Below are 57,671 nucleotides of genomic sequence, written 5' to 3'. Positions count from 1 at the left end.
CCGTGGTGCCGCAGCGTTCGCACAGGGCCGGGATGTCGGCGAATACCGACGGGGTATAGCCTCGCGCGGTGGGCGGCTCGCCGGCGGCCAGGCCGATCTCGCGGCGCGCCATTGCGAAACGGGTGATCGAATCCATCATCAGCAGCACTTGCCGGCCCTCGTCGCGAAACGCTTCGGCGATCGCCGTGGCGGCATGTGCGGCGCGCGTGCGAGCCAGCGCCGGCTGGTCCGACGTGGCGACCACGACGACGCTGCGTTGGAGGCCTTCCGCGCCGAGATGCTTCTCGATGAATTCACGCACTTCGCGTCCGCGCTCGCCGATCAGCGCAATGACGTTGATGTCGGCCTTCACGTCGCGCGCCAGCATCCCGAGCAGCGTGCTCTTGCCGACGCCGCTGCCGGCAAAGATCCCCACACGCTGGCCGCGTCCAAGCGGCAACAGCGTGTCGATGGCGCGTACACCGGTTTCCAGCAGCTGATCGATGCGGGGACGCGTCAGAGGATTGATCGGATCCGCAGTCAAGTTCCGGCTCGCCGCGAGCCGCGGCGCCGGCATGCCGTCCAGCGGCGCCCCGAACGCATCAATCACGCGGCCGAGCAAGCCATCGCCCACCTCCACGTAGGCCAACCGCCCGGTCGCGAGAATCTCGTTGCCCACGCCGATGCCGCGCAATTCGCCATACGGCATTAGAATCACCCGGCCGGGCTTCATGCCCACGGCTTCGGCCGTCAGCATTGCTCCGGTGTCGAGGTGCACCCGGCACACCTCGCCGATGGTGACCTCGGGGCCGACCGCCTCGATGCTCCGGCCCGCGATACCGCTCACGCGGCCGCGGCGGCGCATCAGCGGGACGGTAAGTACGGCGTCGAGATAGGCTTCCATCAAGCGGCCTCCTGCCCGGCCAGCCGCTGCGCGCGCACGCTCTTGAGCACCGCGCCGAGCGCTTCAAGCTGCGTTTCGAAGCGGGCGTCCAGCGAGCCGGCGGGCCCGTCGATCATGCAACCGCCCAGCGCCACGGCCGGGTCGGCGTCGATTCGCAAAGCACCACCGTCCGCGTCGCCTTTCAGGAGCGCGACGTCGTCCGGATGCAGACGCACAACCAACTGCTCTCGCTCGCGCATGGCGGCGGCTGCGGCACGTACCACGTCCTGCACCGCTGTCCGGGTCGCGCCCCGCTCCCCAATGATGCGGCAAACGGCCGTGAACACGATGTCCACCATGGCATCTTCGGCCGTGGCGGTCAGCTTGCGCAGCGCGCCGTCGATCTCGCCGGCGAGAGACGTCACACGGTCCATTTCCGCCCGCATCGCTGCGGCCGCAGCCTGTTTTCCCTGTTTCTCGCCGGCCTCGTACCCGCGCCGTTCGGCGTCCGTGTAGGCGTCCGTCAGATCGATGGCTGCCTGCTGGGCGGCTGCGCGCAGCGCGTCGATCTCCGCATCGCGCCGGGCCAGAGCGGCCTCGTGTTCACGCTCGGCGCGCGCCAATTTGTCCGCACATGCGCATGCGTTGACAGGAACGGCGTCCGCAACCGCAGCCTGCGCGCTCGGCGGGACGGCGGAGGGCGCGGCCACGGGCGCACTCGGGAGCTGCAACGGATCAAACGCGGGCGCCATCTCTACAACTGTGCGTTTGGGAGCCGCAACGGCGGCACGGCCGATCCGGCGCGTCACGGGCGACACCTGGGCGAGGCGAATTATCGGGTCCATGGCAACCATTTGCACAAGAAGGCGGGAAGCCGGCGTGCACGGACGGGGGCAGACGCCGCCGGAGCATGCGCCACGCCGGCATGAACAGCGGCAAGCAGAAAATGTGTGCGTGCTGGCGCGTCGGCGATGCCGGCATCAAGCGCCTCGCGCACCAGCATGCGTTTGTGCGGCGCCAGCGCATCGAGCACGGCGCCGGCCCATGGCCAGCTGTCGATCGCGAGCAGTTGCGCGATCAGCGCCGCCGGTTCATGGCCGACGACCGCCAGCACATCGGCCGCGGCCGCCCCACGCAGGCACGCTTGCGGTTCGAGCGGTGCGGCGGCCGGCGCAACGGGCATCGGAGCCGTGGCCTCGCTCATGTTGGCGGTTTTGTCGAACCCGAGGGCGGCCAGTTCGGCCAGGTACTCCTGCAGGATGCGCTGGTCTTGGAGCGGCAGTTCCGCGAGGATGCGCACCTGGTCGCTGGACGCCAAGCCGTACAAGGCCACGGCAGCCTGGCGGTGGCCGTTCATTTGCGAACCTCCCCGACGACGTCGTCCACCGGTCGCATCGCGATCCAGCGGCGGACATCGACCAACATCTGTTCGCGCGCGACGTCGTCGAGTACGCGGGGCTGCGGCTTCCGGTACGCGGCATGGCGCAAACGTATCCAGGCCAGGGCAGCAATGGCCGCCAGTACCAGCAGTCCCGTGAGGACCCCGGCCACAACTTTGACCGATGCCTTGTCCCGCTCGCCACGGACGGGGACCGGAGTCGCGGCCTCACCGGCAATGGCGTTCAGGTCGGCAGCCATCGGCGCCACCGGCGCAGTACCCGATGCAACGAGGCGATCCATCGAATTGACGACGATGGCATCGCCGCGCGTCTGATTGAAGCCGACGGCCAGTCCCACCACTTCCTTCAGCTTGTCGAGCTGCGCGTCCGACAGCGACTGCTTGACGATCACGGAGACAGTCATGCGGCGCACGGTGCCGCCGGCGATCGCCAGCTGCTCCACGCGCCGGCCGACCTGGTACTCAGCCTCGTTGCTCGTCATGTCGCCGCCCGCTGCTGGCGGCGCATTGTTTGTCGCGGGGCTGCCGTCGCGCAGCGTCTGGCGCTCGCGCACGACGACGCCCGTCGGGGCGCTGTCCGCTGTCCCGGCCTTCGAGGGCAGGACTTCCTCGGTGGTCAGCTTGCCGCGATCGAGATTCAGTGCGACGTCCACGCTGGCGATGGCCTCGCCCGGCCCGAAAGTCCGGTCCAGCACCGCCGCAACCTTCTTCATCATGTACTCTTCGGTACTGCGCTTCACATCGAGCTGCATCGCCCCCGCGCCACCGTCTTCCTCGTCGCCCTGCGCACGCGTCAGCGCCACGCCGTGCTGGTCCAGCACCGTCACGTCGCCGCTGGCGATGTCCGCGACCGACGCCGCCACGAGGCGCTGGATTCCCGCGACCTGTTCCGGACTCATGGTCTGGCCCGGCTTCATGGTCACGGTGACCGATGCTTTCGCCTTCGTGACGGCTTTCTTGAACAGACCCTGGTCGGGCAGCGCGAGGTGCACCCGCGCGTTCTGCACGCCGTCGATCGCGAGGATCGTGCGCGTCAATTCGCCCTGAATCGCGCGCAGGTAGTTCACCTTCTGCACGAATTCCGTCATGCCGAAATCGGCATTGTTGAACACCTCAAAACCGACCGCGCCATGCAGCGGCACGTCCTTACCCATCAGGGCGAGGCGGGTCTTGTACACCAGCGCACGCGGCACGAGGATCGCCGTGCCGTTCTCGCCGAGTTCGTACGGCACCTTCATCTTGTCCAGCTCCGCCGTCATGGCGGCCGCGTCGCGCGGCGCCACCTCGGCGAACAACACCTGGTAATCGGGCCGGTAAGCCCATACCCCCAGTGCGACCGCCAGCGTGACGATCAGCAGCGTGCCCAGCACCAGGCCTGCGCGCGCGCCGCGTCCGAGACCGGTCCAGAATTCCACGATCGAGGCCACCTATCGCTCCTAGACCTGCGTGCGCATGACTTCTTGGTACGCCTCGAGCAAACGGGTGCGCACCTGGGCCAGCAGCTGGAACGACAGCTTGGCCTCTTCCATGTGGATCATCACTTCGTGCAGGCTGCGGGTTTCGCCCTTCACCAGCTTGCCGATATCGTTCTGCACCGTGGCGACGCTCCGGTCGACCGTGCCCACTTCGCCGGCGAACCACTGCGCGAACCCGCCCTGCGCCGGTTGCACGGCGGCGGGGGCCAGCAGCCCGTCCGCATCCACCGTGGCGCGGACCGCGCCGATTGCTTCGATACTCATCACTTGCCTCCGATTTCCAGTGCGTGCGCCGCCATCGCCTTGGCCGCACTCATCGCTGCCACATTGGCTTCATAGGCGCGCAGCGCCGTGTTCAGGTTCACCATCTCGGCCGTGTGGTTCACGCCCGGATAGGCGACGAAGCCCTTGGCATCCGCGTACGGATGGCCCGGCTCGTACACCATGCGCGGCGCCACGGCCTGCGGCTCGACCGCGACGACGCGCGCGCCGCCGCCAGCCGTGACGAGTTGGCCAAATTCGCGCGCAAAGGTCAGCGGCACCGCCTGCGACACCACTTGCAGCGGGCGGTATACGCCACCGGCATTGGCGGCAGCCGAGTGCATATTCGCGATGTTGGCGGCCGTGACGTCGAGGCGCATTTTTTCCACCGCCATGCCGCTGGCGCTGATCGCGAACGTCGAATTGAAGTCCATTAGCGTTTCCCTTCGTTGATGGCGAGACCGATCAGTTCGAGCTGCTTGTTCAATGCCTTCAGCAATGCCTGGTGGTGCAGCACGGTTTCCGACATGTCGGCCAGTTCCTGGTCCAGCTGGACGGGACCTTCGACGCCGGTTGCGTACTCGATCTTCGGGCGGTAGTACGACAGGTAGGACGGCATCTGCGCCGCACCGCCTGTCCCATCGCGGGTCAGTTGGGCGATGCGCTGCTCGAAGCTGACGCTGACGCGCCGGTAGCCCGGCGTGTTGACGTTTGCGATGTTCTGGGCGATCGCCTGCTGGCGCATCTGGGCGGCGTCCAGGGCCAGGCTAAGCAAGGCGGTCAGATTGTTGTCGACTACGGATATCACGTTGTCTCCAGGTTCATTGGACGACCAAGTCGGCGTGCAGTGCACCTGCGGCCTTGACCGCGCGCAGGATGGATATGATGTCGCGAGTATTCGTCTTCAGGCGGGCCAGGGATTGCACCAGGTCACCGACCGTGTTGTTGGCTGTGACGTAGCCGGCGCCATCATGCTCGTCCACGGACACGCGGGTGTTCGTCACCGGCAGCGATTGCACGCCCGGCCCGGTCTGGCGCACCAGCAGCGGCTGCGATACCGAGTTCTCGGTGACGATCGACACCTTCAGGTCGCCATGCGAGACCACCACCTTGGTGATGCGCACGTCGCCGCCCGAGACGATGGTCCCGGTGCGCTCGTTGATGACGACCTTCGCGCGCCGGTCCGGCTCCACCATGACGTTCTCGACCTCGGTAAGGAAATCGGTCATACGCTCACGCCGCTGAGGCGGAATAGCGATGTCCACGCCGGAACCGTCGCGGGCAATCGCCAGCTGGCTACCGAAGCGGCCGTTGATGGCACTGGCCACGCGGCTTGCCGTGGTGAAATCCGGTTCGGACAGCACGAACGTGACGTTGGCGCGCTCGCCGGCTTCATTCCCCGGAACGCCCGCCTCGACGATCGCGCCGCCTGGGATCGACGCAACGGTCGGGTGGTTCTTTTGCACCACGTTGCCGTTCATGTCGTACTTGTAACCGCCAACGGACAACGCGCCCTGCGACAGCGCGTAGATCTTGCCGTCCGGTCCCTTCAGAGGCGCCAGCATCAGCGCACCGCCCACCAGACTGCGGGCATCGCCGATCGACGTCACGGTCACGTCGATCGCGTCGCCTGGGCGGGCGTACGGCGCCAGCGTCGCGGTGACCATGACGGCTGCCACGTTTCGGCTTTGCACGTCGTCGGCCGCCAGCGTCAAGTCGAACCGCGCCAGCATGTTGGCGATCGACTGGCGCGTGGCCTTGTTGCGCGCCGAGTCGCCGGTGCCGGCGAGGCCCGTAACCAGGCCGTAGCCCGTCAAGGCGTTCTCGCGCCAGCCCGAAACTTTGCCGATATCCTTGATCCGGATCGCGTCGTCGGCGGCCGCCGCGCCCGCCACGGTCAGCGCCAACGTCAGAACGAAAAGTCGAAGCATCGTCATCACACGCCGAACAAGCTTAGAAGGCGCTGCCACCAGGCTGGGCGCTGTTTGTCGGACACATCGCCCTGGCCGGAATATCGGATGCGCGCATTCGCGATTCGGGTTGACAACACGACATTTGTGTCCGAAACGTCCTGTGGGCGCACCTCGCCTTCGATCGAGATCTGCTGGCGCTCGTTATTGATGTCCACGACCTGCTCGCCGGCGATCGTCAAATCGCCCCGCTCGCCGATGGCGCGGATCGATACTGTGATTTGCGCCAGTACCTTGCCTTCGCGCTCAGTGCGGCCGCGGCCGTCCATCTGATTACCGGCATTGATGCGTGCGTCCCAGCGCTTACCGTTCCCCTGCACATTCAAGCCTACGTTGGCGTCACGCGCCGCGGTCGTGTTGGCGGTGCTGCTGGCGCTCGCGCTTTCGTAGACCATCACGGTAATCAGGTCACCGATGCGGCGCGCGCGCAGATCGGAAGTGAGCGCCTGATAAGTGTCGGGGCGGTACAGGCTATCGCCCGCCGTCGCGCCATTGGCACTGGCCAGCAGGAGGACCACGACGTACCGAAATCGGAAGTTCATGTGCATTCCCTCAATCGACGATGACGGCGCCGGACGGTCCAAGGTGTCCGGTAACGATATCCTGGCTGCCGTTGGGGCGTGCCCGGATCGGTTGACCCGGTCCAGCGTCATCCACGGCGACGCCGGCGGTCTCGATGCCAATCGCTCCGGCCCGGATCGTCAGACGGACTTGGTCGCCACGCAATACGGTACCTCCGGCCAGCATGGCGGCGGCAGTCAATGGCTGGCCGGAATGCAACTCCCGCGCGGCGCGGAACGGCGCCAGCGGCTGCTGCGTCGTCAGCGCATTGGTGCCGGCCACATCCGCCTCCGCGACCTCGAAGTCGGCGGCTGTGGCAATGCTGCCGGCGGTGATCACATGGCGCGCCAGGTACGCCTGCTGGCGGACCGACACCAACAGCGGCACCAGCACGCTGCGATACAACTCGCCGTTCACGTGAAGGTCAATCCACACGGCAGCTCGGCCATTCCGCGGTTTGGCCGCTAAGGCGCGCGGGCGCAACTCGACCTCGCCAACCGGTACCAGCACATCCGCGGGCGGCGCTTCCACAGTAATCGTCGTGCGGTCGCCGGGGCCCGCCAAGTACCGCTGCAGTGCCGCGATTGCGGCCTGGGCCAACGTTTGCGCCGCCACCGCCTGCGCCTCGGTACGCACGGCCACCGCCGCAGCCCCGCTCCAGTTCACGGCGCCCACGTTCGCCGTCGTACGACGGATGGTTTGCTCGATCTGGGCTCGGCTTAAGCGCTCCACGTAGCCGACACGCGGCGCGCGTCCCAGCTCGGCGGCGCCAAGCGCAGCGACGAGTGCTGGTGCCTGCGTACGATCCGTACGGATCACAGCGACGTCCGACAACACAATGCGCGCGTGACCGACTAGCGCGTCCGTACGCAGCTCGACCGACAGGGCGGAGCCATCGGGCAACTGGGCATACGAATGCATGGGCAACAGCATGGCAGCGCCCAGCAACAGGGACGTTTGGAAGGACATTGAAGAGCCTGATTAAAAACCGCTATTTACGCAGGTTGTTGCTCATTGCGAGCATCTCGTCGGACGCCTGGAGCACTTTCACGCTCGATTCGTAGGCGCGCTGGGCGACGATTAGGCTCACCATTTCCTCGACCAAGTTCACGTTGGACGCTTCGAGCGAACCCTGCACGAACGTGCCGATCATGTCTTCGCCCGGACGACCGGAAATCGGATCGCCGGAGCGCTCTGTCGCCTTGTACATGTTGCCGCCCAGCGCCGCCAGGCCGCTTGTATCTGCAAAACGGACAAGCTCCAGACGCCCAGCTTCAAGGGCCTGCCCGTTGTCGCTGGTGCGCACCATGACCCGACCGTCCGCCTCGATCACGATGGTACGTGCGTCATTACCCACGTGGATGGACGGCTTCAGCACGTGTCCGCCTGTCGTGGCCAGATAACCGTCCTTGTCGATGGTGAGGGTGCCGCCGCGAGTAAACGCGGGCGACCCATCCTGCGTGACGACCTCGATGAACCCCTCGCCCTGGATCGCCAGGTCCATCGGCGAATCAGTTTTTTTCAGATCACCGGCGATGAACGACTTGACGATTGCCGACATGCCTACGCCGCTGCCCTGCCACAGGCGCTGCGGCACGCTGGCGCTGTCGATTGCCGCAGCGGCGCCCGCCATGTCGCGATAGACCAGATCCTCGAAACTCACGCGGCCTTTCTTGAACCCCGTCGTGTTCACATTCGCCAGATTGTTCGAGATGGTATCAACGCCCTTTTGCTGCATGTGCATGCCGGTAGCGGCGATGTAAAGCGAGTCGTTCATGGTCAAAACTCTCCGAGCTTACGAATGGTTTTTTCCAATGTGTCGTCGTAACCTTGCACCAGGCGCTGCAGGGACTCGAAATGGCGTACGGTTTCAGTCAGGCGAACCATCTCCTGCGGCGAACTGACGTTCGAGTCCTCCAAGAAGCCGGTTCGCAGGGTCGACGGCGTCTTCACGTCCTGCACTTGTTGCGCGCTGCCGGCCAAGTAGACGCCGTTGCCGCTCGGGACCAGGCCTTCGGCATGATCGAACTGCACCAGCTTCAGGCGCCCTGCCACGCGGCCGTCCTGCGAAACGTCGCCGTTTGCAGCAATGGTGAACGGCGTGTTGTTCAGACGGATTTCGCCGCCGATGCCCATGATGGGAAAATCCTGGAGGTTGACGAGGCGTCCCTGCGCATCGGTGCGCAGGCTGCCGGCTTTGGTATAAGCAGGTCCGGTCGGGGTTGCCACTTCAAAAAAGGCTTGGCCTTCGATGGCCACATCCTGAACAATACCGGTGTGACGGAGAGCGCCCGAGGACGGATCGATCATCATTTGCACCGGAACCAGCGTGGTGGGCTGCATGGTCAAAACTGCGTTCTGGCCGCCACCTTGCTGCATGCCCTGCTGCACCTGCGGGGCGAAACCGGAGGTGATGGAGATTTGGCGTTTAAACCCGGGAGTGAGCACATTTGCCGTGTTATGGCTGATGCTCTCCATCCGCGCAAGGTCCGCTTGCATGCCAATGCTGGCGATTGCAGTGACGTCCACAACATTCCCCCAGTATTAGCGCCCCTACAGTGGAGCAAAATTTTCTTCAAATAAATACTAGCACTGGGGAAAATATTCGGAACAACCGTTGCTACATTGGTTAAGCTGTGTCAAGCCAACTAGGAGAAAGCCCAACTCGCAGAGCGATGGGGTATTCGGTGTTAATGTGGTCTCATGATTTCACGTTACCCGATCAGCCGAGGCGGCCAAGACGACAGAAGATGAGCCAAACCGCTCGACCTTAGCTGTGTCACCGCGCTAAACGCGAAACTCGAGCAGTCAGCGATGGCCAACTACTCGACTAAAGCCAAGGTCTTGCGCAAGCGATCGCTATGCATCAAATCGCCGATCACGTCAGCCTGAGGACGAGCGCTTAGGCGTCTTCGATGAGGATGAGCGACTTGTTCCAGAGATAGTGCGGCACTAGAGAGTCATGGGGCTCTGGAACTCGTGCACGTCGTTCCACGGTAGAGCGGATGTGTTCCTGGCCGTACGGCTCTTCGGTGCATCGCTGTCCGTGGTGTATCCGACGCCGATCAGGTTACTGTTGGCATCGTACACATTGCCGGTGGCGTTATTGCCCGTCTTGCCGGACAGTTAGCCGCTCAATACCGTCAGGTGGCCCGTGGAGGTCGCCTGCGCCACGCCATTCGTCAGCTCCCTGTGTGTGTTCGTGTAGTCACTGCGAATGTGGTCATCCACCGTCGCGTCGGAGTGGTACGTCCCCACATTGCTCGCGTCGCTGAACGCGTCGTTGACCATAATGATCTTGAGGCGACGCGGTTTTTGGCGAGCGCAGCAAGGCCCAAAGTGTAAACAGCGAATCGGCCTTGAATTCAGCCACTTACGGCTGAAAAAGAACGCCCGCGCGTTACGTGCGCAATGTGCTTACATGACTTCGGGTGCGTCGTGTCCCGCGAAACGCCCGAACATCAGTTGCGACGGCCAAAGACGCAGGCATAGAATCTACGCTAATCGACGCATCAACGAGCGGACTCCGCCGTGGTCACCGACAATGGACCGATTCGCGTGACCCTGACCAAGTCGCCGGGGCTCAACGCGAAACTGGAGTGACTGGCGCTAGCCAACTGCGCGACGGAAAACGTGACTTTGCGAAAAGCCGTCGTCCTCTAAGAACTCGCCTACCGCGCCAGTTTGAAGGCCGAACGCTTGGACGTGTTGGATGAGAATGAGAGACTTGTCACAGAAATTGTCGGACTTTAACAAATTGTCTGAAAATAGCGCGTCATTTAACTAGGTGTAAAGTCTTTTACTATCTCTGCAATACCGTCAGGAGACAACTCTAAGCCGACGTTCAGGCCCGGATTAATCACGATGCCATACCCTGATGGAATACGACGAAGCATCTCAAGCGCATTCATCACTAGGCAGTACTTGGCAATATGCTCTAACTGAGTCACCCTCGCTTTGTCAGTAAATATCGCAAGCATTTTCGTGCCTAATTTATCAAAAATAATTGGCTGGAAGCCCGAGCCATTTTCCTGGACCTCAACTGCGGAAGGTAACGCAATGTTCGAGGCCACAAGTTGACGAATAAATTCCTCAACGGGAATTCTTTTTTCCTGAGCCGCCAGCAAGCTTCTTTCCAATTCGTTTATTGAAATAAATTCATTCATGATTTAACTCTTAATAAATTCCGGATAAAAGAGACTTGCCTCTGCAAATGTTATTACATCAGCATAACGCTCGCGCTGCTCCCAGAATACTTTACATTCATCACATTGATGCAAATATGCCTGCCGCTCAAGACTGATACCTAAGCGACGTGGCTGATCACCCGTTTCCCACTTTCGTCTGCATATGGGACAGCCTTTATCTTCCCAGCGCATTTATCACCATCTCCTTATGGGAATCCATTCACCGTCGGGGCCAAGCTTAAACAACACACTGCCGCTCGGAACAGCAGCATTTCCTGGGGTTACAAACTCGCGAACTGGAGTGACCATATAACCAGCATTAGGCCCTTCGAGTTTAACTGCCGTATTGCCGCCTTCAAGATAGTGTGGCCAACCTCCGGCGTCAAGAGCCGTTGGTTTAGTCACCCGAAGGCCATCCGTTGGAAAACTGTAGCCATAAATGTCTCCTCCATTCAGATATGCATTTTTTGCCGACGGAGCCATGCCAGTATATACCGCAGCGTCATGTGCATTTTTGACTAAGGCGGCATCTTCAAGCGGCATGAAAAAAGTTGGTGCTCCATTAGGGTTGCCGACAGTCGCCTTCGACGCGCCGTAGAATGGAACGACATCGTCACCGAAGAACGACACACCATAACGGGCCACTCGCGCAGCCGAACGAGTATCTATCGCATTATTGGCCGCAATTCGTTTAAGCGCACTGATTTCTGCGTCAACTAGAGTTGTTGGCCCGCCTCTCAAACTCGCGTCAGCGGGGAACGCATACGCACGAAGCCCCGAGCGATCGAGCATGACGTCGAGCTTGCTTGCAGCGTATTCTCCTACTGAGTACAGGCCCCTGGCACTGGCTGCGCCGATGTCGTAGTTCAGGCCAGGAATCTTGGTTAGGTACGGGCTCGCGTAGCTTGTTCCCAAGCCCGCAACAGTCCCGACGAAGCGGCTGCCTGCGGCTCGATAATTATTATCAAACATGGCTCCGAGTACGCCAACGGGACTATTGTCGACAATACCCCGCGCGATGCCGTCCAGCGTGACGTTGGAGCGGGGCTGGAAGCTGTTAATGTTGTTAGTAACTAAATAAGCCAGTCCACGATAACCATCAGCGACCGTGGCGAGGCCGTTCCATATGCCACTTGGAATCGCCTTGATGCCATTCCAAATACCAGCTCCCAAATCGGACATTTGTTGTGCAGCGATGTCATTGGATGCCTGTGGGCTGCCAATACTCTTTGGCGTCAGGCCAAAGATGGCATTCAACCGCTGGTTTACGTCGCCCCCGTCAACAACGACTTGTCGAATAGGTGCCTGGTAATTTGGAATGCGCTCGTCGTTATCACTGGTTCCGTAAGAACCGTCGTAAGCTCCCATGGCACCGAGCCAGTCCTTGTCTCCGCCGAGGAGCTGGCTCGAAGTCATCCCGCCATACATATTGCGCTCTGCCTGTTCATGGGAGATCGGCCTAGCTACTCGGCCTGCCTCTTGCCCATCGTCGGATTGCGAGCCCATGCCAGCCAAGCTGTTCCCCAGCGCATTGCCAAACGAGTTCCGAACAGCCTCTCCCGCCCTCCGCCCGGCCGCTGACAGCTCATCGTCAAAGAGGAACGACTTGCCACGTGCCTTATTGTCTTTCCGCTGATCCTCCAGACCCGATGACAGGGCACTTTCGAACGTAGAGATGCCGATCTGCGCCCAATCCTGCTTGCCAGGAATGATGAGATCCGTGATCAGACTACCAAAAAAACCGCTGATCCCGCTCTTCACGGCCCCCTTTGCAAAAGCGCTCCAGCCGTTTTCCTCCATCGACTTCCCAATGGAATTCAAAGTGTCGCTATTGCCAACGGCAGCGGAAATCGCCGACTCGGCCACCAAAGCCCAGCTGAATTTCTCCTGCTGGTGCGCTGCAATCAGCACGGCTCGACTAGCGACACTGCGTAAGGCTGCGCTGACGGCGGGGGTAAGACCTTTGGTCAGCGAATCGACGCCAGCGCCGATTGCGGCGGTGATCGCTGCCTTGCCGACGCTTCTCCAGTCCATGCCGTCCTGCACCCCGGCCACGATACCAACCGCCTGCGACGCCACGTTGCCTACGGCGACCTTCAGTCCCGTTGCGACAATCTCCGCAGCAGTGCTCCTGCCCAGCAACTCGGTCGCAAAACTAGCCATGCCGTCCGAGACCAAGCTCGCGACCACAACAGCTACCGCCACGATGATCAACGTGATGCAATACTTCTTGTCCGGCGGCGGTGGCGGCAGGTTCGGCGCCGTGCTGCCCACCAGTTTGCCCATGTTGAAATCGAGTTTGTTGCTGTCGGTCATGGCTGCGGGTGCAACGACACTCGTGCCCGCGACCAGCACGCTGTCGTGCTCCAACCGGTTGGCGTCGGCGATGCGATACCACGCGTCCGGCGTGCCGTACACGCGCTGCGCAATGCTTTGCAGCGTGTCGCCCTCGCGCACCACGACGACCTGACCCGTGGTCGGGTTCTCGCCCGCCTCCGCGGTGATCGTGCCGCCCGGCGTCACCATGCTCTGGTACGCGTCCTTGTTATAGGCCTCCCAGAACGCTTTCTTCTGCTCGTCCTGGAGGTCGCCGAACGAACCGTAGTTGATGCTGTAGCGCAGCTGCAGCTCGTCGCCCATCAGGATCTGGCGCTGCTCCACTGTCGGCGAATTCCAGCTCTGCTCGCGGCTGAGCAGGATGTTGCCGTGCGCGTCCACGATGAAGATCTTCCTGGACGTACCGCTCTTCGGTGCGTCGCCGTCCGTGGTGTAATCGACACCGACCAGGTTGCCGCTGGCATCGTACACATCGGTGCTCGTCGCGTTATTCCCAGTCTTGCCCGCGAGCTTGCCACTCAATACTGTCAGGTGGCCCGTGGACGACGCCTGCACCACGCCATTCGTCAGCGTCCTGTACGTGTTCGTATAGTCGCTGCGGATGTGGTCGTTCACCATCGCATCCGTGTGGTACGTCAGCACGTTACCCGCGTCGTCGAACGTGTCGTTGACCATCATGGTCTTAAGACTGCCGCCGTCCTTGAACCCCTGGTCGACTACCAGGCGCCCCTGCGTATCGTAAGCGCGGACGTGACGCTCATAACCGGTAGTGGCCGTGGCGGCGCGCACTCCGTCCAGATACGCATTCTGGTCGTTGTAATCCTGCAGATCGGACTTGTACTTCTCCAGAGCCTGGTCGTACGCGAGCTTGTCCTTGTCGTACTGCGCTTTCTTCACGTTGTAAGCGTCGATCACGGCCTGTGAGCTGCCTACAGGCGGAGCGGTCGGCGCGACCGGCGCGACCGGTTCGACCGGCGCCGGGACGCCGGACGTGATCGTCGGCGTCGTCGCCGACTTCTCGCCGGTCAGGACCACGCGTCCCGCCGCGTCGTACGCCGTCTGGAACACGACCTGGCCGTCCACGCTGGTGCTCACCAGGCGGTTCATGGCGTCATAGCCGTACGATTCCATGTGGCCCGCCGTTCCCGCCGTCTTCAGGTTGCCTGCAGCGTCGTAGGTGCGGCGCTCAGTCGCGCCGCCAATCGTGCCGTTGGCATCGAGCGCGCCGGAGATCGTGACCCGGTTCAGGGCGTCGTAGAAGAAGTAGCCGTCCTGGTTGCGGTCGCTGCCTTTGCCGACGGCCTTGGACGTGTAGCGGGTGCGATTGCCGAATCCGTCGTATTCGTAGGCGATGCTTTGCACGCCCTGGCCGGTATCGCCCGAACTGATCGTCACCACGCGGTGCAATACGTCGTAGGTAAACGTGTTGTCCGCGAACGTTACGCCGCCCTGCACGGTCTTTTCGCTCAGGCGATTACCCACCAGGTCGTAGGTGTACGTGGTCTGCTTGTTCAGCGACGGATACCCGTAGCCGCCACTGTTGTAATCGGTGATGCTCTTCAGCTGACCCGCGCCATCGTAAGCGTACGTCAGGGTCTGGCCCTTGCTCGGCTGGCTTGCCGTGCGCAGTTGGCCCAGGTTGTCATACGTGTACGCCGTCACCCCGCCGTCGTAGCCGGTCATGGTCTTCAGGCGGCCGTAGCTGTCGTACTCCCACTTCGCCTGATGGCCCAACGCGTCGGTCGCGGTCAGCTTACGCCCGTTCACGTCCCAGGTGGCCGAGGTGGCTGCGCAGCCTGGAATCTTGGTCCAGGTGACGTTGCCGTAGAAGTCGTGCCGGTAGTTGGTGACTTCGCCAGCACCGTTCGTCACGCTGATCAGGTAACCGAGTTCGTCGTAAGCAAACGTCTCGGTCAACGCACGGGTGGCGCTGAGGACTGCAGACATGATGCTGCCGGACTGCGTGACGCCGTAAATGTCGACCGGCGCATGGGTCACGCTGGTGACTTTGCCGATGTGGTTGTAAGTGTAGTGGACCGCACGGTCGGCCATGACTTCATCGGTCAGCACCTGGTCGAATGCGTCGTAGGTGTGCTTCTCGATGACGATACCGTTGGTCTCCGCGCTGAGCAGCTTGCCCGATGCAGTGAAGCTTTCCGTGGTGACGCGGTAACGCGCGCGATTGGCGTTATTGTCCGCCTCGCTGGTGACCGAGGCACTTTCGCGATCAATCGTCCTGCGACCGACCAGCGCGCCTTGCGCGCCATATGTGTACTCGAAGGTGCGTACGCGTCCGCCCGCCGTGCCGTCCGCCTTGGCGTAACGTTCGCTCGTCACGCGGTTCTTCATGTCGTAGGTGTAGCTCGTCGTCGGTTTCGGCGCCAGGATCCAGGTGCTGGCTGCCGGCTCGGTCTTGCTGAGCAGGTTGTGCCAGCGGTCGTACACGTAGGTCGTTACCGGACGGTTGCTCCCGCGTGACCGCGCCGTTTCGCTGATGACGTTGCCTTCGGCATCATACTTGTATTCGACGCGGCCGAGAGCGTTACCCATGCTGTTCGCGTTCGCGGTCGATACCGTGTATGTTTTGATGTCGTAATCAAATCCGTCGGCACCGTCGCTCGTCACGACCGCCGTCCGTCGTCCCAGGAGGTCGTACACATAGATTTCGTCCCGGCCGTTCTCATTGGTACGCCACATGCGGCCGGCTGCGTCGTATTCGTAGAACGTGATGTCCGTGCCCTGCTGCTTGCGCGTCAGTTCGCCGAAGGCGTTGTATTGCAGTGCCAACGATTTGTAGCTGTCCGTCAGCAGGCGGCCGACTTCATCGTAGGTGCGCGCGAATTGGCCGAACGCCGAATCCTTCGTGTAGCTCAGGCCCTGGCCGATGGTCCAGGTATCGGTCTGCAGGCCGCGCTTGTCGTAGGCGAAATACTGCGATACGCCCTCCGGATTGACGACGTGGATCGCGTTGCCCTGCTCGTCGTACTCAGTCTTCGTGACACGGTCGTCCCCGTTGATGGCAGCCGGAGTCGGATCGGTGGCCGTGATGGAGCCCTTGGCGTATTGGGTCTGGAGCACGACCTTCCCAACCATGTTGTAGCGATAAGTCGTGAGGCCGTAGCTATCGCCAATCTTATGGGTGCCGTCGATCACCGCCGTGAGGCGGCCCATCGCGTCGTAGAACATGCGGGTCGGAGAGTCCGAGTCAGTGGCCTCGGGTCCCCATGCTTTGACCATCGTCACGTTGCCTATCGCGTCGTACTCGGTGACGCGCACGTGCTCGTTGCTGGCCTTGCCGCTGCCGTCGGTCAGGCTCTCGCGCACGACGCGTCCGACCTTGTCATACGCCGTCGAGGTGATGCGATCGTTAGCATTCGCCACGGCGGTCGCGGCGACCTGACGGTTACCCGTCCAGCCGGCGATGGCGACTGCATATTCGCGCTTGCTGGTGACGTTACCGGCACTGTCGTAGCTGTAGGTCGTCTTGTATCCGGCCGCGTCCACTGACGCCTGCAGCAGGCCACGCTGGTCGTAGTAGTTGTTATCGATGAGCCAGGTGTTGGTACTCGCATTGAGCAACCTGGACGTTTGGATGACCGAACCGAAGGCGTCGTACACATAGCGTACCTGCGCGCCTGCCGTCTGGCTGCGGTTCGCGCTCGTGGCACCAGAATCGTCGACGTACACGGCCGGCTGCGTCACCTGCAGCGCACGACCGTCCATGTCGTAGGTCGTGGTGATCGTGCGGCGCTTGGTCTGGTCGAGCTGGGCCACCAATGTCGCGACGTCGGCGACGGTCAGCTTGTCCTGGCTGACGGTGATCGCGCCGTCGTAACGGGTCAGCGAGGTCTGTTCGCCCGTGCTGTTGTACGTGTACTCCGTAACGTTACCCTTCGCGTCGATCTCGTAACGCAGCTGGCCGATCTCGTCGTACACGTTGCGGCTAACGTAGCCCGCGCCATCCGTCTTCGTGATCACTTTGCCCAGGCGGTTGTACGCCATCGTAACGATAGCGTTCGTACCCTGCGTGACCGTCGTACTTCCCGGTACGTAACCGGTCAGCTTCCCGAAATCGATGCTCACCTGGTTACCCATGCTGTCGTAGGCAAATGCGGTGACGATCGTCTGGCCGTCGCCCGTTTCGGTGCGCTTGATGAGCTGTCCCAACGCGTCGTAGGCCATCGTAACGACGCGTCTGACGGAGGTGCCGTCCTTGCCCTCGACTTCAGGCGACGTTTCCTGCGACAGGTTGCCGGCAGCGTCGTACAGGTAGGTCCACTCGCGCTGGTTCTTGTCCTTGAACGACTGCTTCTGGCCGAGCTGGTTGTAGTCCGTGGTCTCGACCTTACCCTCGGCATCCGTATGCGAGGTAACCTGGCCCAGCACGTTGTACTCGAAGTGCTCGGTCTGGTCGCGCTGCGCGTCGACCGTCACGCGCGCGTCCAGTCCGCCCACGGTCCAGTTGCCGAATGCGCCGTCCGCGAACACAGACTTGGCGAAGCGGGTCCGTGCAATCAGGCTGCCCTTCGCGTCATACTCGAACTTCTGCGTGAAGCCGAGCGGATCGACGCTGTAGATCAGGTGATTGGCAGCATCGAACACTTGGTGGCTGGTGCGATCCTGCGCGGCTACCTGGGTGACCTTCGCAGCGATACCGGCCACGCCATATGCCCCAGCCGCCACTGTGGCGGTGTTGAGCCGGGTGGCGTAGATCGTCAGCGTCGTCATGTTGCCCGCGCCATCGAACTGCTGCTGACGGACCACGCCTTCGCCATCGATCGCGTAGATCAGCTGGCCGTTCTGGTTGTAGGCCATTAAGTTGACGCGGTCGCCCGTCGCCGGCGTTGCGCTCAGGGTAGCTGGATCAGAGGTCGAGCTAGTCAGGGTGCCGTATTGGACCTGCTTGACCGCATTGCCATAGATATCGTAGGCAAATCCGATGGCGGCGCCCAGTTCGTTGACAGTGACAAGCACACGGCCATGCGTATCGAAGACCTGGCGCACCGTCTTGCCTTCCGGGGTAACGGTCTCGATTCGGTTGCCTGCCACGTCGTATTTGTAGCGTGTGACATTGCCCCAGGCATCCGTGCTGGACACAAGCTTGCCGCTCGCGTCATATACAGAGCGCTCGAAGCGGTCGTGCGTGGCGTCGGCCACCAGTTGAACCGCCGCGGCCAGGGCGTCGGCGGTGGCGGCAGTATCCGCGGGAACGGCCTTGGCATAGGAGGTGCGCTCGATGGCGAAGCCAGTGTAGCGCGTTGCCGTAACAGCGCCGGCCTGGTCGATCGTGTAGATCTCGCGGCCCACGTTGTCGTACACACTCCGCACGACGCGGTCGTTGACGGTGTCGGCGGCCGGCAGCGGGCAGCCGATATCAATCGGCGTGCTATCCGCCGTCGGGACGTTCGTCAAGTTGGCGAATGTAATGCGCTGCAAGACGTTTCCGTCTGCGTCGTAGACGAGCTTGGTGACGCGTCCGGTGGCATCGACGCTGATGACCGGACGGCCATCGGCATCGTATGCCGTCAGCGTTACCTTGTCGCCCGCCGAGGCGACCACGCTTTGCGGCATTGCGCCGCACGGCACGGGCTTGGCATAGATAACGCGCTTGATGATGTTGCCACGCGCATCGTAAGTGTAGCCGGTCACTTGGCCGGACTTGGTCATCGACCAAGCCAGGCGGCCGTTGGCGCCGAAAACCGACACGTCGCGCGTGTCGAGCGTCGCATCGGCCGTTTGCTGGACGGCGGCGGATATCGCAGCGGCCGTGGCCGGCGTCTGGGGATCGATGCGGCGGCCGTAGGCGACACGTTCCGCCACGTTACCCATCACGTCGTACCTCAGCGCCACCACATAACCATCGCGGTCGATCGTGAAACTCGGGCGCCCCAACCCATCGTAGACGGTGCGCACACTGCTGTCGCGTTGAGCATCCGCCGTCACAGCCGGCGCCGTCCCCGGCGTGAACTGGGCGCGGTTGATGCGCGCTGCGTAGGCGGTACGCTTGATTTCGTTGCCCTCGCCATCGTATTCGTGACGGATGACACCTCCGGTGGCATCCACCTCATACGCCAGGCGGTTCGCCGCATCGTACACGTAATCGAAGCACGCATTCGGTGTCGCCCCCGACACCAGCGCAGCGAGCGCAGTTGCCGTGAGCGGCGTCGTTGCCGTCGCCTTGCGCAGGTAGGTGCGCGTGCTCATCGCTTGGCCGGCTGCAGTGTACGTGTAGCTGTTTACGTCACCTGCGGTATTGATGCTGTACAGCACCCGTCCTGCCTGGTCGTAGACGTAGCGCATTTGGTCATCGCGCGCAGCGTCGGCAATGCCAGCCACCAGCGTCGCCATCGTAGCTGCGTCGGCAGCCGCCGGCACGGCAACCGTCGCGAAGTACACGGTGCGGCTCGTAACGTTGCCCTGGGCGTCGAATTGGCGCGCCGTGACGACGCCTCTCGCATCGATGCTGTAGATCTCGTTCTGGTCGGCGTCGAACACGCTCACGGAAACGCGGTCCTTGGTGCCGTCCGGAACGATCAGGTTGCCCATCGTCGTCATCGTGAGGGTTGCGCTGGCGGCGGTCGGGCGCGCCACGCGATTGGCGTAGGCCACCGTCTTCGTGACGTTGCCAAATGCGTCGAACGTCCGGCTCGTGATCTGTCCGCTCGCGTCGATCTGCATGATCGCGTGGTTGTGGGCGTCGTAGGCCGTCAGGACGACCAGATCCTGGCTGCTCGATTGCACACTGGACAAGGCTGCGCTGGCGCCAACGGCAGTGGCATAGCTGACCTGCTTGATCACGTTTCCATTGGCGTCGTAACTAAATCCCGTCACCTGCCCGGTGGGGTCGGCCCTGAACAATACCCGACCGGCGCTGTCATACACGAAGCGCTCATGCAGATCGCCCGCATTACCGGCCCCGAGTGCTGTCGTTAACGCAGCACGATTCGCCGCCGTGGCGAGCGGCACCGGATTCGCGTAGCGGATACGCTCGCACACATTGCCGTCGCCGTCGTATTTCGTCTCGACGACCTGGCCCACACCGTCGATAGTGAACACAGGACGTCCGCCAGCATCGTATACGGTTCGGCTGACCGCATCAGTTGGTGCGGCCACCACAGTCGGGACGCTGCCAGCAATGTAGCCGGACAGGTTGATACGGGTCGCGTACGCCCGAGTTTCGATGAGCTGCCCCTTGCCGTCGTAGCTGTAGCGGGTGACGCCGCCAGTGCCATCAATGCTCCAGGCCAACCGGTTGGCTGCGTCGTATACGCGGTAGCTGGCTACGTCGTATGCCGAGCTCGTCATGGTCGGGACGGAGCCCGGCGCAAGACTGGTCGAGCCGGTGTATTTTTGCGCGTAGACGATTTGAGAGATCTGGTTGCCGGCCGCATCATAGCCGAACCTGCTGACCGTACCGGCGCCGTCGATGCTGCAGATCAGCATGCCGTCCGCGTCGTACACATAGCGCGTGCACACCGCCCGGCCATCAGCGGCGTTCCTGGAAACCGCTGCCGACACCGCGTCCAGCGTCGCCAAGGTCGTGGTTGGGATCGCGTTCGCGTACTCGACGCGGGAGATGACCTTGCCGTTGGCGTCGTAATGCTGTTCGATGACGAAACCCAGGCTGTCGACGCGATAAATTTCGCGGTTGGCCGAATCGTAGACACTACGCACGATGTGATCGCGCGACGAATTCGTGGACACTTGGTCGGCCAGCGCAATAGTGCTCACGGAGGTCGGCGCTGGCACTTTCGATGCGTGTATGACTACGCTAACGACATTGCCATTAGGGTCGAAACTCCGGTGCGTCACCACGCCATCCGGATCGACCTGCACCGTCATGCGGTGCAGGACATCATAGCCCATCAGGGTGACTCGATCGGCGCTGCTGGCGTGGACAGTGAATGGCTCATCTTGCGGAGTAATTTTCTTCGCATACGCCACCGTCTTCGTCAGGTTGCCGGCGTCATCATAGGTATAGCCGGTGACCTGTCCATGGCCGTCGACTTCCCACGATTTGCGACCGACGCTGTCGTAGCGGTAGCGCACATGCGCGTCGACACTGGAATCCGCCACGGCGGCCAGGGCCGCTGACACGGCTGCCGCCGTGGCTGGCGTCGTAGTGGCGATGGTATGAGCATAGCGGACGCTTTCGAGCAGGTTGCCCGAAGCGTCGTACGACATGGCGCTGACGGCGCCGGTGCCATCGATCACGTAGATCGGACGGTTCAGCACATCATAGACAGTGCGTACCAGCATGTCACGCGTGCTGTCAGTCTGCGGAGTGGGCGCGGTGCCTGGAGTCCAACCAGACATGTTGATGCGGTTCGCGTACGTCAGGCGGCTGATCACGTTGCCGTTACCATCGTATTGGTAAGCCGTCACGCCGCCCAGGCCATCGACATCGTAGGCCACGCGCCCATCCTTGTCGTAGACATGGTGGTTGACGATGTCGAAAGTGCTGGAGCTCGTTAACGCATTGGTGACGGCGGTCAAGGTCGGGTTGGCGGTCAGGCTGCTCAGGGTGACCGCTTTGGCATACTCGATCGTGCGCGTCAGCCGACCTTGCGCGTCGTAGCTGTTCTGCTTCACATAGCCTAATGCGTCGATCGTGTAGACCAGACGATTCAAGCCGTCGTAGACATAGCGGATGCGGTTGCCGTTCGGGTCGACTTTGGCAATGACATTGCCGTTCTTGTCGTACTCGTAGTTCTCCGTCAGTGCCAGACCGGATGGATCGTTAACGGCGCGGATACGGCGGCCCAGGTCGTCGTACACATAGTCGGTCAGTTCCCCGCCAGGCAACTGAACCCGCACGACCTGGCCACGCTCGTCGTTCGTGTACACAGTCTTGAGCTTCGCGCCGCCGGCATCGTAAGTCTGGCTGACCTTCGCTCCATCCAGGTCGTACTCGGTGGTCGTGACAACACCCGACGGGTCGGTAACACGCACGACGTGGCCTTGGGCGTCATACTCATAACGCGTGCAGAGGTTCAATCCCTGTTCGTCGACTGTACGGCTCAACTGACGGTTGGCAGCATCGTACGTGTAGGTCACTTCCGTGCCGTTCGCGTCGGGGGTGAGCACGAGGCGATTGGCGGCGTCGTACTGATGGATGACCGAGCCCGCTGCCGTCACGACGTCGAGCAGGTTACCGTTGTCGTCGTAGTGATAGCTCGTGGTGTTGGCGTTGCCGTCCCTGACACTCAGCACCTGGCCATTGCGCGTCATCAGCGTTGTCGTGGCCACGTTTTCCGGCGTCGTCACGGTGATGCTACGCGCTGCCGTTTCATAGGCGTAGCGTGTCACGTTATTAAGTGCATCGCTCGTAGTCAGTTGACGGTCGAACGCATCATAAGTAGTGCTGCGCTTACCGCCGGCCGCGTCCATGGTCTGCACCACGCGGCCCAGGCGGTCGTAGCTGGTCTGGCTGACATTGCCGTTGGCGTCGGAGCTGCGGATTACGCGTCCGAATGGGTCGTACTGTGTGCTCCGGGAAACGTAGATCCTGTCAGTGCGCTGCACAGTCGAAGTCTCGAGCCCACGGTGGTCGTACTTGTGGATGGTGATCACGTCGGCACCGCCGATCGTGCCCGGTTGCGTGCTCGCAACCACTTCTCTGAACGCGTTGTACGTCGCGCTGCTGACATAGCCCATCGCGTCGGTATGTTCGATGACGTTACCTTCCGCGTCGTATTTCGCGTGCCTGCCACTGTTCTGCGCCGCCTGTGCGTCGCGCGCTACAGCCAGCGCCACCAAGGCGGCTGCATTTTCCGTGTCCGACAGCAGACCGCCGGCCATGGCCGTCACGGCCTTTTCCGGAACCCGTGTCGCATAATGCGTCGTAGCCGTCTGACGTCCCAGTGTGTCGTATTCGTTTTCGATCACCTCGCCGAGCGCGTTGACAGTAAAGCGCAATTGGCCTTCGTCGTCGTAGAAATACACGTTGCGCTGGCCCTTCGACGCATTCGTGCTGGTCAGGCGGCCGGCAATGTCGTAGGTGTAGCGAGTGCCATGTTCGGCCCAGACTGCATCGACCTCGGCTGCGTTCATGCCGTCCACGATCAGAGCTGTACCGAGTCCATCAAGTTGCGCCGCGAGGCGACCCAGTGTGTCGTAGCGCTTGAGCGTACCTCGCGCATCGCCGGTTCCGCGCGCGCGCATGGTGGACGTCAGGTTGCCGTCGATGTCGTAAGTGTATTCGGTGACGGTGCCGTCGGCCGCGGTCTGACGTGTGAGCCGGCCATTCAAGTCGTACGCGTTCCTGGTGTGATGATCATCCGCATTGGCGGCAGGACGCAGCGAAGCCAGCGTCGAGATCGTGCTGACCGGGGCGCGTGCTGGCGTGGCGTAGCGGATCGTGTCAATAACGCGGCTGGCGTTGTCGTACACGTACTCGGACAGGTAGCCCTCGGCGTCGACCTCGCCGACCTTTCTGCCCATGTTGTCGTAGTAGCTGTACACTACGCGGTCGGCACTATTAGCCGAGGGGAGGTAGAAGCTGATGTAGTCGTAGCTGTCACCGCCGTCTTCGTACGAAGGGCCGCCGCCGATTGACCAAAGCGTTCGCGAGTAGACCACGGTCTTCACCAGGCGATTGGCCGCATCGTAGAAATACTCGGTCGGATAATTCTCGGCGTCGACGCTGACGCGAAGTCTGCCATCGGCATCCACGCAGTTCCACACCTTACGGTCGGACGCGCACGCGCCGATGACAACCTGGCGCACACCCGCGATCACCGTATGCTGCACGGCTCGAGAAATCGCCGGTGCATTGGCCGCGTCGCCGGCATACGAAGCCACGACGGTGGCGGTGCCGACGTCGAATGCATTGCTCGGCAAGTTGAGCGTGGCGACGCCGCGTACTACCGCGGCAGTGCCCAGAACCGTCTTGCCGCTGATGAAGGTCACGAGCCCACCGGGAACATTGCCGTCAACGGTCGCCGTATAGGTGACGGCGGCGCCCTGACGCACCGGTCCAGCCGGCGCCTGGAGCTTGACCGTGACCGGCGCGCCAATGATGGTTTCGTCCACGGCAGCCGACATGCTCGCCGCGTTCGCGGCATCGCCCGTGTACACGGCCGTCAGGTGGTTGGTGCCGGCAATCAGTGCGGTCGTCGCCAACACGGCAGTGCCGTTCTGCAGGGCCACCGTGCCCAGGATGGTCGAACCGTCGTAGAACGTCACGCTACCGCCCGGCGACCTGGCGCCGGTGACTTGCGCGGTTAGCACGACGCTCGTCCCGAGGGTGACCGTGTTCCCGGAAGCACTCAGCGTGGTCGTGGTCGAGCCAAGGTTGCTCGAACCCGGCGTGGTGTAGGTCTCCAGGCGCGCGACATTGTAGACGTCGCCCGCATAATACGCGGTCACACCGGACAATCCGTCTGCGGGGATCCGCACGATCAGGCTGGCCTCCCCGTTCTGAACCGCGCTGGCGCCCAGCACATTGCCATAAGCGTCCCTGAATGTAATGACGCCTGTCGGATCTGCGCCCTTGACAGATGCGTATAACTCGACCATGCCCGAACGGTTGAGCGGGTCCGGGCGGCTCGACAGCACGACTTTGTCGTCAAATTTGCTGACGAGGCCACCACCGTGACCACTACCATAAGCGACGTTCCTGACCTCTGCTGCCTCATTGCGGTCGTCGCCTGAATACACCATGTTGTAATAGTGGCCGAAATCCGCCATCTTATTTGCGGGTACCAAAAACACGGCCTGGCCACCCACCAGTTGGGCCGAGCCGAGGCGTTCGCCTTTGTCACTGCTGTACAGGACGATCGTTCCGGTCGGCGTCGGCGTGCCGGCAACCGTCACCGTAACCTTGGCAGTTACGGCCGTTGGGCTTGACCAGCTAACGACGTTGCTCTGGGCATCGAGCGCCATTTCGGTCGCAGTGATAGTTGCAGTTGCCGGGCGACCGACTACATACGATATCGGCGCAGAATACGAGATGTCGACTGCCTGCGCCGAATTACCGGAATACACCACGCGGTATTGGTGCTGACCTGCCGCGACGTTCGTAATGGTGAGGCTCGGACTCAAATAGTCATCGGTTGCGCTTACACTGCCGAGCAGCACATCGCCGTCGAAAAAGCTGAACGACCCGGAGTTGACGGTGCGGTAACTGTTATAGTTCGGCCTTGCTGTCAGGGTAACCGTGGCGCCGGCTACTGACGCATCCGGACTGACACTCAGCCGGACCTTGAGTGGGTCGGCCGGAACGCTCACGATGACCGCCTCAGAGGTGCCCGTCGCGCGTATATTCGAGTAGTACGTGTCGCCATGGTAGATCGCGGTAACTGCGCCGCTGCCGATCATGTTCGGTTCGACATTATCGAGGACCGCCTGGCCGCCAAGCACGGTCGCTACACCGACCGATTTTGTACCAACAAAAAACTCCACGGTCGAGTTGCCGTCGAGCTGTGCAGCCATCGCGCTGGTCGGATAGGCGACAGTCGCCTCCAGGCGCAAATAACGTGGATCACCCGTCGTCAGCCGATCCACGCGAAGAACCGGATTGATCGTCGCGGGTGCCATCGTCAGCGTTCGCACCACGCCGTTTGCTCGTGAGGTCGGCGAGTTGTACTGGTCGCCGGAGTAGACGGCTGTCAACTGCGTTGTCGCCGATTTGAAGTCGCTGAAGTCCAACGTGGCGCTCCCATCGACGACAGGCGCACTGCCAACGACGCGCCTTCCGTCAAAGAAAACGACAGAACCGGTGGGGGGATGGGTACTGTCGACGCCTGTCACGCTGACGTGCAACCTGGACGATTGGCCATAGGTGACGGCAGCCGGTGTCGCCTCGAACGAGATATTGCTCGGCGACGTTGTCTTTGCGGGCGCGGCGATGCTTCCTATAACGTTGGCGATGTAGAGCCCATCGCCGGCGTCGCTTGGAGCATTCGCGCCATCGCCCGAATACGCTGCCGATACAAATGCAGACGAGCCGTAGTACGTCGATTCCAGCGTGGCGACTCCATTTACCACTCTGGCCGTTCCAATGGCCTCGTAAGTACTGAAGAAGGTCACTAGGCCGGTCACCGGCTGTCCAGAAGAACCTGTCACCTTTGCCGTCAACGTAAACTTCTGGCCACTGACGATCTGGGAGGGAGAACTCGAGACGGAAATCGTCGTTGGGACCTGCGCGGAGACGGTGACCTGCTCGGCCGCTTCGGAGCGCGATGCGATGTTGTTGGCGTCTCCGCCGTAGCGGACGCTCAACTGGTTCGACCCGACCGGGAGATTGCTGAGGGACAGGACGGCGTGGCCGTTGAACAGGTCGGCACGGCCGATGGCGGTCGCACCGTTGTAGAACGTGACGTTGCCAGTGGCGTAGCCATTTCCCGGTCGAGACACTGTCGCCGTCAGGATCACCGGCGCACCTTGGGCGTGCTGGCCGTCCGGAATGTCGAGTGAGATCGACGTCGGCGACTGCGCAACTTGTTGGACGAAGTTGCCGATGACGAAGCCGTTGTTGGCATCTCCCGCGTACATGGCGGTAATGTTGTTCGCGCCGGCCGGCAGCGTGTCGACCGAAATGCTGGCGCTGCCGTCGACAATTGGGGCCCGTCCGATCTCCTTGTTGTCCCGGCCGAAGAACACGACCGTGCCGCCCGGATGCAAGCCGGCGACGTCGGCGCGCAATGTAAACGGTACGCCCTGGGTCGGTAGTGCGTTGGAGCTCGAGATAGCGATCTGCGCGGGTGTATTCGGCACCTGGACAGGTGACGAGACACTGGTCGCGTTAACCGCGTCGCCAGAATACGTGGCGCTCACCACGCCCTGGCCGTCGATGTAACCCGGCAGCACGAATACCGCCCTGCCCTGTCCAACCAGGTCAGTCTTGCTCACGCTGGCGGTTCCAAGCGGCTTGCCATTGCGGTCGAAGAACGTCACCAGGCCCGAAGGCTTGACCCCGGTGATCGTCGCCGTCACCTTTTGCTGCGGTCCATTTATACCGGTAACCACCTCCATGACAAGATCAACCGCGCTGCTGACCGGCTGGACGACCGCAGAAGGATTGCGGAAATAGGTGGAGCTTTCGGACGTAATGGCATTGCGTGCATCGCCGGAATACACCGCGTGCCAGTAAGCGTTCCCCTGTGCGCTTCGACGCGTGGTAAATGTAGCCACGCCATTGACCACGTTGGCGCTGCCGATGACGGTGTCGTCGTCGTAGAACGTGACCACGCCGGTCGGACTATTTCCATTGACGACAGACGTGAACGTGACCTCCGCGCCAACGCTCGGGTTGGGCGGCGATACGTTAAGGGTCATGCTGGTCGGCGCAACAGCGACAAACTGCGCGATCGAGGACGTGCCGGCGGCCAGGTTGCCGCTGGCCGTGAACCTGGCCTGGACGCTGTAAGTGCCGGGCGCCGGCCATGCGGCCGCATCCACATCGATATTGACCGTGCCGCCGCTGATGCTCCGGGTACCCCGGCTGACCCCGTTGACGAAGAGTTCGACGGTGCCGTCACGGTAGGGACCATCTACCCTGATCGGGATAGAAAAGGCCGAGCCGGCCACTACCCGGCTGTTTGGCAACATGAACGTCACCGCGGTCGCCGGCTGCGCGGCGGTCGCGGCCACCGCTGAGGTTGCCGGCGCACGGGAAGCGTCGCCCGAATACACCGCAGTCACATTGAGGGTGTTCGTACTCGGCAAGATCGTGAACAGCGCTTCGCCTTTGACGACGTTGGCACTGCCGATCAGGATGTCCCCAGAATAGAAGCTGACCGTGCCCGTCGCGGCCGGATCGGCGATCGTGGCGCGCATGTAAAGGCGGCTGCCCAGCGCCGTCGCGTCGGTGGTGTAGCCAAGCGAGACCGTGGACGGAGTACGGGTCTCGGTCTTGGTGACATTCGTCCGAGAAAGGCATACCGCATTGTTCAACACTGCGGTCGCGTTGTTCGCGTCACCCGCATAGCTGACGCCGACGTAACGATAATCACTGCCGACATCGCTGGCGCTGACGTTCAGCGAGGCCACGCCATTGACCACGATAGCCGTGCCGAGGACCTTGTAATAGCCTGCCGATCCGCTGGCGCCTCCGACCGCGCTAAACGTGACGACGCCGGTTGGCGACGCGCCACCGGCGAGGGTAGCGCGCAGCGTGGTCGGCAGGCTCTGGCTGATCGTCGTCATACCGCTCGGCGTAACGGAAATCGTCGGCCTGGGCTTGCCAGTAACCTCGATCGACAACGTATTCTTCGCGACGCTATCGGTAAACGCTCCGATCCAGCTCGAATATGTGGCGCGGATATTATGCACGCCCGCACCCAGGCTCGACACGGCCAGCTTTGCGATACCATCGGCCTGCAGCCAAACGTAGCCGAGGCTGGTATCGCCGTCGTAGAAAACTACGCGACCTTCGGAAGCCACAGTGCCGTTCAGGGCAAGTTGTGCCGTCAACACGAGCGTGTCGCCCATCGCCAGCGAACTGACCGGACTGCTCAGGGTAACCGACGCTGGAAGCGCAGTAACGGTCTGCGTGAGCGTGCCCGCGACACTGCTGGCGTGACGCGCATCGCCTGAGTAAGATGCCGTGATCTGGTACGTCGCTGGCATCAACGCTTTGCTCAAGGTGAGCGTTGCCACGCCGTCGATCACGGGGGCGCAACCGTACGATTTGCCGTCCGGTGAGACAAAGGCGACGGTGCCGGTCGGATTATCGCCTACGACCGTCGCGACCAATGTCACTGGATCGCCATATTTGGTCAACGACGTCACACTGGAGATCGAGATTGTCGTCGGCTCGGCCATCACGGCCATCTCCACCGATGTCGAGGACGTCGCAGACACCACTCCATCGCCATCGTATTCCGCACGCAAGTGGCGTGTTCCGCTCACTTGCGGCTGGCAGGTGAGGACGGCCTGGCCGTTGGAAATGGTGGCCGTGCCGAGCACGATATCGCCGTCCATGAAGCGCACACTGCCGGTGGCCGCAGTATCTCCAAACGTTGCCGTCAGCGTCAGAGGGGTGTTGCCGATGACGCGGGTACGGTCGGCGATCAGCACGAAGTCGTGGCTGCGTTCGACCGTTTGGGTCAGGATGTTCGAACTTGCCGGGCCATTCAGCCCATTCTCGGGGTCGTGCGTGTAGAACGCGCGCAGCGATCGGCTACCCAACGGCAGGTTGGCGACCGTGAACGTCGCCGTGCCATGATTCAGGTAGGCGCTGCCAAGCAGCGTATCGCCGTCGAAAAACGTTACTACGCCGTGCGGATCGATGCCTTTGACGCTGGCGCTGAGGACCAGCGGCGTGCCGATGGCTGTACTAGCGGCCGAACTGGTCAGCACGACCTCGGTAGCCACATTGAATACAGTTCGGTTGACCACTGCAGACTGACTGGCACTGCTAGCCGCATCACCGGTATACTCAGCCTGCAGTGAGGCCGGGCCACCCGGCAGCGCTACATTCAGTACGGCGACGCCGTTACTGAGTTCCCCCTGCCCCAGCAACTGGGTGCCGTTGTAGAAATTCACCTTTCCGTGTGCAACATACAGCCCGCCCACCTGTGCAAGCAGGCGATATTCGTTGCGCGCCCCGCCCTCCACCGGATTGACAAGGAGCTGCGTCGTCGTCGCGACGGTCTTGACGGCCAATGTACGCGTGGCCGATTCACTCGGTCGCAGGCCGCTCACCCCGCCGAACACAGCGGTAAATGCATAATCTCCGGCCGGCAGCCTGCCGAGATTGATCGACGCGGAGGATCCGTCCCAGCGTCCCACGCCCACCAACGTACCGCGGTTGTAGAACGCCACCGGCGTGTAACTCGGGATGCTGCCGCCGGCGACGGTAGCGGTCAGCGTAATCGGTGCGTCGACCGTGGTCGACGAATTCGAGTTCAAGCTTGATGGGCTGAACGTGAGTGTCGTCGTGCTGACGGGGCGGTTATCCGACGAAGTTGCCGGCGGCGCAGCAGACGGCTTGACGCATACATCGATGACATCCGTGATGGCCTGCTCGCTCAGGTTATTGCTCGGGTAGCCGCCGGAAGTCATCCGAACCGCCGCCGCAGTGATGTGCGCGGTGCCGACAGCGACGATCGACGTAGTCAACGTGGCTACACCGGCCGCATTGGTGCGCGAACTGCCAAGCAACACGCTGCCGTTATAAAACGACACCGTCGAATTTATCAATGCCGCATTGTTCGAACCATCTGCCGTGGCGACGGTGGCCGTCAAGGTCAACGGCGCGGCCTGCTCGAGCGTGGTCGAGCTCGCGGACAAGGTGACCACTGGGCGCGGATTGTCGGTGACGACCTGGTTCGACACATACACCGAAGCGCTTGATGCGGCACGGTAGCTGTCGCCCAGATAGTAGGCGTACACAAGGCCCGATGATCCGGTCATGATTTCGGAATTCAGGGTCGCAACACCATCCACCACTGGCACCGTACCGAGCACGACGCCAGTCGCCGCGTTCTTGAACTGTACCTGACCGCTGATCGGGGCCGGATTTTGCCAACCGTTGATCTTTGCCGTATACACGACGCTCTGGCCCACACGAGCGTAAGGGTCACTCACCGTCACCGAAGTCGAGCTCGATGCTGGCTTCACCATCAAACACACTGGCTTCACGACAGGCGCTGCATTGCCAACACCGACGTAAACCAACGTCAGATTGTGCTGCCCGGCCGGCAGCGCAATCGTCATTGACATGGTCGTATCGGAGAGGGAATCGATCACCGCACGCTGAAGGACATTGCCGGTATCGTCGAGAAGGGTCATCATGCCGCCCGGCGCCGCACCCGCAACCTTTGGATATAGGTACCACGTATTACCGATGGTGGCCGTCGTGTCAGACTGGGTAGTGGTCAGCGTCACCAAAGTCGGTAGGCTGTTCAAGCGCTGAGCGACGCTCGTGGCGTTATTGGCGTCACCGGAATAAACAGCGCGGATGTCGTCCGGCTGAACGCCGAGGTTCAGCAGTGGCAACGAGGCGTTGCCGTTGGAAATCGTCGCGCAACCCAGAAACTTGTTACCCGGCCCGTAGAAATCGACCTCGCCCTGTGGGTTGAATCCGGTGACCCTTGCGGTTAATGTCGTCAACGTTCCGTTCGAAACATCGAACGTGTCCACATACAACGCGGTATGCGAAATCGCGGTCTCGACCGTCTCGTCGAACGCCGACGACACACTGCCCGCATTATGGATGTCGCCCGAATACGCCGCGACCACATGGGTGACGCCGACCACTACGTTTTTGATGCCGGCCGTCGCCACGCCATTGATCACCTGCCCCGTGCCAAGCACCTCGCCGTTCTGGTCATAGAACGTGACCGTGCCGGTCGGGCGAACGCCGCTGACCGATGCCGTCAGCGTGATCTCGCTACCGACGTTGGTCGTACTGTCCGACGAGGTCACCGTCACAGTACTCTGCGCCAGGCCGATCGTTTCCGTAAACAGGTTCGACGTGCTGCCGGCATTGGCCGCATCGCCGAGGTACACGGCCTTCAGACTGTGCGCGCCAACCGGAAGGGTGCTAAGCGACAGCGCGGCGACGCCATTCCGCACTACGGCATAGCCGATGGCAGTGTCGTCACTGAAGAAAGCCACCATGCCCGACGGATTGGTGCCACTGACTTTCGCGGACAAACCGAGCGGTGCGCCATAGACGGCGCCTGACAGGTCTGCGGATAGCGTGACGCTGCTCGGCTGGGACTGGGGCGCATCGGCCTCCAGGACCTTCGAAGTGCTGCCCGTGTTGGCAGCATCGCCCGAATACACGGCCGCGATGTCCGAATGACCGGCCGGCAGGCTCAGCGCGGTAAAGGTAGCCACGTTATTGACGACGGCCGCGCTGCCCAGCAGCACCGAACCTGCAAAGAACGATACCGTGCCACTCACCACATTGGTGCCGGCGGCAGTGACGACAGCCACGTAGGTGTGTGCCCCGGCAGTGCTCGACGCCCGGGTTTCACTCAGTTGCACGGACGTGCTACTGCCCAACAGTTTCAGCGCGACGTCGCTGCCGTCCCTCAGCAGCGACATATCGACCGGCGTCGCCAGCCGATTAGTCGCGTAAGCGCGTGACTCGCCGTCGTACAGCGTTTGCGTAGCGTAGCCGAGCGCATCAATCTGCCAGACGAGGCGATCGTCAGCATCGTACAAATTCCACGTTTTCACGTCGGTCGCGCTGGCAGCCGGACGGACACTGTCCAGCGTCAGGTGCAACGCCTGGTCGAGCTGGGATGCGACGGCCCGCGCCAGGTCGAGCGTACGCGCCATGAACGGCAGCGGGGCCACGAGTGTGGCGTACGTAATGGTCTCCGTGCGGTCGCCGTTGGCGTTGTACTTGTATTCGGTCAGGCGTCCGATTGGGTCAATCTCGCCCGTCAATCGGCCGGCAGCATCATACGTGTACGCATGCTTGCTGCCGTCCGGGTCCTGAGCTACGCGCAAATGACCCATGGCGTCGTACCAGTAGCGGGTCTCGCCCAGCACGTCGTGGCTGTCGCTCTTGACGACCGACTTGAGCTCACCGCCCTGGTTGTAGACCGACGTGGTCACGAGACCATTCGCCTGGGTTATCAGCACACGGTTGCCCGCATCGTCATACACGGCGGTCGTGGAACCGCCGGCGTTATCGGTGGTGGCGAGCACGCGACCTAGCCCATCGTAGGTGGTGTTGGTAATCAAGCCACTCGCCGCGATAGTTTGCAGCAGCTGGCCGGCTTGGTCATAGACCATCGTGGTGACGCTCTGGCTGCCATCGGCAACGCCAGCCCCCGCGGTGTCGACCTTAGCCCAGGTCGTGATCGACTTGACCTGGCCGCGGAAATCATAGCCGTAATCAGTGCGCTGGCTGGTTGACTTGTCGGCGATGCCGTTGACCCAGCTGACCAGATCCGTTTCACCCAAGCTGTAGTTGGGCGTATAGGTCTGCCCCGCGTACTTGATCACGCTCGACTGGTTGCCGGCTGCGTCGTACCGATATTCGGTGACGCTGTTGCCATCGCTCACGGTAAACCGCAGACGGTTGCGACTGTCGTAGACGAAGTGCTTGGTGCCGTAGAAGCTTAGGACGTTGTTGGGCGTATTGATCTGCACGGTTTCGGACAGCAACTGGTTGTTCGCGTTGAACGTGCGCTTCACAACGTTTCCCATGCGATCCGTGGACGAGATCTGGTTGCCGGCATCGTCATACCGGAACGTGCTGGTATTCCCCATCGCGTCCGTCTGCGACAGCACGTTGCCCCAGTTGTCATAGCTGTAGCTCACGCTCGAGCTGACGCCATTCACCTGCGGGCCCACGATCTTCGTCAGGCGGCCCTTGCTGTCGCTCGTGACGATCGTCAGGTTGCCATGAGCGTCGGTGATGCGCGTCTCGGCTCCTGTCGCCGGCGTCTTGATGTAATTGAGCGTTGCCGGCACGCCGTCGAGCTGCAGGCCGGCGATCAGCTGCGGATCATCCGTCGCGGTGCGCAGTGCGTCCATCGCTTCATGGTCGCGCGTGTGGTACAGGGCGTACGTGATGCGTTCCCACGTGTCACCCTCGCGCACGCGGTAATACGGCGGCACGGTCACGTTCGTCGCGTTGATGGTGAAGCTCAGCGTCGCCGGCACGGGGCTCAACTTAGCGTCAGGGGTCAGGTTCGGACTGCCCAGCGCGGTCTTCAAGGCAGCGACCGCCGCCGGTTCGGTGGTGTGGTACAGCGCCTGCGTGATGCCAGCCCACGTGTCGCCGGACTTGATCACATAGGTCGAATCAAGGATGACGGTGGCGCTGGTGGTGTCGACCTCGCTCGTCGTAAATTTGCTTCTATCGACGGCAAGATTCATCTCGATCGTCTGGTCGCCGATCGTGTCCAGTAGGCTACCGTCGACGGCTACGCTGACGGGTACCGCATTTAAAACATCGTCGTAGGAAAACTTGGTCGTACGCGGAACACCGTCGACCACTTGGGTCAGCGTGTCGACCAGCCACATCGTACCGATCTGTTTGTATGTGAACTGCGCCTGAGTCCCATCGCTCTCGATGACACTGGCCAGGCGTTTGCTGGCACCAGCATACGAATAGGTCGTGACATACGTCTTGCCGTCGGCAATGCTGTTATCGTCGGGCGTGAGGTCAACGGTTACAGTATTCAGCCGATCCAGGTCGTCATAGCCGTAGCGCACGCGCGTAGTCACCGTCCCGTCTTGCTTGACTGTGCGAATTTCCGTGAGGTTGTTGCCGGTATAGATCAGCAGCTGTTTTTCGCCACTCTGATCGCGCACTTCCGTGAGCTGATTACCTGTGTAGACAAAGTCGATTCGATTACCGCTCGAATCGGTCTGCTTGACCAGTTTGCCGGCTCCGGCGGACCAGGTATAAGTCTCGACAAGGCGCGAACTTCCGTCAGTCCACAACCATTGACGATTCACGGCATCGTAGCTCAACGTGTCGTGTGCACCCTCCGCTTCGGCGTTGATATAGGTGCTGCCGTTGTAGCGGTAGATCGCGCGCGCGCCATCGGCGTCCGTTCTGGTAATGGTGCTGCCAGTCGTATTTAGCGCTCCTGTCAAACTATCGACGCTACGAAAAAAGCCGAGGCGCCAATTGTCGTCATTACCGTCGCCATCGAACATGCCCTGACTGTTATAGGTGCGAATGGCAAAGACATCGATACCCGTGCTCTTCAGCCGATCATCGTTATGCTGGAGCACGAGGTTGCCGTTCGCACTATTAACGTAAATTTGCTCGCCGTGTCGTCCGAGGGCGGAGGAGCCGGCCATGGCATTTTGTTTCGTTGCAAACGAACTGAGGCTCAAACCCAAGCTATTACCGCTTATGATTGCTACCATTATTCCCCCTGTTACCTCATTCAACCGTCGGCGTTGTATTGCATAACCGTTCCGAGCTTGCCCATGGGCAAACGCCCGCCCCACAAATGTATCCGCTAAGACCTGAGTGTTATTTATGGGAATCTAAACTTGCACATGAGCAATATCAACGCCGCATTCTGGGCCGGGGCGGTGGTGTGTGTCCGACTGACGACCCAAGATCTAACAACTGGACCGGCCAGCGTGGCGCCTCCAGCTACACGGCGCCCTCCAGTCGATTAGTTGCAATTTTCTATCCCTGCCCCGCAGGCTGACCTGGCGCGCAGAGTGCGATACGCAGCCGTTAAGTTCGAAAACGGCGGAAAAACTCGGCCTATCGGATTCGACATAGACGGGCTTTGGGTCGAGCCGAGCATGAGACAAGGTGGTAACTGCTGGGATAATGCTGTTGCTGAATCGATCTTCAACAGCCTGAAAAAGAGCGCATCCGCAAGCGCATCTACAAAACCCGGATCTGGCCCGGGCGGACATCTTCGATTACATCGAAGTCTTTTACAATCGGACCAAGCGCGACAGCGATCTGAGCCATGTTTGACGAGACGCATTTGAACCCGCGTCTCAGCGTGTGGTCAGCATTTGTCTAGTGAACCGGGGTTAGTCCACATTTCTGCTTCATCGGAATCGTTATCCTGAGTACCCAGGCAATACCTGCCAGATGGTGCCGACGCTAAGACGCATATGACGGTGTTCAAACCGCGCGCGGCGCCCCATTTCATCAATTTAATTGTTACGACCACGCCTCTAGGGATACGGCCATCACTGGCATATCGCTACCATCATTGATCTTGCCTCGCATAATCGGGCGGGTGCGCGCGGAGCTGGTCCTCGGTTGCGCGCACAGCGTCAGCGCACGGCCAAGATCAATAGCATTTCACGCCGTCGCCTATAACCTTTGCTTTCACGTCCGCCTAAAATCGGTACATTTACCAAACTACCAAGTGACCGTTCTGCGTCCTCGACGTGGAACTCCGCGAGTACTCCGACAACGCAAAATACAGCTGTGTGGACTACGCTCGACTTGCCAAGTGAATCGCTTCAACTAATTCTGCGATCCCCTGGGCCTAGATTCCAGCCAACTGTTTATCTCCCGCCAAAACCAGCCTGAGGATCTGGTCGACAGCTTGACCTGAGGCGGGAAATTCCCCTTCTTGATCAGCAGGTAAATGCTCGATCGCGACAGCCCGGTCATGCTGATCACTTCTGGCAGCTTGATCATCCGGTCGCTCGAGTTTGCATCGGTAGTCATCTGTACTCCTCTTGAGTTCTCACTGGAGCCAAGATAACGAAATGGACGAGGAACACAATCCCCCGGAAACCCGATCGGCGAGATACGGCCGCTCCAGCGTCAAGGCATTGAGTTATCGGCGCGGCCGGATGAGGCATGCATGGCTTCTGCCGCAACGCGGTCGATGTAGTCCGCCCAGCACTGCATCATCTTTCGCCGCTCTTCCAGATACTTGGCTCGGTCGTACGCGCCTTCCAGCTTGTCCTTCTGCGCGTGCGCCAGTTGCCTGTCGACGACCTCGTGTCGATAGCCAAGGTGTTCTTTCAGCGTGCTCATCGCAAGCGCACGAAACCCGTGCCCGGTCATGTCTCCCTTGTATCCCATGCGCTCGATCGCCTTCAGCAATGTGTTGTTGCTCATTGGCCGCTTCGGATCGCGCAGGTTCGGGAACAGATAGGTACCTCCACCAGTGTGTCGATGCAAGTCGCGCAGCAGCTCCAGGGCCTGACGCGACAGACACACGTGATGGTCGGTCTTGTCGGGGTTAATGCGACGCTTCCCGCGCTTCATGCGTTTCCAGGGAATGATCCACTCGCCCTTCTCCAGGTCGATCTCGGCCCATGGCGTCTCGATGAGTTCGCTGGTCCGGACAAACACCAGCAGCATCAGTTTCATCGCGACGCGGGTCGGCACGCCCATGCACGCCTCGTTGGCATACAGCGCGCGCAGGAACTCGGGCAATCCGTCGGCACCGATCGCCGCGAAGTGCCCCTTCTCGCGTGGTTGCAGGACTTCACGCAGGAACTCCGCGGGGTTGCGTTCCGCCAGCCCGCAACGAATCGCATACTTGAACACGCGTGAGCAATTCGCTGTCTGCCGGTTCGCGATCTCGAGCGCGCCACGCTGCTCGATGGCCCGGATGGCATCAAGTACGTCAGGTGCCTGTACCTTGTTAATCGGCAGGTGTCCGAATGCCGGGAAGATGTCCGACTCGAAGCGTCGCAGGATTTCCTCCGCGGTCTGCGGCTGCCACTTGTTGATCATGGTCCGATGCCAGTCGCGCGCGACATGCTCGAAGGTATTCTGCTCCGCCAGCCGCGCCTGGCGCTCCTGCTCGGCCCTCGCGCGTGCCGGATCCGTGCCGGTGGCCAGCAGCTGACGTGCCTCGTCACGCTTGGCTCGAGCGTCCACGAGCGAAACGTCCGGGAAGGCTCCAAAACTCAATCTGTTCTCTTTGCCGTCCGGCTGCCGGAATTTCATACGCCAGAGCTTGCCGCCGCTGGGCATGACTTCAAGGTACAAACCGCCTCCATCGGCGAGCTTGTAGGGCTTGTCCTTTGCCTTGGCGTTGCGCACCTGCAGCTGGGTGAGCGGCTGAACCTGTTTGGGCATTTTGGGGGCATCCTGTCCGATGGGGGCATGGCATGCCCCGAAAAATGCCCCCAAAAACTCTAGCCGTTCGGGGACATCGCTGGACAGTATTAGGCAACAAAAAACCCGCCGTCTCTATGAGAACAGCGGGTTCTTTGATGTCCCTAAACATACTAGGACGATGTTCTGGCGGAGGCGGTGGGATTCGAACCCACGATACAGGTTTAAGCCCGTATGCTTCCTTAGCAGGGAAGTGCCTTCGGCCACTCGGCCACGCCTCCAGTCAGCTTCAACGTTTATGCGTCAGCGCTGAGTGCACGCATATTAATGGCCACACCCTTTTTGGTCAAGGAAGCACGGCCATTTTTTTGAAAAAAGTTAAGCTTGCTCCAGGTTAAACGCCTTGTGCAGGGCGCGCACCGCCAGCTCCATGTACTTCTCGTCGATCAGGACCGAGATCTTGATCTCCGACGTCGAGATCATCATGATGTTGATGCCCTCTTCCGACAGCGTACGGAACATCTGCGACGCCACGCCCACGTGGCTGCGCATGCCCACGCCCACGGCCGAGACCTTCGAGACCTTGGCATCGCCCAGGATCCTGGCGGCGCCGATTTCGGCCTTCACGCCTTCCAGGACGCCCATGGCGCGCTGGTAATCGTTGCGCGACACGGTGAACGTGAAGTCGGTCTTACCGTCGACCGACTGGTTCTGTATGATCATGTCGACCTCGATATTCGCCTCCGAGATCGGCCCGAGGATGTGGAAGGCGACGCCCGGCTTGTCGGGCACGCCCAGGACGGTGATTTTGGCTTCATCGCGGTGGAAGGCGATGCCCGAGATGACGGCTTGTTCCATGTTGCTTTCTTCCTCAAACGAAATCAGGGTACCCGAGTTGGCTTCTTCTTCGAGCGACATCAGGGGGTCGGTCAGCGACGACAGCACGCGCGTCGGCACGCGGTAGTTGCCGGCAAATTCCACGGAGCGGGTCTGCAGGACTTTCGAGCCCAGCGACGCCAGTTCCAGCATTTCTTCGAACGTGATCTTCGACAGGCGGCGCGCTTCGCTCACGACGCGCGGATCGGTCGTGTAGACGCCGTCGACGTCCGTGTAGATCAGGCATTCGTCGGCCTTCAGTGCGGCCGCGATCGCGACGGCGGAGGTGTCCGAACCACCACGGCCCAGCGTCGAGATATTACCGTCCTCATCCATGCCCTGGAAACCGGTGATGATGACGATCCTGCCGGCGTCCAGGTCGGCGCGCACGCGCGTGTCGTCGATCGACTGGATGCGGGCCTTCGTGAAGGCCGAGTCCGTCTTGATGCCCACCTGCCAGCCCGTGTACGACACGGCATCCTTGCCGCGCGCCAGCAGCGCCATGGCCAGCAGGCCGACGGACACCTGTTCGCCGGTCGATGCAATCATGTCCAGTTCACGCGGGTCCGGCTGCGACATAATCTCTTTCGCCAGGCCGATCAGACGGTTGGTTTCACCGGACATTGCCGAGGGGACGACAACGACTTGATGACCGGCGTCGTGCCATTTGGCGACGCGGGCAGCGACGTTTTTAATGCGGTCCGTCGAACCCATCGACGTACCGCCATATTTGTGGACTATTAAGGCCATGACTGAAGGGATTTCCGCTTGTAAAAAATCAAATGAGCCTTTTACTCTACATGCTGCGGCGCGGAATCACAAGCCGTCAAGATGCGAAAGCTATACCAAATAGGAATATGGTAATACGGAAAGGGCATTAACCCGGGATGGCCGCCGTCGCGCTTTCCCAACGCAGCGCGACGCGCTCCGCCCCCTCGGTCACGTGCCGGCAATCCATGCCGAGCCCCGCCGCGAACAGCAGGTCGAAGCCGGCATTCACGATCGGCAGGCGCCCCCGCTCCCAGGCCGGGATGCCGCTCGCCTGGTAATGCATCTTGAGGCTGCGGCTGGGACGGTTGTGCGCCAGGCGCAGCCGTTCGCCGCCCTTGCGGAAATCGATCTCGAGTCCCTGCGCTCGCAACCAGGCCGGATCGAACCCGCGTTCGGCCGCATCGAAATGCAGCACGCCGCCGTAATCGGGAAACGCAAGGGATGCCTCGCCGTTCCAGCGGAACGCCTGGGCGTGCTTGTCGATGATGCCGGCATCCTCGGGATCGCGCATCCCGGCGAGGTCCGGCAGGCGCGGCACGAGGTACAAATGGTCGCGGTGGCGGCGCACGTCGACGTCCGGGTGTTCGACGAGCAACTGCGCGTCCTCGCGCGCGGACAGGATCTGCGCCACCATCTGCGCGAGCCAGGCCGTCGACGGCATCGCGAGGCGGCGCACGGTGAACCAGTGGCGCAGCAGGTTGTCGATGCGGTCGCGGCTCAGCGCGCGCACGCGGACGAGGTCGAGACCATCGCCGGCCAGGCAGGCCTGCAGGTCCTGTTCGCCCAGCTCATCCAGCAGGCGCTGGGCCGAGCGCGTGTGGGCGCTGCTGCGCGCGATGCGTTGCTGGTAGCCAGGAAACGCGGCGGCCAGCGCCGGCATCACCTGGTGGCGCAGCGCGTTGCGGGCATAGCGCGGATCGGTATTGGATTCATCCTCGACCCACGTGATGCCCTGCTCGCGCGCGAACTGTTCGAGGTCGGCGCGCGCGACGCCCAGCAGCGGGCGCGCCATGGCCAGGCGTTCGTCGCCCAGCAGGCCGGGCGCGCGATTGGCGGGGTCCATGCCGGACAGGCCGGCCGGACCGGAGCCGCGCAGCAATTGCAACAGCACCGTTTCAACCTGGTCGTCGAGGTGGTGCGCGGTCAGCAGCAGACCGGCACCGTGGGACCGGCACATCTCGCCGAGCGCCGCGTAGCGCAGCTTGCGCGCGGCGGCCTCGATGCCGCTCTTCCCTTTCGCGACCACGACGGCGCGCCAGTAGAACGGGATGCCCAGCGCAGCGGCGGCGGCCCCGCAATGGTCACGCCAGGCGTCGGCGTTCGGGCTCAGGCCGTGGTGGACGTGGAACGCGTGCGGCTGCAGTCCGTGCGCGTGCGCGAGGTGTAGCAGCACCATCGAATCGAGGCCGCCGCTGAGGGCGACCGCGACGGGCGGCATGGCATCGGGGAGGCATTCTTCGCGCAGGGCCGCGATGGCCTGCGCGAACTGGGCGCCGATCACGGCCGCCCCCTGCGTACGACGGCTCACTCTTCGCGCGGCGTCGTTTCCTTGAACTTGCCGTAGGCCAGCAGCTTGGCGTGGCGGGCATCCAGCAGTTCCCTGGTCTTCATGCCCTGGAACTGGCGCAGCGTGTCGGCCAGCGCGCGCTTGAGCATCTGGGCCATCTGGGCCGGGTCGCGGTGGGCGCCGCCCAGCGGTTCGTTGACGATCTTGTCGATCAGGCCCATCGCCTTCAGGCGGTGCGCCGTCAGGCCCAGGGCGTCGGCCGCGTCCGCCGCTCGCTCCGACGTCTTCCACAGGATCGACGCGCAGCCTTCCGGCGAAATCACGGAATACGTCGCGTACTGCAGCATCAGCACGGCGTCGCCGACGGCGATCGCCAGCGCCCCGCCCGAGCCGCCTTCGCCGATGATCGTGGCGATCAGCGGCACTTTCAGCTCGGCCATCACGTACAGGTTGTGGCCGATGGCTTCCGACTGGCCGCGCTCTTCCGCGTCGATGCCGGGGAAGGCGCCGGGGGTGTCCACGAACGTGAAGATCGGCAGGTTGAATTTCTCGGCCACCTTCATCAGGCGCATGGCCTTGCGGTAGCCTTCCGGACGCGGCATGCCGAAGTTGCGCGCCGCGCGTTCCTTCGTGTCGCGGCCCTTCTGGTGGCCGATGACCATGCAGGACTGGCCGTTGAAGCGGGCCAGGCCGCCGATGATCGACTGGTCGTCGGCGAAGGTACGGTCACCGTGCAATTCATGGAAATCGGTGAAGATCGCGTTCACATAATCCATCGTGTACGGACGCTGCGGATGGCGGGCGATCTGGGAAACCTGCCAAGGCGTCAGCTTGGCATAGATGTCTTTCGTCAGTTGCTGGCTCTTCTTGGCCAGGCGGTCGATTTCTTCCGAGATGTCGACGGCGGAATCGTCCTGCACGAAGCGCAGCTCTTCGATTTTCGAATCGAGCTCGGCAATCGGCTGCTCGAAACTGAGGAAAGTTGTTTTACTCATTGTACCTCCGGGTGTGTTCGTGGCCGCGGAAGATCATCCGCGCGGCGGCAAGGGCGCTATTTTATACCGGAACCGGATCCAGGCTACGCCATAAATACCATGTGGCAACTGTTCGCCAGGGTTCCCAATTGGCGGCGACCTCGCGCGCATCGCTGCGCGAGACCGGCTCGCCGGAGAAGTAATTCTGGCTGATGCCCTGGATCAGGCCGGGATCGTCCAGGGGCAGGACGTTCGGTCTGAGCAGATTAAATATCAAAAACATCTCGGCTGTCCAGCGCGTGATGCCGCGGATCTGGACCAGCTCGGCGATGACGGCTTCGTCATCCATTTGCGACCATTGGTCGGCATGGACGCGCTTCGCCTTGAAGTGATCGGCCAGGTCGAGGATGTATTCCGTCTTCCGTTTCGACAGGCCGCAGCCCGCCAGTTCTTCGGCGCCGGCCTTGATGACCTGCGACGGCGTCATCTTCGGGCACAGCGCGCGCAGCTTCGTCCAGGCGGACTCGGCGGCTTTGACCGTCACCTGCTGGCCGACGATGGAGCGGGCCAGCGTCGTGAACGGGTCGGGATGGCCGCGCAGGTGCATGTCGCCGAATTGCGGGATCAGCTTGTTCATGATGCGGTCCCGACGCATGAGCTCGGCCTTCGCCTCCGCCCAGTACGGTGGGACGGAAGGCTGAACGTCCGGCGGCGCCAGGACGGCGCCCGCGAGGTCCTTGGAAAGTGCCATGCTCGTGCGCGGAGGGCCGGTCAGGCGCGACGCCAGTTGGTGCTGCCGTCCGGCTTGTCCTCGAGCACGACGCCGCCCGCGGTCAGCTCGGCGCGGATCGCATCGGCCTCGGCGAAGTTGCGCGCCTTCTTGGCGGCGGCGCGGCGCGCGATTGCATCGACGATCGCCGCCTCATCGAGACCGCCCTCGCCCGGCGTGCCGGCCTGCAGGAAGGCTTGCGGACTGCGTTCGAGCAGGCCCAGCACGGCGGCCAGCGCCTTCAGCTGGCGCGCGGCCGCGACGGATTTGCTCTTGTTGACTTCCGTGGCCAGGTCGAACAGCTCGGCCACCGCCAGCGGCGTATTGAAATCGTCGTCCATCGCGTCGCGGAAGCGCTGCGCATGGGCCTCGTCCCAGTCGACGGCGAACGGCTCGGGGCCGACATCGACCTCGGACAAGGCCGTGTACAGACGCGTCAGCGCGCCCTTCGCGTCGTCGATGTGGACGTCCGAGTAATTCAGCGGGCTGCGGTAATGGGCACGCAGGATGAAGAAGCGGATGACCTCGGCATCGTATTTCTTGAGGACGTCGCGGATCGTGAAGAAATTGCCCAGCGACTTGGACATCTTCTCATTGTCAACGCGCACGAAGCCATTGTGGATCCAGTAGTTCGCCATCGGCGGACCGAACGCGCCTTCCGACTGGGCGATCTCGTTCTCGTGGTGCGGGAACTGCAGGTCGGCGCCGCCGCCGTGGATGTCGAAGTGTTCGCCGAGCATGGCGCACGACATGGCGGAGCACTCGATGTGCCAGCCCGGACGACCTTTACCCCATTTCGAGTCCCATTTGGCCTCAATCGGTTCGGATTCCTTGGCGGCCTTCCACAAGACGAAGTCGAGCGGATCGCGCTTGCCCGTGTTCACGTCCACGCGCTCGCCCGCACGCAGGTCGTCCAGCGACTTGCCGGACAGCTTGCCGTAGCCCGGAAAATTACGCACGGCATAGTTCACATCGCCGTCCTCGCCCCGGTAGGCGAGTTCCTTCGCTTCCAGCTTTTCGATAATCGACAGCATGTGCGGCACGTACTCCGTCGCGCGCGGCGCGAAATCCGGCGGCAGGATGCCCAGGGCAGCAGTGTCTTCGTCCATCGCCTTGATGAAACGGGTCGTGAGCGACGTCATCGTTTCATTGTTCTCGACGGCGCGCTTGATGATTTTGTCGTCGATGTCCGTGATGTTGCGGACGTATTTGACCTCATAGCCCGATGCCTTGAGCCAGCGGTAGATGACGTCGAATGCCATCATCATCCGGCCATGACCGACGTGGCAGTAATCGTAAACCGTCATCCCGCACACGTACATATTGACCTTGCCGGACTGGAGGGGAACGAATACCTGCTTGTCACGCGCGAGCGTGTTGTAGATCTTGAGTTGGCTCATCGGATGTTTGCTAGAGGGTTGGAGCATGACGCTCGAAACGCAGCCTTGCGGCAGTGCCGGGACGTGGCGGGCGCGTCGGGAGTGTCAGGACCGCGAATCTTGGGAACCTTGTTCTTTTTGATAGAATCGGCAGTCCGTCGCAAAGTATAGCATTGATAAAATCCCGACTGGCCGCATATGCCATAGGTTTATTTTTCTGCAAAACCCTTGACAGCCCTTTGCGCTATATCCACCGAGAGGAAGCTACGATGCACGTCCTGAAATCGCCCGGCGCCCGCTTTACTGCCCGCTTAGTTGCCCGCTTCTTCGCCGGCCTGGCCGCCCTGACCCTGTCCGCAACCGCGTTCGCCGCCGACCCGCAAGTCTCGCTGAAAACGTCGATGGGCGAGATCGTGCTGGAACTGAACCCGGAAAAAGCGCCCATCTCCGTGAACAATTTCCTCAAGTACGTCAAGTCCGGCTTCTACAAGGGTACGATCTTCCACCGCGTGATCGACGGCTTCATGATCCAGGCCGGCGGCATGGATGCCCAGTTCCACGGCCGCAAGACGAACAAACCGATCAAGAACGAGTCCAACAACGGCCTGTCGAACGAAAAGTATACGGTCGCCATGGCGCGCGAATCGAATCCGGACTCGGCCACCTCGCAATTCTTCATCAACGTTGTCGACAATCCCGGGCTCGATTATCCGAACATGCAGGGCTCGGGCTACACCGTATTCGGCAAGGTCGTGAAGGGCCAGGACGTCGTCGACAAGATCAAGGCCGTCGTCGTGGACGACATCCGGGGTCTCGAAAACGTGCCGGTCACGCCCGTCACGATCCAGTCCGCGACCCTCCTCAAGGGCGATAAAGTAAAATAACGAACTCGCAACTCCAACGATAGGAAAAAACATGACCACCGTACTCATGACCACCAACAAGGGCAACATCAAGGTCGAACTGGACGCCGACAAGGCACCGAAGACCGTTGCCAACTTCCTGGACTACGTGAACAAGGGTCACTTCTCGAACACGATCTTCCATCGCGTGATCAAGGACTTCATGATCCAGGGCGGCGGTTTCGAGCCGGGCATGAAGCAAAAGCCGACCGAGCAGACCGTCGAGAACGAAGCGAAGAACGGCCTCAAGAACGACAAGTACACGATTGCCATGGCCCGCACGATGGCCCCGCACTCGGCATCGGCCCAGTTCTTCATCAACACCAAGAACAACGACTTCCTGAACTACCCGGGCCAGGACGGCTGGGGCTATGCCGTGTTCGGCAAGGTCGTCGAAGGCCAGGACATCGTCGACCAGATCAACAACGTCAAGACGAGCCGCGCAGGCATGCACTCGGACGTGCCGAGCGAAGACGTCGTCATCGAGAAGATCGAAGTCGTCCAGTAATCTGAACAAGGCAGGCATGACGCGCGGGCCCTGCTCCGGCGATTGATCCTGGAAGCACATGACCGCGCGCACGCTCGCACTCTTCATTTCCGACCTGCACCTGCAGGCATCCCACCCGCGTACGGCCGAAGCCTTTTTCCGCTTCCTGGCCGAACGCGCGGCGCATGCCGAGCGGCTTTATCTGCTCGGCGACATCTTCGAATACTGGGCCGGCGACGATGACCTCGACGACCCGTTCAACCGCAGCGTCGCCACCGCGCTGCGCCGTGTGAGCGACGGCGGCACGGCCGTCTACTGGCTCGGCGGCAACCGCGACTTCCTCGTCGGCACCGGCTTCGCCGACGCGGCCGGCCTCACCCTGCTGCCCGAACCGCACGTGGCGACCATCGCCGGCCGCCAGGTCGTCCTGGTGCACGGCGACGCCCAGTGCACGGACGACGTCAAGTACATGGCCTTCCGTGCCCAGGTGCGCGACCCGGCATGGCAAAGCCAGTTCCTCGCCATGCCGCTGGCCCAGCGCAAGGCGATCATCGCCGGCCTGCGCGAAGGCAGCCGCGCGGCGCACGGCGAAAAATCGTACGAGATCATGGACGTCACCCCGGCCGCCGTCGCCGCGCTGCATGCGGATACGGACACGGACGTCATCATCCACGGCCACACCCACCGCCCCGCCCTGCACGAGGCCGGCGGCCAGCGGCGTTATGTGCTGCCGGACTGGGAACTCGACGCGGATCCCATCCGCGGCGGCTGGATCGCGATCGACGAAGACGGCCGCATCCTGCGTTGCGATCTCGACGGTCGCACGATCTAAACCCCTCAATCCTGCTAGGTCGATGCTGTATTGACCATTGTCGGCATGGTGTTATACTTCACTACAACACCACGACTCTACATCACCAACATGGAGGCAGGCATGACATGGACTGCACCGCGACGCAAGGAGGCCGGCAATGACCATCGGCTGGAATGACAACTCTCCAATCTACCGGCAATTGAAGGACAGGGTGATCGGTATGATGCTCGATGGCGCCCTGAAGGCCGGGGATCCGCTCCCCTCCGTGCGCCAGATCGCAGCGGAATACCAGCTGAATCCGATCACGGTCTCGAAGGCTTACCAGGAACTGGTCGACGACAACTTAGTGGAAAAACGAAGGGGGATCGGTATGTACGTCACGGAAGGTGCGAGCGAGAAACTGCTCGCCAGCGAAAGGGAGCGCTTCCTGCGCGAGGAGTGGCCGGCGATGCTGGAGCGGATCCGCCGCCTCGGCCTCGACATCGACCAATTGCTGCGCGAACCGGCCGGAGGCGACAAATGAGCGCCGTGATCGAAGCGAAAAACCTCACGAAGCGCTACGGCAAGCGCACGGCGGTGAACGGCATCGACTTCACCATCCCCGCCGGCCGCATCGTCGGCCTGATCGGCCCGAACGGCTCGGGCAAGACCACCACGCTGAAGGCCGCGCTGGGCCTGATCCCGTTCGAAGGCGAGCTGTCCGTGCTGGGTCTCGACCCGCGCACCCACCGCGACGAGCTGATGCAGGACGTCTGCTTCATCGCCGACGTGGCGATCCTGCCGCGCTGGCTGCGCGTGCGCGACGCCATCGACTTCGTGGCCGGCGTGCACCCGCGCTTCAACCGCGAGAAAGCGGAACGCTATATCGCGAACACGAAGCTGCAGCCTGGCATGAAGGTCAAGGAGATGTCCAAGGGCATGATCGTGCAACTGCACCTGGCCCTCGTGATGGCCATCGATGCGAAGCTGCTCGTGCTGGACGAACCCACGCTGGGCCTGGACATCATCTACCGCAAGCAGTTCTACCAGAACCTGCTGGAAGACTATTTTGACGAGCACAAGACGATCGTCATCACGACGCACCAGGTCGAGGAAGTCGAGCACATCCTGACCGACCTGATGTTCATCCGCGACGGCCGCATCGTGCTCGCCGCGTCGATGGAAGAGATCGGCGAGCGCTATGTCGAGGTGATGGTGCCGCAAGAGAAACTGAGCGCCGCCAACGCGCTGCAGCCGCTCGACCGCCGGACCGTATTCGGCAAGGCCGTGCTGCTGTTCGATGCCGGCCCCGGCGGCGCGTCGCGCCAGCAGCTGGCCGCGCTCGGCGAAACCCGTAATCCGTCCGTCGCCGATTTGTTCGTGGCGACCATGAAAGGAACCTACGCATGAATACGAACACCATGAAATGGCTGCTCAAGCGAGAGTTCTGGGAGCATAAGGGCTCGATGTTCTGGGCGCCGCTCATCGTCGGCTCGCTGCTCGTCGTGCTGCTGGGCTGCACGATCACCTACGGCATCATGCAGCATGGCATACCCGCGCACGTGACGATCAACGGCCAGACGCTGGATCACGCCCGTCTCGACCAGATCCTGCCCGAGGAAACGAAGCTGGTGGTCGCGAAGATCGCCACCGGCATGTACCTGGGCGCATCGGCGCCGCTGTTCGCGATCCTGGTCGGCGTCGTGTTCTTCTACTGCCTCGGCGCACTGTACGACGAGCGCCGCGACCGCAGCATCCTGTTCTGGAAATCGCTGCCCGTGTCCGATCCGATGACGGTGCTGTCGAAGGCCGTCATGGCGATGGTCGTCGCACCCGCGATCACACTCGTGCTGGCCGTCGCCGCCTCGCTGGCCCTGCTCTTCATCGCCTGCCTGGCGCTCAGCACACAGGGACTGAATCTGTTCGCGTCGCTGCTGGCGTCGTCCGATTTGTACCTGTCGCCGCTGCGCCTCGCCGCCCTGCTGCCGGTGTACGTCGTGTGGGCGCTGCCGACCGTGGGCTGGCTGATGCTCGTGTCGAGCTGGGCGAAATCGAAGCCGTTCCTGTGGGCCGTCGGCGTGCCGGTCGTCGCGCTCGTCATCATCAAGTGGGTCAACGCCGCGCTCGAGAATTTTTCCGGCCAGACGCTGCTGCTGTCGCACTATGCGAGCGACGTCGTCGCCCGCATCCTCGGCGGCATCGTGCCTGGCATCTGGTTCACGTTCCAGCCTGGCCTGCAGACGGGCATGCGTCCGACCGAACACGGTGTCGACATGGGCGGGCTCGTGTCCCAGTCCTACCTGTCGCTGGCCGGCGCCGATGCGTGGATCGGCGTGGTGCTGGGCGTCGCGATGTTGTATGCCGCCATCCGCATGCGTCGCTGGCGCGACGAGGGCTGAAGCCGTGCGCGCCACCCTCCTCGCCCTCTCCCTGCTGTCCGCCGCGGCCTGCGCCCAGGACGTCGAGCCGGGCGCAAACCGCGAAGGCGTCGTGCACGTGAATGCGATCAAGAATCCGGAGATGCATTCCTACCGCGCCATCGCGGCCGGCCTCGACACCTTCGACGCGCAGCACGCGCTTGCGCCCGCCGTCCCGCAACTGCGGTTCGCCGTACGCAAGCGCGGCGGCGCCCTGCTGGAAGGCGACCTGCCGACCGCGAGGCTGACCGCCGACGCGTTCACGCTGGCGCTGCCGGTCGGCGCCGACGCGCTGTTCGACGTCCCGCGCAGCCAGCCGGCGTGGGATGCCGACGCGGAACTCGTGCTGAGCCGCAAGCGCAAGGAGGTCCGCGTCTGGCCCTACGTGCGCACGCCGGGCCTGGCCGACAACCAGCGCCGCCTGGGCGACCTGCGGCTCGAATGCCAGGTCTTCGTCACCGTCGCCAAGAAAGAGGCGCCGTTCTGGGCCGTCGCGCTGGCCAACACCGTGTTCCTGACGGGCGACTGGTGCAGTTTCTTCAAGGACCAGGACCGCACGTGGTCCGTGAACGTGGAATCGCCGCTCGCGTCCGCCATGCTGCGCGAAGGCGAGCGCACGCTGCCGCTGAAGGTGAAGGGGCGCCAGTTCGAGCTCCCGCTGTATGACGCCAGCTGGGGCAACGATGCCGTCGTCGACCTCGCGTTCGTCGCGCCGGAAGGAGCCGCGCCATGAAGCGTACGACTGTAGCGCTGTGCGCGCTGCTGGCCTGCGCCCTGCCCGCCGCGCATGCGGACGACCCCGTGCCGTCCGTGCAGGTGAAGGGCATCGCGGATCCGGAAATGCGCTCGTACCGCAGCGTCGTGGCCGGCCTCGACGCATTCGACGCGCACCGCGCGCTGGCGCCGCACGCCCTGCTCCGCTTCCGCATGCGCCACGCGGAAGGCGCCCCGGCGAACGCGGGCGACGGCCTGCGGCTGCGGCTCGCAAGCGACGACGGGAGCTTCCAGGAAGACGTCCCCATCGATGCCGCGGGCCTGCTCACCGTCGGCCGCAACCAGGCCGCCTACGATGCGGACGCCACGTTCATCCTGAACCGGAAGAACGGTTTGTACACGGGGCATCCGGAGGTACGCACGGCCGGCCTGCCGGACAACGTCCGCCGGCTGGGCGACCTGCGCCTGGAGTGCCGCGTCACCATCGCCATCGTCAAGGACCAGATGCCATTCATGGCGAAGGCTGCAATCAACACGCTGATGCTGACGTCGGACTGGTGCGCCAAAAAGGATTTCAACTACGGCACGCCGGCGCCGCGGCCGGGCTTGCGGGCCGTGCTGCGCGATGGCGAACGGTCGCGCACGCTGGAAACACACGGCTGGAACATGATGGTGCCGATCGGCGACACGGGCTGGCCGGACGACGCCCTCGTGCAATTCGACGAAGGCCTGTCCGCGGACCTTACTCGAACTGCTGACGAAACGCCGCGAACTGCGCCTTGAGTTCGTCGACTTCGCTGCGCAGCGCGGCCACTTCCTGCTCCAGCTGCGCCACGCGGGCGCCCGTCGAGCCGCCGGCCGCGCCGGCGGCTGCACCACCGCCCGCATCCACGCGCGCAACGTCGATAGCCCCGCCGAGCAATTGCCCGTAGCGGGATTCCTTCGTCCCGGGCGCCCGTTCGAGCCGGACGACGAGCGGCGGATACTTGTCGATAAGGAATTGCAGCGCGCTTTCCACCTCGGCCACCGATTTGAAATCGTGCAGGCGGCCCGTGCGGTTGCGGATCTCGCCCGCCGTCTGCAGGCCGCGCAGCATCAGCACGGTCAGCACGGCGACCTTGTCCTGCTCGAGCGTCCACTTGATGCGCATGCGGTGCTCGTACTTGATGACGCGTGCGCCGGCCTGGGCGATGCCGTTCACGAGTTTGCGCTGCATGAGGCGCTGCAGGGTGTCGTGGACGACGTCTTCCGACAGCTGCATCACGGGATCGCGGCTGGACAGCTGGTTGCAGCCGTTCATCACCGCATTCAGCGACATGGGGTAATTGTCGGGCGTCAGCGCCTCTTTTTCGGCAAGGACGCCCAGTACGCGGATTTCGTTGGGGTCGAGGTCGGATGCCGGGTCGAAGCTGCCCGGGATGTCGTCTTGCATCAGTGGTGGTCCTTTAATCTACGAGCCGGTTCAGTTGTGCCTGGTCGAGTTTATCACTCTCGTCCGGGGTATGGCAGCGGATGCCGGCCGCCTTCATCGTCGCGCACATGCGCTCGATCTGCTCGTCCTGTTGGGCCACGTGGTTGATCAGGTTGCGGAGCGCCTTCGACAGCGGATCGTCGCCGTTCGGCGTGACGCCGTACGCGGCGAACATCTGGGCGCTGCGCGTCTGATCTTCCTTGCGCACGATGTGGGCCGGGTTGCCGACGGCCGTCGCGCCGGCCGGAACCGGCTTGACGACGACGGCGTTCGAGCCCACCTTCGCGTATTCGCCGACCGTGAACGCGCCGAGCACCTGCGCGCCGGCCCCCACGATCACGCCGCGCTCCAGGGTCGGATGGCGCTTCGTGCCCGCGACGAGCGTCGTGCCGCCCAGGGTGACGCCCTGGTAGATCGTGCAATCGTCGCCGACGACGGCCGTCTCGCCGATCACGACGCCGAAGCCGTGGTCGATGAACACGCGGCGGCCGATCGTGGCTCCCGGGTGGATTTCGATGCCCGTCAGAATGCGTGCGAAATACGAGATGAACCTGCCCAGCCAGCGGAAGTTGGCGCGCCAACAAGCATGCGCCCAGTGGTGCATGACGACGGCATGCAGGCCCGGGTAGCAGGTGAGCACTTCCCATGCGTTACGGGCCGCAGGGTCGCGTTCGATGATGCTCTGGATATCTTCGCGCAGGTTGGAAAACATAGTCGTGATTCGTGCAAGTGAAGCAGCATGGTAGCGTATCCGCGCCGTACTTGCTTATGAGGGAATCAATTTTGGAGAGACGTCGTTCCCGCGGAAGCGGGAACCCATGCCGAGTATCAGAAATCGTAATTTCTGATAATCAGACAGGCCCTGAATGTCAGGACTTCGGCCGCTCAGTATGGGTCCCCGCCTGCGCGGGGACGACGGTGGGATTACTGCGGCTCGCGCGCCAGGCGCTGGCGACGGGCCTCGTACAGGCAGACGCCCGAGGCCACGGAGACGTTCAGGCTCTCGACCGAGCCGAACATGGGAATGGACACGAGGATGTCGCAGGTCTCGCGGGTCAGGCGGCGCATGCCCTCGCCTTCCGAGCCCATCACGAGCGCCGTCGGGCCCGTGAAATCGCCTTCGTACAAGCCCTTGTCGGCATCGTCGGACGTGCCGATCAGCCAGATGCCCCGCTCCTTCAGGTCGCGCATCGTGCGCGCCAGATTCGTCACGGTGATGTAAGGCACGGTCTCGGCGGCACCACTGGCGACCTTGGCCGCCGTCGCGTTCAGGCCGACGGAGCGGTCCTTCGGGGCGATGACGGCATGCGCGCCGACGCCGTCCGCCACGCGCAGGCAGGCGCCCAGGTTGTGCGGGTCGGTGATGCCGTCGAGGATCAGCAGCAGCGGCGGCCCTTCCACGGCATCCAGCAACTCGTCCAGGTTGCGCGCCAGCGACAGCTGGCTCGCGAACGCGATCACGCCCTGGTGGCGGCGGGTGCCGACGATCTTGTCGAGGCGCTCGGCGTCGACGGGCATCACGCGCACGCCGGCCGACTTCGCGTTGGCGATGAGGTCCTGCATGCGGCGGTCCTGGCGGCCGGCATCGACGAAGATCTCTTCCACACTGGCGGCCTCGTGGCGGAGGCGCGAGGTGACGGCGTGGAAGCCAAAAATCATTTTATTTTTCATGCGTTACTTCTTCTTCCTGGTTTTGGAGGCGCTCTTTGTGGGAGCGCTTTTATTCGCCGCGGTCTTTTTCGTCGCGGTCGGTTTTGCTGCGGATGAGGCGTTGCGGGGGCCGCGGCGGCCGCGCGTGGGCGGCACGAACACGACATCCTCTTCGCCTTCGTCGGTGGCGCCGAACGTGGAGGCGGCCGGTTCGGCCGGCGTTGCGCGGGCTTCCTGCTGCGAGACCGGCACGGCACCGTTCTTCGCCGCTTTTGCTTTCCTGCGGCGCGGTGCCTTCGGCTCCATGGAGTCCAGCGCGGCGGCACGGGCACGTTCCAGCGGCGCCGGCTCCACGTCTTTCGGCTGCGCCAGCACGAGGTCGATCTTGCGCGATTCCAGGTCGACGCGCGCCACCTGCACCGTGACGCGTCCCGTCAGCTGGTACACCTGGCCCGTGCGTTCGCCACGCAGTTCGTGGCGGGCTTCGTCGTACTGGAAATAATCCGTGCCGAGGCCCGTGACGTGCACGAGGCCTTCGACGAACAGCTGGTCGAGCTGGACGAAGATGCCGAACGGCGTCACGCCCGAGATCACGCCCGTGAATTCCTCGCCGAGTTTGTCCTTCATGTAGTAGCACTTGAGCCAGTTCTCGACGTCGCGCGACGCCTCGTCGGCACGGCGTTCGTTGGCCGAGCAGTGCACGCCCAGGGCATCCCAGATCGTCAGGTCCTTCGGATCCTTTTGCTTGCCTTCGGCCTTGTCCTTCGTCGCCTGCTTGCGCACCGCTTTCGACACGGTCGTGTTCAGCTTGGACAGGTCGATACCGGTCGGCTCGTACTTCTTGCCCTTCAGCACGGCCTTGATGGCGCGGTGCGTCAGCAGGTCGGGGTAGCGGCGGATCGGGCTCGTGAAGTGCGCATAAGCTTCGTACGCAAGGCCGAAGTGGCCGACGTTGTCCGGGCTGTAGACGGCCTGCTGCATCGAACGCAGCAGCATCGTCTGCAGCAGCGTGGCGTCCGGACGCTCCTTGATGCGCGTCATCAGCTCGGCGTAGTCGCGCGCCTGCGGCGTCGTGCCGCCGCCCAGGTTCAGGCCCACCTGCTTCAGGAAGGTGCGCAGCTGGTTCAGCTTTTCCTCGGTCGGCACCGCGTGGATGCGGAACGTGCTCGGCTGGTCGTGGCGGATCAGGAAGTCCGCGGCGCACACGTTGGCGGCCAGCATGCATTCCTCGATCAGGCGGTGCGCGTCGTTGCGGGTGCGCGGCAGGATTTTTTCGATCTTGCCCATCGCATTGCAGACGATATACGTTTCGGTCGTCTCGAAGTCGATGGCGCCCCGCTCCTGGCGTGCCTGCAGCAGCGCGCGGAACACTTCGTTCAGGTTCAGCAGGTGCGGCACGATGCCGGGGCGGCGGCCCGCTTCGGGTCCGTTCGTGTTGCCCAGGATGGCGGCGACCTCGTCATAGGTCAGGCGCGCCGCCGAGTGCATCACGGCCGGGTAGAACTGGTACGCCTTCACTTCGCCGTCCATCGTGACGACCATGTCGCACACGAGCGTGAGGCGATCGACGGCCGGGTTCAGCGAGCACAGGCCGTTCGACAGCTTTTCCGGCAGCATCGGGATCACACGGCGCGGGAAGTACACGGACGTCGAGCGTTCGATCGCATCGCCGTCGAGCGCATCGTTCGGCTTCACGTAGTGGCTCACGTCGGCGATGGCGACCAGCAGGCGATAACCCTTCGTGCGGCCGATCTTGACGGGTTCGCAGTAGACGGCATCGTCGAAGTCGCGTGCATCCGCGCCGTCGATCGTGACGAGCGGCACGTCGCGCAGATCGACGCGGTCCGCGAGGTCGGCGTCGCGCACTTCGTTCGGCAGTTTATTGGCCTGCTTGATGGCGGCCGGCGAAAAGATGTGCGGCACGCCGAACTTGCGCACGGCGATCTCGATCTCCATGCCCGGGTCGTCCAGTTCGCCGAGCACTTCGACGATCTTGCCGGTGGGCTGGCGGAAGCGCGACGGCTGCTCGAGGAGTTCGACGCTGACGACCTGGCCGGACTTCGCCTTGCCCGGCGAGCCGGACACGAGGATGTCCTGGCCGATGCGCTTGTCTTCCGGTGCGACGACCCAGACGCCGTTCTCGTTCAGCAGGCGGCCGATGACGTGGGTGTTGGCGCGTTCCGTGACTTCGACGATGGTGCCTTCGGCGCGGCCGCGGCGGTCGGTGCCGACGACGCGGGCCAGCACGCGGTCGCCGTGCAGGACTTTCTGCATTTCCTTATCGGGCAGGAACAGGTCTTCGCCGCCCTCGTCCGGGATGACGAAGCCGAAGCCGTCGCGGTGCGCGCTGATGCGGCCGGAAATGAAACTTGAGTGGTCCGTGAGCGCATATTCGCCCGCGGGATTGGCGCGCAACTGGCCGTCGCGCTCCATCGCATTCAAGCGGCGCGTGAGCACGCCTTCCGCTTCCGGGTTGACTTGCAGGGCTCGGGCCAGGGCGCCGCTGTCGAGCGGGCCCTTGGCCTCACGGAACACGCCGAGGATTTCCTCGCGGCTTGGAATGGTATGTGTTGGGTGCTTCAAATTTGTATTCTTTATCTTCTTGGTGGTGGCGCCGTCCATCTGACGGCGCGGATATCGTTACATTGACACGTAGGCACGCGTAGTGTAACGGAGGACCGGCGGATTCGCCTAACGTCGTCCGTGAAGCGTGCAGGGATAGTCCCGCTCGGAGGGACTTTGACATTTGCCATCCATCCGCTATACTTTCGGTCTCTTCGGAAACGGCCCAGCCGAAAACGAAGGCGCTGCGCAGGCGATGCGCGCCGGGATCGATCGAAAGTTGGTCTAGCGCAAAACGGCAAAGCCTGATATCGTAGCGGAATTCGACGGCAACGTCGAGCAATGCAAGCAAAGCGGTCCAATGCCCACGTGGCGGAATTGGTAGACGCGCATGGTTCAGGTCCATGTGCCGCGAGGTGTGGGGGTTCGAGTCCCTCCGTGGGCACCAGCTGGCGAGCATTGAAGTGGTTTTGTATGCCCACGTGGCGGAATTGGTAGACGCGCATGGTTCAGGTCCATGTGCCGCGAGGTGTGGGGGTTCGAGTCCCTCCGTGGGCACCAGAAGCTACCGTAGTTTGTTGTACGTTTTGATGTTTTGCATGCCCACGTGGCGGAATTGGTAGACGCGCATGGTTCAGGTCCATGTGCCGCGAGGTGTGGGGGTTCGAGTNAGTTTGTTGTACGTTTTGATGTTTTGCATGCCCACGTGGCGGAATTGGTAGACGCGCATGGTTCAGGTCCATGTGCCGCGAGGTGTGGGGGTTCGAGTCCCTCCGTGGGCACCAGAAGCTACCGCAGTTTGTTGTACGTTTTGATGTTTTGCATGCCCACGTGGCGGAATTGGTAGACGCGCATGGTTCAGGTCCATGTGCCGCGAGGTGTGGGGGTTCGAGTNTAGTTTGTTGTACGTTTTGATGTTTTGCATGCCCACGTGGCGGAATTGGTAGACGCGCATGGTTCAGGTCCATGTGCCGCGAGGTGTGGGGGTTCGAGTCCCTCCGTGGGCACCAAAAGCTACCCGGTCTTCGAGACCACCAGGATACTGGCGCAAAACGCCGCAATCTTTGCAAAAGGATTGCGGCGTTTTGCGTTTCAACGTTCGTCCGCGACCGATACCGGATCCAGATGCGCCGCCAGGAAAGCGCCGATGCGCCGCTCGTACTCCTCGCGCGCGTACGCATGCAGGTTCACGTGCGCGGCGCCCTCCACCACCCACAACGCTTTCGGCTGCGCGGCGGCCTCGTACAGCCGCTGCGTTTCGGCCAGGGTCGTATGCAGGTCGGCGCTGCCGGACGCGATCAGCACCGGTGCCTTGACCTGTCCCACATATTTGATCGGGTGCAGCGCATCCGGCTGGATGCCGAGTCGCAGCGGCAGCTGCCACAGCAGCAGCGCGGACAGCGGCCCGCCCACGGGCCCCAGCCGCATGCGCAGGCGGTTGGCGACGGCTTCCTCGATCGTCGGATACATCGATTCCAGCACAACGGCATCGACGGGAGGGCAATCGCGGCACAGCACGAGCGACGCCGCGCCCAGCGACACGCCGATCACGCCGATGCGCTGCCCCGGCGCCCGCCGCCGCAACTCCTCGAGCGCGGCCCGCACGCCGTCCGCCTCGCGCAGGCCGAACGTGACGAAGGAGGCCGTGCTGGCGCCCTGGCCCGGCAGGTCGATCAGCAGGACCGCATAGCCCTGGCCGTTGAGAAAACGGGCGCGCTCGGCCATGTCGCGGCGGTCGCCGTGGATCCCGTGCAGCAGCAGGACGGCGCCGCGGCCCCGCCCCGGCAGCCACGAACCGACGACGCGCTGGTCCGGCGCCGCGCGCAGCACCACGTCCTCGAAGCCGGGGCCGGCCAGCGCCACGGGCCGCGGCTCGACCGCGATCAGCTTCGAACCGATCGCCCATACGACGGCGGCGCCCACCAGCAGGACGACGGCGAGTGCGATCAGGCAGGCGGAGAGCGGCAGGCGGAACGGCATGTCGGACATTAGACCGCAATGCCGGCCTCCGGTCCAGCCGGCTTGTTCAGTGGGCCGCCAGATCGTCGAGGATGGGGCAGTCGGAGCGGGCGTCGCCATGGCATGAGCTGGCCAGCGTCGCAAGGGTCCGCTTCATCGCTTCCAGTTCCGCGATCTTGCGGTCCAGCGAGGCTATGTGTTCGAGCGCCAGGCGGCGCACGTCGGCGCTGGCCCGGTGCTTGTCGCGCCACAGCGCCAGCAGGTCCGCGATCTGGTCGAGCGAAAAACCCAGCGCGCGGCCGCGATGGATGAATTGCAGCATGCGCACGTCGTCGTCGCCGTACAGCCGGTAGCCCGCCTCCGTGCGCCGCGCCGGCGGCAACAGGCCGATCGCTTCGTAATGACGCACCATCTTCGCCGTCACGCCGGACGCCTTGGCCGCCTCGCCGATGTTGAAATATGTGTCGTTCATGGTGCCAGCATACACCTTCCCACGATGGGAAGCTCAAGGGGCCGCTTGACTTGCCGCGCCAAGAGGTTAAGCTCGGCTAACCATGAAGAAGACTGTCCTCATCCTGTTCGCCATCGCCCTGGCCGGCCCGGTCGCCCTGAACGCGGCCCCGGCGCCGTGGTATCACTGGCGCAGCAAGAGCACCGGCACGATCGTCTGTTCGCAGACGCCGCTCGGCGAAGGCTGGGCGCGCGCCGACGGGCCGTATCGTGACGCCCGTTGCGAAAAACCATTGCCTGCTAAATAATCCACCAGAGGAGCTTGCAACAAGAAGGTCGCCGTAGTCCCCTAACCGAGGAGAAATCGATGTTCAACAACCCCGAGCAATTCGCAAACGCCACCAAGACCCTGTTCGACCTGCAGATGCAGACTTTCAATGCCCTGGCCACCAAGGCCGTGCAGGGCGTCGAGCAGGTGGTGGCGCTGAACCTGGCGACCGCCAAG

37 protein-coding genes, 5 tRNA genes and 1 pseudogene (2 of these 43 running past the window's edge) are annotated in these 57,671 nt (G+C 62.7%); 15 read left to right on the top strand and 28 right to left on the bottom strand.

What is annotated here, in order from left to right:
* The 14 genes from ASD28_RS13385 to ASD28_RS31805 form a co-directional block, all read right to left on the bottom strand.
* Nucleotides 1-883 carry the 5' portion of a FliI/YscN family ATPase gene (locus tag ASD28_RS13385; RefSeq protein WP_056128219.1) on the bottom strand. The gene continues 428 nt to the left of window position 1, outside the view, so the window shows 883 of its 1,311 coding nt (coding positions 1-883); the start codon lies at nt 881-883; its stop codon lies off the left edge, out of view.
* The gene (locus tag ASD28_RS13380) at nt 883-1,707 is read right to left on the bottom strand and encodes a FliH/SctL family protein (RefSeq protein WP_162252932.1); all 825 of its coding nucleotides are present in this window, start codon (nt 1,705-1,707) and stop codon (nt 883-885) included. The genes ASD28_RS13385 and ASD28_RS13380 overlap by 1 nt, the downstream gene beginning before the upstream one ends.
* Nucleotides 1,695-2,219 carry a hypothetical protein gene (locus ASD28_RS13375; RefSeq protein ID WP_056128214.1) on the bottom strand — a complete coding sequence of 175 codons (525 nt, stop codon included), beginning with the start codon at nt 2,217-2,219 and terminating at the stop codon, nt 1,695-1,697. Before ASD28_RS13375 ends, ASD28_RS13380 begins: the two co-directional genes overlap by 13 nt.
* Nucleotides 2,216-3,688 carry a flagellar basal-body MS-ring/collar protein FliF gene (fliF, locus tag ASD28_RS13370; protein WP_056128212.1) on the bottom strand — a complete coding sequence of 491 codons (1,473 nt, stop codon included), beginning with the start codon at nt 3,686-3,688 and terminating at the stop codon, nt 2,216-2,218. The genes ASD28_RS13375 and fliF overlap by 4 nt, the downstream gene beginning before the upstream one ends.
* Nucleotides 3,689-3,697: 9 nt before the next feature.
* Entirely contained in the window at nt 3,698-4,000 is a 303-nt protein-coding gene (gene fliE, locus ASD28_RS13365; RefSeq protein ID WP_056128209.1) for a flagellar hook-basal body complex protein FliE, read from the bottom strand.
* The gene (gene flgC, locus ASD28_RS13360; protein ID WP_056128206.1) at nt 4,000-4,431 is read right to left on the bottom strand and encodes a flagellar basal body rod protein FlgC; all 432 of its coding nucleotides are present in this window, start codon (nt 4,429-4,431) and stop codon (nt 4,000-4,002) included. The genes fliE and flgC overlap by 1 nt, the downstream gene beginning before the upstream one ends.
* The gene (locus ASD28_RS13355; protein WP_056128204.1) at nt 4,431-4,805 is read right to left on the bottom strand and encodes a flagellar basal body protein; all 375 of its coding nucleotides are present in this window, start codon (nt 4,803-4,805) and stop codon (nt 4,431-4,433) included. Before ASD28_RS13355 ends, flgC begins: the two co-directional genes overlap by 1 nt.
* 13 nt (nt 4,806-4,818) lie before the next feature.
* Nucleotides 4,819-5,934 (bottom strand): flagellar basal body P-ring protein FlgI, encoded by a 1,116-nt coding sequence (locus ASD28_RS13350; protein WP_082577739.1) that lies wholly within the window; start codon nt 5,932-5,934, stop codon nt 4,819-4,821.
* Nucleotides 5,934-6,509 (bottom strand): flagellar basal body L-ring protein FlgH, encoded by a 576-nt coding sequence (locus ASD28_RS13345; RefSeq protein ID WP_162252931.1) that lies wholly within the window; start codon nt 6,507-6,509, stop codon nt 5,934-5,936. Before ASD28_RS13345 ends, ASD28_RS13350 begins: the two co-directional genes overlap by 1 nt.
* A 10-nt stretch (nt 6,510-6,519) precedes the next feature.
* On the bottom strand, nt 6,520-7,497 hold the full coding sequence (gene flgA, locus ASD28_RS13340; RefSeq protein WP_056128199.1) for a flagellar basal body P-ring formation chaperone FlgA: 978 nt from the start codon (nt 7,495-7,497) through the stop codon (nt 6,520-6,522).
* Between the two features lie 22 nt (nt 7,498-7,519).
* Nucleotides 7,520-8,305, bottom strand: coding sequence for a flagellar basal-body rod protein FlgG (flgG, locus tag ASD28_RS13335; RefSeq protein ID WP_056128197.1), 786 nt, complete (start codon nt 8,303-8,305; stop codon nt 7,520-7,522).
* A gap of 2 nt (nt 8,306-8,307) precedes the next feature.
* Nucleotides 8,308-9,057, bottom strand: coding sequence for a flagellar hook-basal body protein (locus ASD28_RS13330; protein ID WP_156404045.1), 750 nt, complete (start codon nt 9,055-9,057; stop codon nt 8,308-8,310).
* Between the two features lie 1,250 nt (nt 9,058-10,307).
* Nucleotides 10,308-10,694, bottom strand: a complete 387-nt coding sequence (locus ASD28_RS31120; protein WP_082577737.1) for an SseB family protein — start codon at nt 10,692-10,694, stop codon at nt 10,308-10,310.
* Between the two features lie 216 nt (nt 10,695-10,910).
* Nucleotides 10,911-34,781, bottom strand: coding sequence for an Ig-like domain repeat protein (locus ASD28_RS31805; protein ID WP_056128191.1), 23,871 nt, complete (start codon nt 34,779-34,781; stop codon nt 10,911-10,913).
* Nucleotides 34,782-35,237: 456 nt separating this feature from the next.
* Here ASD28_RS31805 and ASD28_RS31030 point away from each other — a divergent pair.
* Nucleotides 35,238-35,424: pseudogene (locus tag ASD28_RS31030) on the top strand (IS3 family transposase); the annotation flags it as partial.
* A 504-nt stretch (nt 35,425-35,928) separates the two neighbouring features.
* On the opposite strand, the gene ASD28_RS13320 reads toward ASD28_RS31030, so the two are convergent.
* The 8 genes from ASD28_RS13320 to cysS all read right to left on the bottom strand — a co-directional run bounded on the left by ASD28_RS13320 (nt 35,929) and on the right by cysS (nt 43,782).
* Complete coding sequence (locus ASD28_RS13320) at nt 35,929-36,135, bottom strand: AlpA family transcriptional regulator (RefSeq protein ID WP_056128184.1); 207 nt, start codon at nt 36,133-36,135, stop codon at nt 35,929-35,931.
* A gap of 99 nt (nt 36,136-36,234) precedes the next feature.
* Nucleotides 36,235-37,506 (bottom strand): integrase arm-type DNA-binding domain-containing protein, encoded by a 1,272-nt coding sequence (locus ASD28_RS13315; RefSeq protein WP_056128180.1) that lies wholly within the window; start codon nt 37,504-37,506, stop codon nt 36,235-36,237.
* 166 nt (nt 37,507-37,672) lie between these two features.
* Nucleotides 37,673-37,766 (bottom strand) — tRNA-Ser (locus ASD28_RS13310).
* A gap of 97 nt (nt 37,767-37,863) precedes the next feature.
* Entirely contained in the window at nt 37,864-39,111 is a 1,248-nt protein-coding gene (locus ASD28_RS13305; RefSeq protein ID WP_056128177.1) for an aspartate kinase, read from the bottom strand.
* 127 nt (nt 39,112-39,238) lie between these two features.
* Nucleotides 39,239-40,660: a tRNA lysidine(34) synthetase TilS gene (gene tilS, locus ASD28_RS13300; protein ID WP_056128174.1), complete on the bottom strand. Its 1,422-nt coding sequence runs from the start codon at nt 40,658-40,660 to the stop codon at nt 39,239-39,241.
* Complete coding sequence (locus ASD28_RS13295) at nt 40,657-41,634, bottom strand: acetyl-CoA carboxylase carboxyltransferase subunit alpha (RefSeq protein WP_056128171.1); 978 nt, start codon at nt 41,632-41,634, stop codon at nt 40,657-40,659. Before ASD28_RS13295 ends, tilS begins: the two co-directional genes overlap by 4 nt.
* A gap of 61 nt (nt 41,635-41,695) precedes the next feature.
* Entirely contained in the window at nt 41,696-42,364 is a 669-nt protein-coding gene (locus ASD28_RS13290) for a DNA-3-methyladenine glycosylase (protein WP_056128166.1), read from the bottom strand.
* 20 nt (nt 42,365-42,384) lie between these two features.
* Nucleotides 42,385-43,782, bottom strand: coding sequence for a cysteine--tRNA ligase (gene cysS / locus ASD28_RS13285; protein WP_056128163.1), 1,398 nt, complete (start codon nt 43,780-43,782; stop codon nt 42,385-42,387).
* Between the two features lie 248 nt (nt 43,783-44,030).
* Here cysS and ASD28_RS13280 point away from each other — a divergent pair, with 248 nt between their 5' ends.
* From ASD28_RS13280 to ASD28_RS13245, 8 genes are all read left to right on the top strand, one after another.
* Nucleotides 44,031-44,645, top strand: coding sequence for a peptidylprolyl isomerase (locus ASD28_RS13280; RefSeq protein WP_056128160.1), 615 nt, complete (start codon nt 44,031-44,033; stop codon nt 44,643-44,645).
* Between the two features lie 31 nt (nt 44,646-44,676).
* Nucleotides 44,677-45,171 carry a peptidylprolyl isomerase gene (locus tag ASD28_RS13275; RefSeq protein WP_056128158.1) on the top strand — a complete coding sequence of 165 codons (495 nt, stop codon included), beginning with the start codon at nt 44,677-44,679 and terminating at the stop codon, nt 45,169-45,171.
* Nucleotides 45,172-45,229: 58 nt separating this feature from the next.
* Nucleotides 45,230-45,982 (top strand): UDP-2,3-diacylglucosamine diphosphatase, encoded by a 753-nt coding sequence (locus tag ASD28_RS13270; protein WP_056128155.1) that lies wholly within the window; start codon nt 45,230-45,232, stop codon nt 45,980-45,982.
* A gap of 139 nt (nt 45,983-46,121) precedes the next feature.
* Nucleotides 46,122-46,487, top strand: coding sequence for a GntR family transcriptional regulator (locus tag ASD28_RS13265; protein ID WP_056128153.1), 366 nt, complete (start codon nt 46,122-46,124; stop codon nt 46,485-46,487).
* The gene (locus ASD28_RS13260; protein ID WP_036234786.1) at nt 46,484-47,353 is read left to right on the top strand and encodes an ABC transporter ATP-binding protein; all 870 of its coding nucleotides are present in this window, start codon (nt 46,484-46,486) and stop codon (nt 47,351-47,353) included. Before ASD28_RS13265 ends, ASD28_RS13260 begins: the two co-directional genes overlap by 4 nt.
* Nucleotides 47,350-48,342, top strand: coding sequence for a hypothetical protein (locus tag ASD28_RS13255; RefSeq protein WP_056128150.1), 993 nt, complete (start codon nt 47,350-47,352; stop codon nt 48,340-48,342). Before ASD28_RS13260 ends, ASD28_RS13255 begins: the two co-directional genes overlap by 4 nt.
* A 4-nt stretch (nt 48,343-48,346) precedes the next feature.
* Nucleotides 48,347-49,093: a hypothetical protein gene (locus tag ASD28_RS13250; RefSeq protein ID WP_056128147.1), complete on the top strand. Its 747-nt coding sequence runs from the start codon at nt 48,347-48,349 to the stop codon at nt 49,091-49,093.
* Complete coding sequence (locus tag ASD28_RS13245) at nt 49,090-49,857, top strand: hypothetical protein (RefSeq protein WP_056128142.1); 768 nt, start codon at nt 49,090-49,092, stop codon at nt 49,855-49,857. Before ASD28_RS13250 ends, ASD28_RS13245 begins: the two co-directional genes overlap by 4 nt.
* Here the strand turns inward: ASD28_RS13245 and ASD28_RS13240 are convergent.
* The 4 genes from ASD28_RS13240 to rnr all read right to left on the bottom strand — a co-directional run bounded on the left by ASD28_RS13240 (nt 49,817) and on the right by rnr (nt 54,817).
* Entirely contained in the window at nt 49,817-50,506 is a 690-nt protein-coding gene (locus tag ASD28_RS13240) for a YceH family protein (protein WP_056128139.1), read from the bottom strand. The genes ASD28_RS13245 and ASD28_RS13240 overlap by 41 nt on opposite strands.
* A gap of 13 nt (nt 50,507-50,519) precedes the next feature.
* A complete protein-coding gene (gene cysE / locus ASD28_RS13235; protein WP_056128138.1) occupies nt 50,520-51,257 on the bottom strand; it encodes a serine O-acetyltransferase in 738 nt (245 codons plus the stop codon).
* 212 nt (nt 51,258-51,469) lie between these two features.
* On the bottom strand, nt 51,470-52,216 hold the full coding sequence (gene rlmB, locus ASD28_RS13230) for a 23S rRNA (guanosine(2251)-2'-O)-methyltransferase RlmB (RefSeq protein WP_056128135.1): 747 nt from the start codon (nt 52,214-52,216) through the stop codon (nt 51,470-51,472).
* 3 nt (nt 52,217-52,219) lie between these two features.
* Complete coding sequence (gene rnr, locus ASD28_RS13225) at nt 52,220-54,817, bottom strand: ribonuclease R (protein ID WP_056128134.1); 2,598 nt, start codon at nt 54,815-54,817, stop codon at nt 52,220-52,222.
* Between the two features lie 303 nt (nt 54,818-55,120).
* Between rnr and ASD28_RS13220 the strand changes: the two genes are divergently transcribed.
* From ASD28_RS13220 to ASD28_RS13205, 4 genes are all read left to right on the top strand, one after another.
* Nucleotides 55,121-55,205 (top strand) — tRNA-Leu (locus ASD28_RS13220).
* A 28-nt stretch (nt 55,206-55,233) separates the two neighbouring features.
* Nucleotides 55,234-55,318 (top strand) — tRNA-Leu (locus ASD28_RS13215).
* 139 nt (nt 55,319-55,457) lie between these two features.
* Nucleotides 55,458-55,542: transfer RNA gene (locus ASD28_RS13210), tRNA-Leu, on the top strand.
* Between the two features lie 140 nt (nt 55,543-55,682).
* Nucleotides 55,683-55,767 (top strand) — tRNA-Leu (locus ASD28_RS13205).
* Between the two features lie 82 nt (nt 55,768-55,849).
* On the opposite strand, the gene ASD28_RS13200 is transcribed toward ASD28_RS13205, so the two are convergent.
* Both ASD28_RS13200 and cueR read right to left on the bottom strand, forming a co-directional pair.
* A complete protein-coding gene (locus tag ASD28_RS13200; protein WP_229412354.1) occupies nt 55,850-56,746 on the bottom strand; it encodes an alpha/beta hydrolase in 897 nt (298 codons plus the stop codon).
* Between the two features lie 37 nt (nt 56,747-56,783).
* Nucleotides 56,784-57,188 carry a Cu(I)-responsive transcriptional regulator gene (cueR, locus tag ASD28_RS13195; protein ID WP_056128131.1) on the bottom strand — a complete coding sequence of 135 codons (405 nt, stop codon included), beginning with the start codon at nt 57,186-57,188 and terminating at the stop codon, nt 56,784-56,786.
* 82 nt (nt 57,189-57,270) lie between these two features.
* On the opposite strand from cueR, the gene ASD28_RS13190 reads away from it, so the two are divergent.
* Both ASD28_RS13190 and phaP read left to right on the top strand, forming a co-directional pair.
* Complete coding sequence (locus tag ASD28_RS13190) at nt 57,271-57,474, top strand: hypothetical protein (RefSeq protein WP_056128128.1); 204 nt, start codon at nt 57,271-57,273, stop codon at nt 57,472-57,474.
* A 59-nt stretch (nt 57,475-57,533) separates the two neighbouring features.
* Nucleotides 57,534-57,671 carry the 5' end (the start) of a TIGR01841 family phasin gene (gene phaP / locus ASD28_RS13185; RefSeq protein ID WP_056128124.1) on the top strand. 420 nt of this gene lie beyond the right edge of the window, so 138 of the gene's 558 nt are visible here — the first part of the coding sequence; the start codon lies at nt 57,534-57,536; its stop codon lies beyond the right edge, outside the window.

It is taken from the genome of Massilia sp. Root133 (assembly GCF_001426525.1).
Classification (GTDB): Bacteria; Pseudomonadota; Gammaproteobacteria; order Burkholderiales; family Burkholderiaceae_D; genus Telluria; species Telluria orientalis.
Note: the sequence above shows the minus strand (reverse complement) of the source record. Positions and strands in the feature narration are given on the sequence as shown.

Excerpts from the sequence above, each read along its gene's own strand:
- ASD28_RS13280 (WP_056128160.1), top strand. The coding sequence starts at position 44,031 with ATGCACGTCCTGAAATCGCCCGGCGCCCGCTTTACTGCCCGCTTAGTT.
- ASD28_RS13305 (WP_056128177.1), bottom strand. The coding sequence starts at position 39,111 with ATGGCCTTAATAGTCCACAAATATGGCGGTACGTCGATGGGTTCGACG.
- cueR (WP_056128131.1), bottom strand. The coding sequence starts at position 57,188 with ATGAACGACACATATTTCAACATCGGCGAGGCGGCCAAGGCGTCCGGC.
- flgA (WP_056128199.1), bottom strand. The coding sequence starts at position 7,497 with ATGTCCTTCCAAACGTCCCTGTTGCTGGGCGCTGCCATGCTGTTGCCC.
- ASD28_RS13260 (WP_036234786.1), top strand. The coding sequence starts at position 46,484 with ATGAGCGCCGTGATCGAAGCGAAAAACCTCACGAAGCGCTACGGCAAG.
- ASD28_RS13375 (WP_056128214.1), bottom strand. The coding sequence starts at position 2,219 with ATGAACGGCCACCGCCAGGCTGCCGTGGCCTTGTACGGCTTGGCGTCC.
- ASD28_RS13315 (WP_056128180.1), bottom strand. The coding sequence starts at position 37,506 with ATGCCCAAACAGGTTCAGCCGCTCACCCAGCTGCAGGTGCGCAACGCC.
- ASD28_RS13270 (WP_056128155.1), top strand. The coding sequence starts at position 45,230 with ATGACCGCGCGCACGCTCGCACTCTTCATTTCCGACCTGCACCTGCAG.
- ASD28_RS13290 (WP_056128166.1), bottom strand. The coding sequence starts at position 42,364 with ATGGCACTTTCCAAGGACCTCGCGGGCGCCGTCCTGGCGCCGCCGGAC.
- ASD28_RS13275 (WP_056128158.1), top strand. The coding sequence starts at position 44,677 with ATGACCACCGTACTCATGACCACCAACAAGGGCAACATCAAGGTCGAA.
- ASD28_RS31805 (WP_056128191.1), bottom strand. The coding sequence starts at position 34,781 with ATGGCCGGCTCCTCCGCCCTCGGACGACACGGCGAGCAAATTTACGTT.
- rnr (WP_056128134.1), bottom strand. The coding sequence starts at position 54,817 with ATGGACGGCGCCACCACCAAGAAGATAAAGAATACAAATTTGAAGCAC.
- cysE (WP_056128138.1), bottom strand. The coding sequence starts at position 51,257 with ATGTTTTCCAACCTGCGCGAAGATATCCAGAGCATCATCGAACGCGAC.
- cysS (WP_056128163.1), bottom strand. The coding sequence starts at position 43,782 with ATGAGCCAACTCAAGATCTACAACACGCTCGCGCGTGACAAGCAGGTA.
- ASD28_RS13190 (WP_056128128.1), top strand. The coding sequence starts at position 57,271 with ATGAAGAAGACTGTCCTCATCCTGTTCGCCATCGCCCTGGCCGGCCCG.
- flgC (WP_056128206.1), bottom strand. The coding sequence starts at position 4,431 with ATGGACTTCAATTCGACGTTCGCGATCAGCGCCAGCGGCATGGCGGTG.
- flgG (WP_056128197.1), bottom strand. The coding sequence starts at position 8,305 with ATGAACGACTCGCTTTACATCGCCGCTACCGGCATGCACATGCAGCAA.
- ASD28_RS13240 (WP_056128139.1), bottom strand. The coding sequence starts at position 50,506 with ATGCAAGACGACATCCCGGGCAGCTTCGACCCGGCATCCGACCTCGAC.
- ASD28_RS13320 (WP_056128184.1), bottom strand. The coding sequence starts at position 36,135 with ATGACTACCGATGCAAACTCGAGCGACCGGATGATCAAGCTGCCAGAA.
- ASD28_RS13380 (WP_162252932.1), bottom strand. The coding sequence starts at position 1,707 with ATGGACCCGATAATTCGCCTCGCCCAGGTGTCGCCCGTGACGCGCCGG.
- ASD28_RS13345 (WP_162252931.1), bottom strand. The coding sequence starts at position 6,509 with ATGAACTTCCGATTTCGGTACGTCGTGGTCCTCCTGCTGGCCAGTGCC.
- ASD28_RS13265 (WP_056128153.1), top strand. The coding sequence starts at position 46,122 with ATGACCATCGGCTGGAATGACAACTCTCCAATCTACCGGCAATTGAAG.
- ASD28_RS13255 (WP_056128150.1), top strand. The coding sequence starts at position 47,350 with ATGAATACGAACACCATGAAATGGCTGCTCAAGCGAGAGTTCTGGGAG.
- ASD28_RS13350 (WP_082577739.1), bottom strand. The coding sequence starts at position 5,934 with ATGACGATGCTTCGACTTTTCGTTCTGACGTTGGCGCTGACCGTGGCG.
- ASD28_RS31120 (WP_082577737.1), bottom strand. The coding sequence starts at position 10,694 with ATGAATGAATTTATTTCAATAAACGAATTGGAAAGAAGCTTGCTGGCG.
- rlmB (WP_056128135.1), bottom strand. The coding sequence starts at position 52,216 with ATGAAAAATAAAATGATTTTTGGCTTCCACGCCGTCACCTCGCGCCTC.
- ASD28_RS13295 (WP_056128171.1), bottom strand. The coding sequence starts at position 41,634 with ATGAGTAAAACAACTTTCCTCAGTTTCGAGCAGCCGATTGCCGAGCTC.
- fliE (WP_056128209.1), bottom strand. The coding sequence starts at position 4,000 with ATGAGTATCGAAGCAATCGGCGCGGTCCGCGCCACGGTGGATGCGGAC.
- ASD28_RS13200 (WP_229412354.1), bottom strand. The coding sequence starts at position 56,746 with ATGTCCGACATGCCGTTCCGCCTGCCGCTCTCCGCCTGCCTGATCGCA.
- ASD28_RS13245 (WP_056128142.1), top strand. The coding sequence starts at position 49,090 with ATGAAGCGTACGACTGTAGCGCTGTGCGCGCTGCTGGCCTGCGCCCTG.